At 65.1% G+C, this 57671-nt stretch carries 43 protein-coding genes (1 of these 43 running past the window's edge); 24 read left to right on the top strand and 19 right to left on the bottom strand.

All coding sequences use genetic code 11. The features are described from left to right. Positions 1-27 precede the first annotated feature (27 nt). On the bottom strand, positions 28-612 hold the full coding sequence (nfuA, locus tag N7650_RS20895) for a Fe-S biogenesis protein NfuA (protein WP_009407016.1): 585 nt from the start codon (positions 610-612) through the stop codon (positions 28-30). A gap of 95 nt (positions 613-707) precedes the next feature. After that, on the bottom strand, positions 708-3008 hold the full coding sequence (locus N7650_RS20900) for a fatty acid cis/trans isomerase (protein WP_279899814.1): 2301 nt from the start codon (positions 3006-3008) through the stop codon (positions 708-710). 159 nt (positions 3009-3167) lie between these two features. Between N7650_RS20900 and metH the strand changes: the two genes are divergently transcribed. The 4 genes from metH (at position 3168) to N7650_RS20920 (ending at position 9875) form a co-directional block, all read left to right on the top strand. Continuing rightward, positions 3168-6875, top strand: coding sequence for a methionine synthase (gene metH, locus N7650_RS20905; RefSeq protein WP_279899815.1), 3708 nt, complete (start codon positions 3168-3170; stop codon positions 6873-6875). A 178-nt stretch (positions 6876-7053) separates the two neighbouring features. Next, positions 7054-7269, top strand: a complete 216-nt coding sequence (locus N7650_RS20910; RefSeq protein ID WP_009407010.1) for a DUF2970 domain-containing protein — start codon at positions 7054-7056, stop codon at positions 7267-7269. A 469-nt stretch (positions 7270-7738) separates the two neighbouring features. Beyond that, a complete protein-coding gene (locus N7650_RS20915; RefSeq protein WP_279899816.1) occupies positions 7739-9397 on the top strand; it encodes a nitrite/sulfite reductase in 1659 nt (552 codons plus the stop codon). Then, complete coding sequence (locus N7650_RS20920) at positions 9381-9875, top strand: DUF934 domain-containing protein (protein WP_009407004.1); 495 nt, start codon at positions 9381-9383, stop codon at positions 9873-9875. The genes N7650_RS20915 and N7650_RS20920 overlap by 17 nt, the downstream gene beginning before the upstream one ends. Positions 9876-10040: 165 nt before the next feature. Here N7650_RS20920 and sohB read toward each other — a convergent pair whose 3' ends face one another. Then, a complete protein-coding gene (gene sohB / locus N7650_RS20925; protein ID WP_279899817.1) occupies positions 10041-11060 on the bottom strand; it encodes a protease SohB in 1020 nt (339 codons plus the stop codon). A 197-nt stretch (positions 11061-11257) separates the two neighbouring features. Between sohB and N7650_RS20930 the strand changes: the two genes are divergently transcribed. The 5 genes from N7650_RS20930 (at position 11258) to N7650_RS20950 (ending at position 15330) form a co-directional block, all read left to right on the top strand. Next, a complete protein-coding gene (locus tag N7650_RS20930; protein ID WP_009407001.1) occupies positions 11258-11968 on the top strand; it encodes a histidine phosphatase family protein in 711 nt (236 codons plus the stop codon). Between the two features lie 53 nt (positions 11969-12021). Next, entirely contained in the window at positions 12022-12339 is a 318-nt protein-coding gene (locus N7650_RS20935) for an SCP2 sterol-binding domain-containing protein (protein WP_009406999.1), read from the top strand. Between the two features lie 186 nt (positions 12340-12525). After that, entirely contained in the window at positions 12526-13593 is a 1068-nt protein-coding gene (locus N7650_RS20940) for a phosphotransferase family protein (RefSeq protein WP_009406997.1), read from the top strand. A gap of 23 nt (positions 13594-13616) precedes the next feature. Continuing rightward, positions 13617-14384 carry an SDR family oxidoreductase gene (locus N7650_RS20945; protein WP_009406994.1) on the top strand — a complete coding sequence of 256 codons (768 nt, stop codon included), beginning with the start codon at positions 13617-13619 and terminating at the stop codon, positions 14382-14384. Between the two features lie 166 nt (positions 14385-14550). Beyond that, positions 14551-15330, top strand: coding sequence for a TSUP family transporter (locus N7650_RS20950; RefSeq protein ID WP_009406992.1), 780 nt, complete (start codon positions 14551-14553; stop codon positions 15328-15330). Here the strand turns inward: N7650_RS20950 and nudC are convergent. Continuing rightward, positions 15298-16128: an NAD(+) diphosphatase gene (gene nudC, locus N7650_RS20955; protein WP_009406990.1), complete on the bottom strand. Its 831-nt coding sequence runs from the start codon at positions 16126-16128 to the stop codon at positions 15298-15300. The two genes, N7650_RS20950 and nudC, sit on opposite strands and share 33 nt — an antisense overlap. Before the next feature lie 27 nt (positions 16129-16155). After that, a complete protein-coding gene (locus tag N7650_RS20960; protein WP_009406988.1) occupies positions 16156-16968 on the bottom strand; it encodes a crotonase/enoyl-CoA hydratase family protein in 813 nt (270 codons plus the stop codon). Positions 16969-17119: 151 nt separating this feature from the next. On the opposite strand from N7650_RS20960, the gene nhaB reads away from it, so the two are divergent. Continuing rightward, positions 17120-18622, top strand: coding sequence for a sodium/proton antiporter NhaB (nhaB, locus tag N7650_RS20965; RefSeq protein WP_279899820.1), 1503 nt, complete (start codon positions 17120-17122; stop codon positions 18620-18622). A 73-nt stretch (positions 18623-18695) separates the two neighbouring features. Here nhaB and N7650_RS20970 read toward each other — a convergent pair whose 3' ends face one another. Together N7650_RS20970 and N7650_RS20975 are read right to left on the bottom strand one after the other, a co-directional pair. Next, positions 18696-21161 (bottom strand): UvrD-helicase domain-containing protein, encoded by a 2466-nt coding sequence (locus N7650_RS20970; RefSeq protein ID WP_279899822.1) that lies wholly within the window; start codon positions 21159-21161, stop codon positions 18696-18698. 121 nt (positions 21162-21282) lie between these two features. Further along, positions 21283-22353 (bottom strand): sigma-54 dependent transcriptional regulator, encoded by a 1071-nt coding sequence (locus N7650_RS20975; protein WP_279899824.1) that lies wholly within the window; start codon positions 22351-22353, stop codon positions 21283-21285. Positions 22354-22649: 296 nt separating this feature from the next. On the opposite strand from N7650_RS20975, the gene N7650_RS20980 reads away from it, so the two are divergent. Both N7650_RS20980 and N7650_RS20985 read left to right on the top strand, forming a co-directional pair. Beyond that, positions 22650-24908: a TonB-dependent receptor gene (locus tag N7650_RS20980; RefSeq protein WP_279899826.1), complete on the top strand. Its 2259-nt coding sequence runs from the start codon at positions 22650-22652 to the stop codon at positions 24906-24908. A 9-nt stretch (positions 24909-24917) separates the two neighbouring features. Next, positions 24918-26492: an alkaline phosphatase D family protein gene (locus N7650_RS20985; protein WP_279899828.1), complete on the top strand. Its 1575-nt coding sequence runs from the start codon at positions 24918-24920 to the stop codon at positions 26490-26492. A 183-nt stretch (positions 26493-26675) separates the two neighbouring features. Here the strand turns inward: N7650_RS20985 and N7650_RS20990 are convergent, their stop codons facing one another. The 6 genes from N7650_RS20990 to N7650_RS21015 are packed head-to-tail and all read right to left on the bottom strand — an operon-like array spanning position 26676 to position 33701. Then, the gene (locus tag N7650_RS20990) at positions 26676-27524 is read right to left on the bottom strand and encodes an alpha/beta fold hydrolase (RefSeq protein WP_279899829.1); all 849 of its coding nucleotides are present in this window, start codon (positions 27522-27524) and stop codon (positions 26676-26678) included. Then, the gene (locus N7650_RS20995) at positions 27517-28728 is read right to left on the bottom strand and encodes an LLM class flavin-dependent oxidoreductase (RefSeq protein WP_279899831.1); all 1212 of its coding nucleotides are present in this window, start codon (positions 28726-28728) and stop codon (positions 27517-27519) included. The genes N7650_RS20990 and N7650_RS20995 overlap by 8 nt, the downstream gene beginning before the upstream one ends. After that, positions 28722-30341 carry an ABC transporter ATP-binding protein gene (locus tag N7650_RS21000; RefSeq protein ID WP_279899833.1) on the bottom strand — a complete coding sequence of 540 codons (1620 nt, stop codon included), beginning with the start codon at positions 30339-30341 and terminating at the stop codon, positions 28722-28724. Before N7650_RS21000 ends, N7650_RS20995 begins: the two co-directional genes overlap by 7 nt. Further along, the gene (locus N7650_RS21005) at positions 30338-31186 is read right to left on the bottom strand and encodes an ABC transporter permease (protein ID WP_279899835.1); all 849 of its coding nucleotides are present in this window, start codon (positions 31184-31186) and stop codon (positions 30338-30340) included. Before N7650_RS21005 ends, N7650_RS21000 begins: the two co-directional genes overlap by 4 nt. After that, a complete protein-coding gene (locus tag N7650_RS21010; protein WP_279899836.1) occupies positions 31183-32175 on the bottom strand; it encodes an ABC transporter permease in 993 nt (330 codons plus the stop codon). The genes N7650_RS21005 and N7650_RS21010 overlap by 4 nt, the downstream gene beginning before the upstream one ends. Then, positions 32172-33701: an ABC transporter substrate-binding protein gene (locus tag N7650_RS21015; protein WP_347815656.1), complete on the bottom strand. Its 1530-nt coding sequence runs from the start codon at positions 33699-33701 to the stop codon at positions 32172-32174. The genes N7650_RS21010 and N7650_RS21015 overlap by 4 nt, the downstream gene beginning before the upstream one ends. 339 nt (positions 33702-34040) lie before the next feature. Here N7650_RS21015 and N7650_RS21020 point away from each other — a divergent pair, with 339 nt between their 5' ends. Then, on the top strand, positions 34041-35432 hold the full coding sequence (locus N7650_RS21020) for a tetratricopeptide repeat protein (protein WP_279899839.1): 1392 nt from the start codon (positions 34041-34043) through the stop codon (positions 35430-35432). Here N7650_RS21020 and N7650_RS21025 read toward each other — a convergent pair. Beyond that, a complete protein-coding gene (locus N7650_RS21025; RefSeq protein ID WP_279899840.1) occupies positions 35398-36390 on the bottom strand; it encodes a P1 family peptidase in 993 nt (330 codons plus the stop codon). The genes N7650_RS21020 and N7650_RS21025 overlap by 35 nt on opposite strands. Before the next feature lie 348 nt (positions 36391-36738). Between N7650_RS21025 and N7650_RS21030 the strand changes: the two genes are divergently transcribed. The 7 genes from N7650_RS21030 to N7650_RS21060 all read left to right on the top strand — a co-directional run bounded on the left by N7650_RS21030 (position 36739) and on the right by N7650_RS21060 (position 45672). Then, positions 36739-39150, top strand: a complete 2412-nt coding sequence (locus N7650_RS21030) for a TonB-dependent receptor (protein WP_009406959.1) — start codon at positions 36739-36741, stop codon at positions 39148-39150. Positions 39151-39212: 62 nt separating this feature from the next. Further along, positions 39213-40556: an LLM class flavin-dependent oxidoreductase gene (locus N7650_RS21035; RefSeq protein ID WP_009406958.1), complete on the top strand. Its 1344-nt coding sequence runs from the start codon at positions 39213-39215 to the stop codon at positions 40554-40556. After that, the gene (locus tag N7650_RS21040; RefSeq protein ID WP_279899841.1) at positions 40553-41494 is read left to right on the top strand and encodes a 5'/3'-nucleotidase SurE; all 942 of its coding nucleotides are present in this window, start codon (positions 40553-40555) and stop codon (positions 41492-41494) included. Before N7650_RS21035 ends, N7650_RS21040 begins: the two co-directional genes overlap by 4 nt. Beyond that, positions 41491-42495 (top strand): LLM class flavin-dependent oxidoreductase, encoded by a 1005-nt coding sequence (locus N7650_RS21045; RefSeq protein WP_279899842.1) that lies wholly within the window; start codon positions 41491-41493, stop codon positions 42493-42495. Before N7650_RS21040 ends, N7650_RS21045 begins: the two co-directional genes overlap by 4 nt. After that, the gene (locus N7650_RS21050; RefSeq protein ID WP_279899843.1) at positions 42492-43523 is read left to right on the top strand and encodes an LLM class flavin-dependent oxidoreductase; all 1032 of its coding nucleotides are present in this window, start codon (positions 42492-42494) and stop codon (positions 43521-43523) included. The genes N7650_RS21045 and N7650_RS21050 overlap by 4 nt, the downstream gene beginning before the upstream one ends. A gap of 39 nt (positions 43524-43562) precedes the next feature. Next, positions 43563-44534 (top strand): LLM class flavin-dependent oxidoreductase, encoded by a 972-nt coding sequence (locus N7650_RS21055; protein WP_279899845.1) that lies wholly within the window; start codon positions 43563-43565, stop codon positions 44532-44534. Next, positions 44524-45672, top strand: a complete 1149-nt coding sequence (locus tag N7650_RS21060) for an LLM class flavin-dependent oxidoreductase (protein ID WP_279899846.1) — start codon at positions 44524-44526, stop codon at positions 45670-45672. Before N7650_RS21055 ends, N7650_RS21060 begins: the two co-directional genes overlap by 11 nt. Positions 45673-45764: 92 nt before the next feature. On the opposite strand, the gene pgm is transcribed toward N7650_RS21060, so the two are convergent. The 3 genes from pgm to N7650_RS21075 all read right to left on the bottom strand — a co-directional run bounded on the left by pgm (position 45765) and on the right by N7650_RS21075 (position 51398). Next, a complete protein-coding gene (gene pgm / locus N7650_RS21065) occupies positions 45765-47402 on the bottom strand; it encodes a phosphoglucomutase (alpha-D-glucose-1,6-bisphosphate-dependent) (RefSeq protein WP_009406952.1) in 1638 nt (545 codons plus the stop codon). 94 nt (positions 47403-47496) lie between these two features. After that, positions 47497-49755 carry an ATP-dependent DNA helicase gene (locus N7650_RS21070; RefSeq protein ID WP_279899848.1) on the bottom strand — a complete coding sequence of 753 codons (2259 nt, stop codon included), beginning with the start codon at positions 49753-49755 and terminating at the stop codon, positions 47497-47499. Continuing rightward, positions 49752-51398, bottom strand: a complete 1647-nt coding sequence (locus N7650_RS21075) for a VRR-NUC domain-containing protein (protein WP_279899850.1) — start codon at positions 51396-51398, stop codon at positions 49752-49754. Before N7650_RS21075 ends, N7650_RS21070 begins: the two co-directional genes overlap by 4 nt. Before the next feature lie 280 nt (positions 51399-51678). Between N7650_RS21075 and N7650_RS21080 the strand changes: the two genes are divergently transcribed. The 4 genes from N7650_RS21080 to N7650_RS21095 are packed head-to-tail and all read left to right on the top strand — an operon-like array spanning position 51679 to position 55210. After that, entirely contained in the window at positions 51679-52677 is a 999-nt protein-coding gene (locus N7650_RS21080; protein ID WP_279899852.1) for an NAD-dependent epimerase/dehydratase family protein, read from the top strand. A 5-nt stretch (positions 52678-52682) separates the two neighbouring features. Continuing rightward, complete coding sequence (locus N7650_RS21085) at positions 52683-53405, top strand: glycosyltransferase family 2 protein (RefSeq protein ID WP_279899854.1); 723 nt, start codon at positions 52683-52685, stop codon at positions 53403-53405. Continuing rightward, entirely contained in the window at positions 53402-53674 is a 273-nt protein-coding gene (locus N7650_RS21090) for a lipid-A-disaccharide synthase N-terminal domain-containing protein (RefSeq protein ID WP_279899855.1), read from the top strand. Before N7650_RS21085 ends, N7650_RS21090 begins: the two co-directional genes overlap by 4 nt. Before the next feature lie 3 nt (positions 53675-53677). Continuing rightward, positions 53678-55210: a glycosyltransferase family 39 protein gene (locus N7650_RS21095; RefSeq protein WP_279899857.1), complete on the top strand. Its 1533-nt coding sequence runs from the start codon at positions 53678-53680 to the stop codon at positions 55208-55210. A gap of 15 nt (positions 55211-55225) precedes the next feature. Here N7650_RS21095 and N7650_RS21100 read toward each other — a convergent pair whose 3' ends face one another. Both N7650_RS21100 and N7650_RS21105 read right to left on the bottom strand, forming a co-directional pair. Further along, positions 55226-56608, bottom strand: a complete 1383-nt coding sequence (locus N7650_RS21100; RefSeq protein ID WP_279899858.1) for a hypothetical protein — start codon at positions 56606-56608, stop codon at positions 55226-55228. Positions 56609-57106: 498 nt separating this feature from the next. Further along, a protein-coding gene (locus N7650_RS21105) for a zinc-dependent alcohol dehydrogenase family protein (protein WP_009406939.1) crosses the window boundary here: on the bottom strand, positions 57107-57671 show its 3' portion. The gene runs 458 nt beyond the window's last position; 565 of the gene's 1023 nt are visible here — the last part of the coding sequence; the start codon falls outside the window, past its right edge; it ends in the stop codon at positions 57107-57109.

The raw sequence follows: 57671 nt of genomic DNA on the forward strand, positions 1-57671 counted from the left end.
GTCCGCGTCGTTTTCTCGCCTGCCTGCTTAGTAGTAGGCGTTTTCTTTCTGCGAGTGGTCAGTCACGTCGCGTACGCCCTTCAACTCCGGAATGCGTTCGAGCAAGGTGCGCTCGATGCCGTCCTTGAGGGTCACGTCGGCCTGGCCGCAGCCCTGGCAGCCGCCGCCGAACTGCAGCACGGCGATCCCATCCTCGACCACCTCGATCAGGCTGACCTGGCCGCCGTGGCTGGCCAGCCCCGGGTTGATCTCGGTTTGCAGGTAGTAGTTGATGCGCTCGTTGATCGGACTGTCGTCGTTGACCATCGGCACCTTGGCATTCGGGGCCTTGATGGTCAGTTGGCCGCCCATGCGGTCGGTGGCGTAGTCGACGACGGCATCATCGAGAAAAGGCTCGCTGACCGCGTCGATGTAGGCGGTAAAGCTCTTCAGGCCCAGCGCGGTATCTTCCGGCTTTTCTTCGCCTGGCTTGCAATAGGCAATGCAGGTTTCGGCATATTGGGTGCCGGGTTGGGTAATGAAGATGCGGATACCGATCCCCGGGGTGTTCTGCTTGGACAGCAGATCGGCCAGGTAATCGTGCGCGGCGTCGGTAATGGTTATGGCGCTCATGGAATTTCCTCACAGACTTGTCGGCAGTTTACGCCATGCGCGGCGACGAACAAAGTCCTAGCAATTAAGTCGGGATAAAAGAAGCCGTTAAGCATCTAGAGGTTCTCGTAGCGGTTCATGTCCAGCACCCCCGCCTCCACCGGCTCGGTTTCCTTGATATAGCTGTTCAGGTCATGGAAGTACTGCCAGAACTGCGGATGGCTGCGGCGCACGCCCCAGCGCATGACGATACGCTCGAAGCGGTCGTGGTCATCGCGTGCAGCCTCCATGTCCTCGACGAACTCGGGCACGTCGCTGGCCGGGATGTTGAACATGAAGTTGGGGTAGCTGCTCATCACTCCCGGGTACAGGGTCAGGGTGTCCAGCCCCGGCTGGTAGCGGTAGGCCTCGCCCAGCATGAAGGCGACGTTACTGTGCGCCCGGTTGCGCAGCATGCTGTAGACCTGGCGATTGCCGCCCTGGCCTTCGATCCTGAGCATGGTCGCCTCGGGCAATTGCTCGATGACCTTGAGTCCGGCCGCAGGCCGTGAAGCCAGGCGGCTCAGCGATTGCTCGACATCACGGAACTCCTCGCTCATCTGCGGACGCGAACAATAAGCGCCAGTGCAGCGGTTGATCGGGTCGGGCGCGGCATTCAGGCTGCCGCTGCGCTCGATCAGCTTGAGGCCGAAATCCCGCACCGGGTGATGCGGATCGAGTTTCAGGGCGCTTGGGGTATCGGTGTCGATGTCCTCGTAGTCCATCCACATCTTCACCTTGCCGCTGTTCTGGTACCAACTGCCGAGGATGTCGCCACGCTTGCCGGCCGGCATCAGGCGCAGGAAGTTGACCTCGGCACCATTGCGGATCAGGTCGAAGTACAGGCGGGTCTGGGCCTGGTGCGAAACGTTGCCATAGACGTCGAAGTTGACCGCCAGCTGGTAATAGGTGCGCTCCAGCAACGGGTAGTCGAACAGCCACATGGTCAGCGGCACGTCGCCGATCAGGCCCTTGGTCACCGAGGCGCTGTCGAAGTGGCGGAAGATGCTCAGCAGCGCGTTGTCGTTGCCGGCCCACAGGGTCGACCAACTCGGCGGCGGCATCTCGGCATAGGTATCCCGGCGCAGGCTTTCGTAGTCGTTGCGCTTGTCGCGATAGGCATGCCACAGGCTCAGGATGCTGCCGACATCGTCGATCTGCCCGGGCATGGCCAGCAGCGGCGTGGCTTCGGCGCGATACTTGGCGTCGGTGATATAGCGGTCGTGGGCCGGTTCCTGGAACAGCGCCCAGAAGTTGTCACGGATCACGTCGGTAGCAATCTGGCCCCGGCACACCGGGCCGCGGATGAAGGTGCGGACGAAATACTCGGCGTTATCCAGCATGAACTGGTAACGCGCCACCGCCGGGATCGCCTCGAAGGTCTCGAACGGGTTGGAACGATGCCGCGGGCCGTAGCCGGGCAGCGAGTCGGTGTGCCAGTTGCCGCTGTAGAACAGCTGCTTGACCCGCTTGAGCTTGTTGGGGCCCATCGGGTACGTGATGTGGGTCTTGTGCACGATCACGCCCTGCACCGGCAGCAGGCGGTAATAGAAGTCGGTGCCCGGCGGGTCGTTGGGGCGCCGGGTGACGATCAAGTCGATGGGCTGCCCGCTCGGCGTGCGCGAACGCACCCATTGGAAGAAGTGCCCCGGCTCGCCGCCGACGAAGTGCACATGAGCGAGGAACAGGTGCTCGTAGAGCCAGCGTCCTACCAGCGCTTCGCTGGCACCAGGGCGGTTCAGCAACTCTTCCCATTCCTGGATCTGCGCCGCTTCGCTTGCGCTGGGGCGGATCGCTGCGCTTTCCACCGGCGCGCCTTGGGCCAGCCAGCGTTGCAGGGTGTTGTACTGGGCATCGCTGAGGCCGGTCACCGCCAGCGGCATGCCTTCCCGGGGATGGGCCTTGGCATAGGCATCGAACTCACCGGGCAGCGGGCAAACGTTCTCCCGGTTCAGGCCCAGGACGATGTTGTCGGGGATCTTCTCGTTGGGCACCAGCGGCTTGGCATGCCCTAGCTCCAGCATGCGCGCCATCAGCGCCGCCTGGTCCTGCTGGCGATCGATCACCGAGTTGAAGCCCAGGTGCCGCCAGCCCTGGTCGGTCTGGGCATCGAAGAACAGCCGGGTCGGGGTCACCGCCTGGCTGCGGTCGCCCTGGTAGACGGGGATTTTCGAGGCGCCGCGGCTGGCGCCCTCGGCGCTGCCGAGGTTGAGCTGGCAGGCGGCGTCGTTACAGGCGTGGCAGGCGACGCATTTCTCGGTGAAGATCGGCTGGATATCCCGGGTATAGGAGATCGCTGCAGTGTTCTGGGGTCCCTGCCCCAACGCCGCGCCACTGATGAACAGTGCGAAGGCGGCGGCAATCAAGCGATGCACCATGTGCGGTATGTCCTGGATTGAAAAGGCTTTTCACGATTCTACCGGTGGGCCGCGGTGCCAACATGAATGAAATTCATGCAAATGTGCCATGCGTCAAAAAAGCGCGCAGCTTTGTTATCATCCCGCAACTTTCGTCCTTGTCCGACCCAGGTAGTTCCAATGTCCGACCGCAGCGCTCGTTTCCAAGCACTTCAGCAAGCACTCAAGGAGCGCATCCTCATTCTAGATGGCGGCATGGGTACTATGATCCAAAGCTACCGTCTTGAGGAAGGCGACTATCGTGGCACGCGCTTTGCCGACTGGCCGAGCGACGTCAAGGGCAACAACGACCTGCTGCTGCTCAGCCGCCCGGATGTGATTGCCTCCATCGAAAAGGCCTACCTGGACGCCGGTGCCGACATCCTCGAAACCAACACCTTCAACGCCACCCGCATCTCCCAGGCCGACTACGACATGCAGGAGCTGGTGTACGAGCTCAACGTCCAAGGCGCACGCATTGCCCGCCAGGTGGCCGATGCCAAGACCCTGGAAACCCCGGACAAGCCGCGCTTCGTCGCCGGCGTGCTCGGCCCGACCAGCCGCACCTGCTCGATCTCCCCGGACGTCAACGACCCTGGCTACCGCAACGTCACCTTCGACGAACTGGTGGAAAACTACATCGAGGCGACCCGCGGCCTGATCGAAGGCGGCGCCGACCTGATCCTGATCGAAACCATCTTCGACACCCTCAACGCCAAGGCGGCGATCTTCGCGGTGCAGCAGGTGTTCGAGGACGACGGCGTCGAATTGCCGATCATGATCTCCGGGACCATCACCGACGCCTCCGGCCGCACCCTGTCGGGACAGACCACCGAGGCCTTCTGGAACTCGGTACGCCATGCCAACCCGATCTCCGTCGGCCTGAACTGCGCCCTGGGCGCCAAGGACCTGCGCCCGTACCTGGAAGAACTGTCGAACAAGGCCGGCACCCATGTGTCGGCCCACCCCAACGCCGGCCTGCCCAACGCCTTCGGTGAATACGACGAGACCCCGGCGGAGATGGCCGTGGTGGTCGAGGAATTCGCCGCCAGCGGCTTCCTCAACATCATCGGCGGCTGCTGCGGCACCACCCCGGGGCATATCCAGGCAATCGCCGAGGCGGTGGCCAAGTACAAGCCGCGGGCCATTCCGGATATCCCGAAAGCCTGCCGCCTGTCCGGCCTCGAGCCGTTCACCATCGACCGCCAATCGTTGTTCGTCAACGTCGGCGAGCGTACCAACATCACCGGCTCGGCCAGGTTCGCCCGGCTGATCCGCGAGGAAAACTACACCGAGGCGCTGGAAGTCGCCCTGCAGCAGGTCGAGGCTGGTGCCCAGGTGATCGATATCAACATGGACGAAGGGATGCTCGATTCCCAGGCGGCCATGGTCCGTTTCCTCAACCTGATCGCCGGCGAGCCCGACATTTCCCGGGTGCCGATCATGATCGACTCCTCCAAGTGGGAAGTGATCGAGGCCGGCCTGAAGTGCATCCAGGGCAAGGGCATCGTCAACTCGATCTCGATGAAGGAAGGCGTCGAAGCCTTCAAGCATCACGCCCGGCTGTGCAAGCGCTACGGCGCCGCCGTAGTGGTGATGGCCTTCGACGAGGTCGGCCAGGCCGACACTGCCGCGCGCAAGAAGGAAATCTGCCAGCGCAGCTACGACATCCTGGTCAATGAAGTGGGCTTCCCGCCGGAAGACATCATTTTCGACCCGAACATCTTCGCCGTCGCCACCGGTATCGAAGAACACAACAACTATGCCGTGGACTTCATCGAAGCCTGCGCCTATATCCGCGACCACCTGCCGTACGCGCTGTCCTCGGGCGGGGTGTCCAACGTGTCGTTCTCGTTCCGCGGCAACAACCCGGTGCGCGAGGCGATCCACTCGGTGTTCCTGTATCACGCCATCCAGAACGGCCTGACCATGGGTATTGTCAACGCCGGCCAGCTGGAGATCTATGACGAGATCCCGGCGGCGCTGCGCGAGAAGGTCGAGGACGTGGTGCTCAACCGCACCCCGGAAGGCACCGACGCCCTCCTCGCCATCGCCGACGACTACAAGGGTGGCGGTGCTGCCAAGGAAGTGGAGAACGAAGAGTGGCGCTCGCTGCCGGTGGAAAAACGCCTGGAGCACGCGCTGGTCAAGGGCATCACCGCCTATATCGTCGAAGACACCGAGCTGTGCCGCCAGCAGTGCGCGCGGCCGATCGAGGTCATCGAAGGCCCGCTGATGAGCGGCATGAACGTGGTCGGCGACCTGTTCGGCGCGGGCAAGATGTTCCTCCCGCAAGTGGTCAAATCGGCTCGAGTGATGAAGCAGGCGGTGGCCCACCTGATTCCTTTCATCGAGGAAGAAAAAGGCGACAAGCCGGAAGCCAAGGGCAAGATCCTCATGGCCACGGTCAAGGGCGACGTGCACGACATCGGCAAGAACATCGTCGGCGTGGTCCTGGGCTGCAACGGCTATGACATCGTCGACCTCGGCGTGATGGTGCCGGCGGAGAAGATCCTCCAGGTCGCCCGCGAAGAAAAATGCGACATCATCGGCCTGTCCGGGCTGATCACCCCGTCGCTGGACGAGATGGTCCATGTCGCCCGCGAAATGCAGCGCCAGGACTTCCACCTGCCGCTGATGATCGGTGGCGCCACGACCTCCAAGGCGCACACAGCGGTGAAGATCGAACCGCGCTACAGCAACGACGCGGTGGTCTACGTGACCGACGCCTCCCGTGCGGTGGGCGTGGCCACGCAGTTGCTGTCCAAGGAGCTGAAACCGGGCTTCGTCGAGAAGACCCGTGCCGACTATGTCGAGGTGCGCGAGCGCACCGCCAACCGCAGCGCCCGCACCGAGCGCCTGAGCTACGCCCAGGCCATCGCCGCCAAGCCGAAATACGACTGGGCCAACTACCAGGCTGCGGTGCCAAGCTTCACCGGCGTCAAGGTGCTGGAAAACATCGACCTGAAGGTACTGGCCGAGTACATCGACTGGACGCCGTTCTTCATTTCCTGGGACCTGGCCGGCAAGTTCCCGCGCATCCTCACCGACGAAGTCGTGGGTGAAGCGGCGACCGCGCTGTACAAGGACGCCCGGGAAATGCTCGCCAGGCTGATCGACGAGAAGCTGATCAGCGCCCGTGCGGTATTCGGCTTCTGGCCTGCCAACCAGGTGGACGACGACGATATCGAGGTCTACGGCGAGGATGGCCAGGCGCTGGCGCGCCTGCATCACCTGCGCCAGCAGACCATCAAGCCGGACGACAAGCCGAACCTCTCCCTGGCCGACTTCGTCGCACCGAAGGACAGCGGCGTCACCGACTATGTCGGCGGCTTCATCACCACCGCCGGCATCGGCGCCGAGGAGGTGGCCAAGGCTTACCAGGACAAGGGCGACGACTACAGCTCGATCATGGTCAAGGCGCTCGCCGACCGCCTGGCCGAAGCCTGCGCCGAATGGCTGCACGAGCGGGTGCGCAAGGACTATTGGGGCTACGCCAGGGACGAGCAGCTCGACAACGAGGCACTGATCAAGGAGCAGTATGCTGGCATCCGTCCTGCCCCGGGTTATCCGGCGTGCCCGGACCACACCGAGAAGGCCACCCTGTTCCGCCTGCTCGATGGCACCGCGATCGGCCAGACCGGCCCGAGCGGCGTGTTCCTGACCGAACACTTCGCCATGTTCCCGGCGGCAGCGGTCAGTGGCTGGTACTTCGCCCATCCGCAGGCGCAGTACTTTGCCGTGGGCAAGGTGGAAAAGGACCAGATCGAGCGCTACAGCGCGCGCAAGCAGCAGGATGTGGCGGTGAGCGAGCGCTGGCTGGCGCCTAACCTCGGGTACGAGAGCTGAGATCTGCCTGGCGGCTGATGGCCTCATCGCTGGCAAGCCAGCTCCCACAGGGTCACTGCATATCTTGAGTCATGTGCAATACCTGTGGGAGCTGGCTTGCCAGCGATGAGGCCAGTGCAGGCAACCTCATATCCACCGGCTAGACTCTGGGACACAACCACACCGGAGAGCCCAGCCCATGGAAGATCCTCAAGGCAAGCCCCCAACCTTCTGGCAGCTCCTGCACAGCGTCCTCGCCGCCGCCTTCGGCGTGCAGTCCGGCAAGAACCGCGCCCGCGACTTCACCCACGGCAAGCCTGTGCATTTCATTGCCATGGGCACCGCGTTCACCCTGGTGTTCATCCTGATCCTCTACGGCCTGGTGCAACTGGCCATGCACCTCACCGCGCGCTGAAAACAAAACCGCCCGCGGGGTCCATGCCGCGGGCGGTTTCGTTGATTGCTGATCACGGTATTTTCAGCCAATGCGCTCCGTCACTGATGGCTGACCCAGTACACGGCTGTCACGACCACGAGCACGATCAGGCACAGGATTGCCCACGCGTCGACACTGCTGTCGGTCTTGCCGGTTTTGGTCGGGTTTCCCATTGCATCGCCTCTTTTTGTAGTGGTTATGGGAATGCACACCCCCAGCAGTTAAGCCCAGCAATCCCCATTGCTCAAGCAGGGACTTTTACCACTCGGCGGAGAGTGGAATGGCGCTACAAACGCTAGCCAGTCTCACTTAGTCCAAATCGTTCTTTTCATATGCAAAAACATCACTTTTTCACATAAATACAACCTGCTATCGTTCCCCGGCTCCGCATCCGGAGTGCGCGGCCGTGCGCGCGATTAGCTGCAAGCAGCTTGAGAACAGGACCCCTATGTACGTATACGACGAGTACGATCAGCGGATCATCGAGGACCGCGTCAAGCAGTTCCGGGATCAGACGCGCCGCTACCTGGCCGGCGAGCTGAGCGAAGAAGAATTCCGCCCTCTGCGCCTGCAGAACGGCCTCTACATCCAACGTTTTGCCCCGATGCTGCGTGTCGCCGTGCCGTATGGCCAGCTGACCTCGCGCCAGACCCGCATGCTGGCGAAGATCGCGCGCGACTACGACAAGGGCTACGCGCACATCAGCACCCGGCAGAACGTGCAGTACAACTGGCCAGCCCTGGAAGATGTCCCGGACATCCTCGCCGAACTGGCCACCGTGCAGATGCATGCGATCCAGACCAGCGGCAACTGCCTGCGCAACGTCACCACCGACCAGTTCGCCGGCGTTGCCGCCGATGAGCTGATCGATCCGCGCCCGTGGTGCGAGATCGTTCGCCAGTGGACCACCTTCCACCCCGAGTTCGCCTACCTGCCGCGCAAGTTTAAGATCGCCATCAATGGCTCGAAGAGCGACCGTGCAGCCATCGAAGTGCACGATATCGGCCTGGAGCCGGTGCACAACGCTGCCGGCGAGCTGGGCTTCCGCGTACTGGTCGGTGGCGGCCTGGGCCGTACCCCGGTGGTCGGTGCCTTCATCAACGAGTTCCTGCCATGGCAGGACCTGCTCAGCTACCTGGACGCCATCCTGCGCGTGTACAACCGTTACGGTCGCCGTGACAACAAGTACAAGGCGCGGATCAAGATCCTGGTCAAGGCCCTGACCCCGGAAGTCTTCGCCGAGAAGGTCGAGGCCGAGATGGTCCACCTGCGCGGCGGCCAGACCACCCTGACCGAGGCCGAAGTGCAGCGCGTCGCCAAGCACTTCGTCGACCCGGACTACAAGGCCCTGGACAACCTCGATGCGCAACTGGCCGAACTCGACCAGCAGCATCCGGGCTTCGCCCGCTGGCGCGCCCGCAACACCCTGGCGCACAAGAAGCCGGGCTACGTTGCCGTGACCCTGTCGCTCAAGCCGACCGGCGTCGCCCCCGGCGACCTGACCGACAAGCAACTGGACAAGGTCGCCGACCTCGCCGAGCGCTACAGCTTCGGCCAACTGCGTACCTCCCACGAGCAGAACATCATCCTCGCCGATGTCGAGCAGAGCCAGTTGCACGCGCTCTGGCTGGAACTGCGCGAGCATGGCTTCGCCACCCCGAACATCGGCCTGCTGACCGACATCATCTGCTGCCCTGGCGGTGATTTCTGCTCCCTGGCCAACGCCAAGTCGATCCCGATCGCCGAATCCATCCAGCGCCGCTTCGACGACCTGGACTACCTGTTCGACATCGGCGAACTGGACCTGAACATCTCGGGCTGCATGAACGCCTGCGGCCACCACCACGTCGGCCATATCGGCATTCTCGGCGTGGACAAGAAAGGTGAAGAGTTCTACCAGGTGTCCCTGGGTGGCAGCGCCAGCCGCGACGCCAGCCTCGGCAAGATCCTCGGCCCGTCCTTCGCCCAGGACGACATGCCGGACGTGATCGAGAAGCTGATCTCGGTGTACGTGGAAAAACGTACCGAAGACGAGCGTTTCATCGACACCTACCAGCGTATCGGCATCGACCCCTTCAAGGAGCGCGTCTATGCAGCGAATCATTAAGAACAACCAGATCGTCGACGAAACCTGGCACCTGCTGCCCAAGGACGTCACCCTGGACGAACTGACCAACTGCGACGACTACATCGTGCCACTGCAACTCTGGCGCGAACACGCCCATGCCCTGAAAGCCCGTGACGGCGGCCTGGGCGTGTGGCTGGACAGCGACGAAGAAGCCGAGGAAATCGGCGAAGACGTCGGTCACTTCCAGGTCATCGCCCTGAACTTCCCGGCCTTCACCGACGGGCGCAGCTACTCCAACGCGCGCCTGCTGCGTGATCGCTACAAGTTCACCGGTGAGCTGCGCGCCATTGGCGACGTCCTGCGTGACCAGCTGTTCTACATGGCCCGTTGCGGTTTCGATGCCTTCGCCATCCGCCCCGACAAGAACCCGGAAGACGCGCTGCAAAGCCTGAAGGACTTCTCGGTGACCTACCAGGCGGCTACCGATGAGCCGCTGCCGTTGTTCCGTCGGCGTTGATCGATCGACCGCTGAAATGAAAAAGCCCCGTCAGTCTGACGGGGCTTTTTCGTTCTTGAGGGCCCTATCGCTGGCAAGCCAGCTCCCACAGGGACCGCGTGCACCGCCGGACCTGTGGGAGCTCGCTTGTCGGACCGCCGCACCGCAGCGATGAAGCCCGAAAGGTCACCGCCAGCGACTGATCCGGCTCCAGATCCCCAGCACGGTACTCTCCACCGCCCCGCTGGCCGCCAGCCCCACCCGCTCCTGCAGGCTCTTGCGCTCGGCGAAATGCAGGTGGTACAGGTTCGACTCCCGGGCCCGTTCGCTCAGGTATTCATCGCTGGTCTTCAGTTCATCCGCCAGCTGCTTGTTCAGCGCCGCCACACCCAGCCAGACCTCACCCGTGGCCACTTCATCGATATGCAACTGCGGCCGGTAGCGCGAAACGAAGTCCTTGAACAGTTGGTGAGTGACGTCCAGGTCTTCCTGGAATTTCTCCCGGCCCTTCTCGGTGTTTTCGCCAAACACGGTCAGGGTGCGCTTGTACTCGCCTGCGGTCAGCACCTCGAAGTCGATATCGTGCTTTTTCAGCAGTCGGTTGACGTTGGGCAACTGCGCCACCACGCCGATCGAACCAAGAATGGCAAAGGGCGCGCTGACGATGCGCTCGCCAATGCAGGCCATCATGTAACCACCGCTGGCCGCGACCTTGTCGATGCACACGGTCAGCGGTATGCCGGCCTGGCGGATACGCGCCAGTTGCGAAGCGGCCAGGCCATAGCTGTGGACCATGCCGCCGCCGCTTTCCAGACGCAGGACCACCTCGTCCCGCGACGTGGCCAGGCTCAGCAAGGCGGTGATTTCATTCCGCAGGCTCTCGGTGGCCGATGCCTTGATATCGCCGTCGAAGTCCAGCACGAAGACCCGGGTTTTTTCCTCCGCCGGCGCCTTCTTCAGTTTTTTCTGCTCCTTGGCCTGCTGCTTGCGCAAGGCCTTGAGCTGGTGCTTTTCCAGCAGCCCGGACTCCAGGCGCTCGCGCAGGTCCTTGTAGAACTCATTGAGCCGGGTGACCTGCAATTGCCCGCCGGCCTTGCGTCGGCCCTTGCCGCGCATGCCGGCGATAGCCGACAGCACGACCAGCAGGGCGATGACCAGGGTTGCGGTCTTGGCGAGAAAGCTTGCGTACTCTGCAAGAAACTCCACGATTTCTCCTTGTTGAACTGCGCACCGGGGCGCGAAAAACGATAGTGAAGCATACCGGCGTCAATCTGCCGTCGCTAGCGTAGGAAATGTCTGGCACCACAGTTCAAACGCCCTTTTCAAACGCTTGTATGTTTTTTCGTTGACACCGCAGGAATGGCAACCTAACCTCGCCAGATCCAACTTCCCGGGCAGACGACGTGGGCAGCATCTACCTGATACGACATGGCCAGGCCTCCTTCGGTTGCGACGACTACGACGTTCTTTCGTCGGTCGGCATGCGCCAGAGCGAAGCCCTCGGCGCCCACCTGGTCCAGCTCGGGCTCAAGCTCGACCGCTGCATCGCCGGCGACCTGCGCCGCCAGCAGGACACTGCGCTGCTTGCGCTCGGTGCCATGCAGGCGAGCGGTGTGAAGGTTCCCGACGTGGAAACCGACGCCGCCTTCAACGAATTCGATGCCGACGCGGTTATCCGCGCCCTGCTTCCCGCGCTGCTTCCCGAAGAACCCGAAGCCCTGAACGTGTTGCGCAATGCCCGCGAGCATCGTGCCGAATTCCAGCGCCTGTTCGCCCTGATCGTGCAGCGCTGGCATGGCGGCCAGCACGACCGCGACGGGATCGAGAGCTGGGCGGCCTTCGTGCAACGCACGGGCGAAGGCCTGCAGCGCGTCCTGGAACAGGCCGCCGGCGGCGACAACATCGCCATCTTCACCTCGGGCGGAACCATCGCCGCCCTGCTCCACCGCATCACCGGCATCAGTGCCAGCCAGGCCTTCGAGCTGAACTGGCAGATCATCAACACTTCGCTCAGCCAGCTGAAATTCCGCGGCAGCGAGGTGACCCTGGCCTCCTTCAACAGCCAAGCCCATGTACGGCTGCTGAGGGTGCCGGAACTCGTCACCTGGCGATGAATCCGGCGCATAACGACCCTGCGTAACCGAAACCACTCAATAAGGAAAACACCATGAGCGAAGTCGCCAAAGCCGTTGAAGCCATGAAAGCCAAGTTCAACCCAAGCGCCGCCGCCGGCCTGGACCTGATCTTCGGTTTCAACATCACCGACGAAAACAAGCACTACGCGCTGATCGTCAAGGACGGCACCTGCGACCTGCAGGAAGGTGAAAACGCCGACGCCAACTGCACCCTGGTCATGGACAGCGAAACCCTGAAGGGCATCGTCAGCGGCGAGACCGACGGCATGCAGGCCTTCATGGGCGGCAAGCTGCGCGTCGAAGGCGACATGATGCTGTCGATGAAGCTCAGCGAGCTTTTCCCGGCGTAACGACCACGCCCGTGACGAAGAAACCGAAGCCCTCCAGCGCTTCGGTTTTTTTTCGCCCGCAGCAGGCATCAGGAGCGTTGATCGACCGGCAACACCCGCGCCAATAAGGCATGGCAGCGCTTGGCAGGTCCGCACGCGATCATTAGATTAGCCAATGTTCCATGGCTACCAAAATAAGGAAAAGGCATGTCGCTCACCGATCAGTCCACCCAGGTCCGCCCCGGCGAGGAACTCGATTCCGCCCTGATCGACCCGTACCTCAAGGCGCATATCGCCGGCCTCGAAGGCACGCCGCTGATCAGCCAGTTCCCTGGCGGCGCCTCGAACCTGACCTACCTGGTCAGCTACCCGCAGCGCGAGTTCGTCCTGCGCCGCCCACCTTTCGGCAGCAAGGCCAAGTCCGCCCATGACATGGGCCGCGAGTTCCGTATCCTCAACCAGCTCAACGCCGGCTTTCCCTACTGCCCCAAGGCCTACGTGCACTGCACCGACGAGTCGCTGATCGGTGGCGAGTTCTACGTGATGGAGCGGGTCAAGGGCATCATCCTGCGCTCCGACCTGCCGCCGGAACTAGGCTTCGACGCCGCCCGCACCGAAGCGCTGTGCAAGAGTTTCATCGACCGCCTGGTGGAACTGCACCAGGTCGATTACCACGCCGTGGGCCTGGCCGACCTGGGCAAGCCGGATGGCTACGTACAACGGCAGATCGAAGGCTGGGCCGGGCGCTACGAGAAAGCCCTGACCCCGGACGCCCCGCGCTGGGAAGCGGTGATCGCCTGGCTGCGCGAGAAAATGCCGGCGGACCACCCGCGCCCGGGCATCATCCATAACGACTACCGCTTCGACAATGTGATCCTCGACGCCGACAACCCGATGCGCATCATCGGCGTGCTGGACTGGGAAATGACCACCCTCGGCGACCCGCTGATGGACCTGGGCAACACCCTGGCCTACTGGATCGAAGCCGCCGACCCGGCGCCGGTGCAACTGATGCGCCGCCAGCCTTCCAATGCCCCGGGCATGCTGACCCGTCGCCAGTTCGTCGATTACTACGCCGAGCGTGCCGGAATCGAAATCGCCAACTTCGACTTCTACTACACCTACGGCCTGTTCCGCCTGGCGGGGATCGTCCAGCAGATCTACTACCGTTTCTTCCACGGCCAGACCCAGGACAAGCGTTTCGCCCAGTTCATCCATATGAACAAGCTGCTGGAGCAGATGAGCCTCAAGGTCATCGACGCCTCCAGTCTCTGAACGACTACAACAAGGAACCTGCCATGTCCAAGACCCACCTGTTCGACCTCGACGGCAAGATCGCCTTCGTTTCCGGGGCCAGCCGCGGTATCGGCGAAGCCATCGCCCACCTGCTGGCCCAGCAGGGTGCCCATGTGATCGTCTCCAGTCGCAAGCTCGATGGCTGCCAGCAAGTGGCCGACAGCATCGTCGCGGCCGGCGGCAAGGCCACTGCGATTGCCTGCCACATTGGTGAAATGGAGCAGATCAGCGCAGTGTTCGCGCAAATCCGCGAAACGTTCGGGCGCCTGGACATCCTGGTCAACAACGCCGCGACCAACCCGCAATTCTGCAATGTGCTGGACACCGACCTGGGCGCCTTCCAGAAGACCGTGGACGTGAATATCCGCGGCTATTTCTTCATGTCGGTGGAAGCCGGCAAGCTGATGCGCGAACACGGTGGCGGCAGCATCATCAACGTCGCTTCGATCAACGGCGTATCGCCGGGCGTGTTCCAGGGCATCTACTCGGTAACCAAGGCGGCGGTGATCAACATGACCAAGGTCTTCGCCAAGGAGTGCGCGGCGTTCGGGATTCGCTGCAACGCGTTGCTGCCCGGCCTGACCGATACCAAGTTCGCCTCGGCGCTGGTGAAGAACGATGCGATCCTCAATACCGCGCTGCAGCAGATTCCGCTCAAGCGAGTGGCGGATCCGAAGGAAATGGCCGGCGCCGTGCTGTACCTGGCCAGTGATGCGTCCAGCTATACCACCGGGGTGGCGCTGAATGTGGATGGGGGGTTCCTGTCCTGATTCTCTGGTGAACTTGAGGGCCCTATCGCTGGCAAGCCAGCTCCCACAGGAGCTGGCTTGCCAGCGATGAGGCCCTCAAGAGCCACACAAAAGCCGACGACAGGCGTACCATACCCGCTTCCGGCGAGCCCTTCTCGCCAGCCCCTGTCGCACAAGAAATCCCCCCATGCCCTTCGAACTCAGCGTTGATCTCACCACCCTCGCCATCCTCGCCGCAGTCGCCTTCGTTGCCGGTTTCATCGATGCCATCGCCGGCGGTGGCGGCCTGCTCACCACGCCCGCCCTGTTGACCGCCGGGATGCCACCGCACCTGGTACTGGGCACCAACAAGCTCAGCTCCACCTTCGGCTCGGCCACCGCCGGCTTCACCTACTACCGACGCAAGCTGTTCCACCCGGCACAGTGGAAACATGCGCTGCTGGGCACCCTGGTCGGCGCCCTGATCGGTGCGGTGGTCGCCCATTACCTGCCGGCAGAATGGCTGAACAAGATGCTCCCGGTGATCGTCTTCGCCTGTGGCGTGTACCTGCTGTTCGGCGGCACGCCCAAGGCGCCGCTGGATGCCGACGTGCCGATCAAGAAGAAATGGCAGTTCCCCCAAGGCTTCACCCTGGGCTTCTATGATGGCGTGGCCGGCCCTGGTACCGGCGCTTTCTGGACCGTCAGCACGCTGCTGATCTACCCCATCGACCTGGTCAAGGCCAGCGGTGTGGCGCGCAGCATGAACTTTGTCAGCAACGCGGCGGCGCTGTCGGTGTTCATCTTCTCGGGCCAGGTGGATTGGCTGGTAGGGCTGTCGATGGGCTCGGCGCTGATGGTCGGCGCCTTCTTCGGCGCCCGAACCGCCATCAGCGGCGGTTCGAAGTTCATTCGCCCGGTGTTCATCACCGTGGTCCTGGCGCTGACCGTGCGCCTAGCGTGGCAGCACTGGTTCGGGCAGGCCTAGGCGACGCGCCACGTAGAGGTCGATCAGGTAGCGGGCAATGGAGCGCCCGGCGGGCAGCGGCGGCAAGGCGTCGACACGGAACCACCGGGCATCCTCGATCTCGTCCGGCTGCATGACGATCTCTCCGCCCGCGTACTCGGCATGGAAGCCGAGCATCATCGAATGCGGGAATGGCCAGCACTGGCTGCCGACGTACTGGATGTTCTGCACTTCCAGCGCCACTTCCTCGCGCACTTCCCGCACCAGGCAATCCTCCGCCGACTCCCCCGGCTCGGCAAAGCCCGCCAGGGTGCTGTAGACGCCGGTGACGAAGCGTGGTGAGCGGGCAAGGAGGATTTCGTCGCCACGGGTCACCAGCACGATCATGCTCGGCGAGATGCGCGGGTAGCTGCGCAGGTCGCAAGGCTCGCAGTACATGGCGCGCTCCCGCGGGACCTGGGTCATCGCCTGGCCGCAACTGCCGCAGAAACGGTGCTCGCGGGCCCAGGTGGCGATCTGCGCGGCATAGCCGAGGATCTTGTAGGTGTCGAAATCCCCTTCCAGCATGAACTGGCGCAGCCCGCGCCAACTGCAGCCGGGCAGCGCCTGGGCGCCGTGCAGCTCGGCCAGGTACACCGGCTGCCCGTCGTAGTGGCCGATGCCGTGCTCGAAGCGGATGTCCGGCTCCTGGCGCTTGAACCAGTCGCGCGGGAACAGCGCGCCATTGGCGTCCACCATGAATCCTTCGGCGCTGCGCACGACCACCAGGCCGCCGCTGACATTCGTATCCAGTACCGCAGTGGTCCAACGCGCTGACATCATCGATTCCTTAGCGAAGCCCGCCGGTCAATCGGCGAACTCCGGCTTCTGTTTGCTCATATGGGCGGCCACGGCCACCCGCAGATCGGTGGATTGCAGCATGGCGGCGTTCCAGGTGGCGATGTACTCGAGCCCGTCGTCGATCCGGTGATCGCGCATATAGCTGAGCATCTCCTTGGTGCCGGCCACGGCGATCGGGGATTTTCCCGCAATTTCGGCTGCGATGGCAAAGACTCCGTCAAGCAGCGCACCATGATCATCATAGGTACGGTTGACCAGGCCGATGCGCTGCGCCTCTTCGGCGCCGATGGTGCGTCCGGTGTAGGCCAGCTCGCGCAGCACGCCGTCGCCGATGATACGCGGCAGACGTTGCAGTGTGCCGACATCGGCGGCCATGCCCATGTCGATTTCCTTGATGGAGAACTGCGCATCACTGGCCGCATAGCGCATGTCGCAGGCGGAGACCAGGTCGATGGCGCCACCGATGCAGTAGCCCTGGATCGCCGCCAGCACCGGCTTGCGGCAGTTGTCCACGGCGTTGAACGAGGCCTGCATCTCGAGGATCTTGCGCCGCAGCAGGCGCGCGTTGCGACCAACATCCTTGCCCAGCTCGTTGGCCAGCGAGGCCAGCATCATCAGGTCGATTCCCGAGGAGAAATGCTTGCCGGCACCACTGATTACCACCACCCGCGCCTCGTCGGTCTCGTCGATCCACTGGAAGATCTCGACGATCTCGCGCCAGAAGGCGGCGTTCATGGCGTTGATCTTTTCCGGACGGTTGATCTGGACGTGGACGATATGGTTCGACAGCTCGACCTTGAACGCGGTGTAGTCGGTCATGGCGGCACTCCTTGAGCGGCGGATGTAGGAAGCTTTGGACTATATCCCACCCGACACACCGCGCTTGTGCCAAAAGCGGGACTGGAGCTGTTGATATTGCCCGGTACTTGCGGCACCGTGCGCAGGTCTTTGAATCATCAGGAAACATTTCATGCCACGCTCCCTGACCAGCGCCCTGGCCCACAACTTCCTTGGCCAGTCGCCGCGCTGGTACAAGGCCACGGTCGGCCTGTTCCTCGTGCTCAATCCGCTGTTGCTGGCGACCCTTGGCCCGGTGGCTACCGGCTGGGTGCTGGTGGTGCAGTTCATTTTCTTCCTCGCCATGGCCCTCAAGTGCTACCCGCTGATGCCGGGCGGTCTGTTGCTGGTCGAAGCGCTGCTGCTGGGGCTGACAACGCCCGAGGCGCTGTACGAAGAGTTGCAGCACAACTTTCCGGTGATCCTGCTGCTGATGTTCATGGTGGCAGGTATCTATTTCATGAAGGACCTGCTGCTGTTTTCGTTCTCACGTATTTTGTTAGGTATCCGATCCAAAGCACTGTTATCACTGGCTTTTTGTTTCCTTTCCGCATTTCTTTCAGCCTTTCTCGATGCCCTCACCGTCACGGCGGTAATCATCAGTGCGGCGGTAGGTTTCTACGGCGTCTACCACCGGGTCGCCTCCGGCAACGACCCGCGCAGCGAGACACAGATCGATATCGACCACCAGCTTCCCGAACTGGCACGGGAAGACCTGAACCAGTTCCGCGCCTTCCTGCGCAGCCTGCTCATGCATGGCGCCGTGGGCACCGCGCTGGGCGGCGTCTGCACCCTGGTCGGTGAGCCGCAGAACCTGCTGATCGGCCATGAGATGGGCTGGCACTTCCAGGATTTCTTCTTCAAGGTCGCCCCGGTGTCGCTGCCGGTGCTGGCAGCTGGCCTGGTCACCTGCGTACTGCTGGAGAAACTGCGTTGGTTCGGCTACGGCACCCTGTTGCCGGACAACGTGCGCCAGGTGCTGGCTGCCTACAGCGCCGAAGACGATGCCCAGCGCACGCCGCAGCAGCGCGCGGCGCTGCTGGTACAAGGCATCGCCGCGCTGATATTGATCGTCTGCCTGGGGCTGCATGTGGCCGAGGTCGGGCTGATCGGATTGCTGGTGATCGTGCTGATCACCGCCTTTACCGGGATCACCGACGAGCATCGCCTGGGCCGGGCGTTCCAGGACGCCATGCCGTTCACCTCGCTGCTGGTGGTGTTCTTCGCCGTGGTCGCGGTGATCCACCAGCAGCAATTGTTCACCCCGCTGATCCAGTGGGTGCTGGCACTGCCGGCGGAACAGCAACCGGGGATGCTGTTCATCGCCAACGGCCTGCTGTCGGCGATCAGCGATAACGTGTTCGTCGCCACCATCTACATCACCGAGGTGAAGCAGGCGTTCCTCGATGGCAGCATGAGCCGCGAGCATTTCGAGACCCTGGCGGTGGCGATCAACACCGGGACCAACCTGCCAAGCGTGGCGACGCCCAATGGGCAGGCAGCGTTCCTGTTCCTGCTGACCTCGGCGATTGCGCCGCTGGTGCGGCTGTCCTATGGGCGGATGGTGTGGATGGCGTTGCCTTACACCGTGGTCATGGGTGGATTGGGGTGGTGGGCAGTGACCTACTGGCTGTGAAACCCTGAGGACCTCATCGCTGGCAAGCCAGCTCCCACATGTGGGAGCTGGCTTGCCAGCGATGAGGCCCTTACTAACCCCGCAAATCCTCGAAGAACACCTTCTTCCCATCCACCTGCAGCGAAGCCCGCGGCTGCCCGGCCTGATCCGCGCCGGGCTTCTCCACGTGCCAGTAGCAGTAGCGCACCGCCCGGGTAATCGCCACATAGGCCAGGCGCAGGATCTCCTCTTTCTGCGCCGTATCGAACGCTTCCGGGTCGCCGCTCTTGCCCAGCCCGGCCAGGCGATACACCTGGTTCTTGTACGGCGAACGGGTCACATACTGGCAATCACCAAGCATGAACACCGCATCCGCCTGCAGGCCCTTGGCACTGTGGTAGGTCAGTTGCTTCAGTCGGCGCTGCCCATGAGGCAAGCTAGAATCCACATTAATTACAGACTGAATATGATTTGAAATCAGTAACTTATCTGCACTTCTTCGAAACAGTATCATGACCGACTCACCCCGGTTGTAATGCTCGATCACCTGCTCCGCCAAGGCTGCCTCATCGCGCTCCTGCACCTGTACCGGCCAACACTCTCCAGCCGCCGGCCCCATGGCCCTGGCCTTCTTCCCGGCAATGGATGGCGCCGAGCGCACGACATGCTCCGCCGCATCGATGATGTATTGATGGCTGCGGTAGTTGTCGGTAAGCATCACCCGGGTGGTCGATGGCGCGACGAAGGCCTTGGCGAACTCCATGAAGTATTTCGGCGAGCTGCCCCGCCAGCCATAGATCGACTGCCAGTCATCCCCCACGCAGAGCAGCGAGGAATGCTGCGCCGCACGGCCGGCATGCATGTCCGGGCCGCGACGACGGATCTCCCGCAGGCTGGCGCGGATCCACGAGACGATCTGCGGCGAGACATCCTGGAACTCATCGATCATCAGGTGCGCCATCGGCCGCAGCAGCGGGTCCGGGAGCAGGCGCAGGTTCTCCGGGTTGTTCTCGCCGAACAGGGCGAACATGCGGTTGTAGGTCATCACCGGCGGCGACTGGTCCAGCAGGTGCTCCTCCAGGGCCTTCCAGTACAGGCTCAGGGCTTCGAAGAACAGTGCGTCGGTATCGCCCTGCGGGAAGCTCATGCCTTTCACCGCGACGCTGACGTCCAGCCCGAGGCTCTCGATAAACCCCGCCGCCCCGACAAAGGCATCCAGCAAGGGCATGGCGGCCAGTTCACCCTTGACCTTGTAGTCGAAGCCCGGGCCGGCCACCGCGTCGCCAGCCAGGGAAGCGGTGAGACGTCTGGCCTCCGCGTAATTTCCCAGCCAGATCACAGGCTTATCGCAGAAAGCTTGAAACAGTGTGCGCTTGATCACCCACTCTGCCCACACCGGCAGCTTGGCGCCGGGGCGCTTGTAATTCTGGTTCTCGCCCGGGTCGAAGCCGAGCACCACCCAGGCATCCAGCTCGGCAATATGGCCATGGAAATGGAAACGGCTGCCATTGATCTCGACGGTCTGGCGGCTCGGCTCGATGCCCTTGATCGGCCAGGCGCCAGCCCTGAACCAGAGATCCTCGATGGTGTCGCACAATTCCTCGTCGCGGCTGGCAGAAAGCTGGGTCACGGCGACACGCTTCTGCACATCGGGATGATCCTTCTCCAGCGCCTTGAGCTGGATCGCTTCGCGGCGCAGCCCGGCGATCAGTTCGGCGAAGCGCGGGCTGGCACGCAGCAGGTCGCGATAGCAGAGGTTGAGCTGCTGGCGCTGGGCATCGTTGATGCGCAGGTCGAAGGGGTTGCTCTCGGCATCGGCTTCAGCGCCTGTGGGCAGTTCGCTGCCGAGGGTCTCGAAGGCCCGTACCTGGCTGAAGCCCGGCAGGCTGCGCACCAGCGGCAGGATCCGCGAATGGAAGGTGCGTACCAGCTCCCGCGCCTGTACCGGGCTCAACGGCACCTGCCACTGGCTGAAGACCTGCAACAAGCGACTGATGAAGTCCTTGCGCGACTCGCGGGTAAAGGTCACCACGGTCATGGCGTCCAGCTCGTAGCCCAGGTACTGGCGCAGCAGCAGGATGCGCAATACCAGCGAGGTCGACTTGCCCGCCCCTGCACCGGCGATCACGCAGGTGGACGGGGTGTCGCTGAAGATCATCTTCCACTGGGCCGCACTCGGCTGCGCATGGGCCGGCAGACGCGCGGCAACATCCGCCTTGAAGCGCTTCTTCAGCTCCGCTGTCAGCGGCAGCCGCCAGTCGTCGAACAGGGCGTCGTCGAGGCCCGGTACGCCATGTTCCTCGGCACGGGTATCACGGATCACCAGGACCTGGCGGCCAGCCTCGTAACCGACCGCGTGACCCTCGTCGAAGCCTTCGCGCAGGCCTTCGGCGTGACCGGTGCGCTGGCCGGTGGCGTGGCCGAGGAACCAGGAATCGCGATGCTGCGCCCGCAGGCGGTTCAGGCCGCGACCGAGCAGACGCGCGGTCAGGCGCCTGAGCCACGGCAGCTGGGCTGGCGGGGTGAGATCCTGGGGTTGCGGGGGAAGCTTTTCTGACACACCGACTCCGGCTGAACGAACACACAAGCCGGACGTTGTACCCCATTCGAGCCTGATGGGACAGGGCTGATTGTCTGTTGAATCAGGGGATTAGCGCACAGAGCGGAGAAAACCTGGCAGATCAGGCGCGCCCCTTGAGCAGGCCGTGGTTGACCAGCAGGGTACGCACGGCATTGCGCGTGATACCGAGCAGTTCGGCGGTGCGCAACTGGTTGAAGCCACAGTGGGCGAAGGCCTCGCGCACGATCAGGTCCTCGATATCGTTGAGCAGCGAATCGCCGGGGGTCTCGAACAGCCTGAGCAGTTGTTCGCGGATCACCTCCTGCGGCAGTTTGCTCACTGCGCCCGAGGCAGCGGACAAGGCGCTGAGCCCGGCAGAGAACTTCAAGTGCTCCGGCCGTATCGGCTTGTCCCCGGCCACCAGCAGGGCCAGGTGCACGACGTTCTCCAGCTCGCGGATGTTCCCTGGCCATGGATAGTCCAGCAGTGCCTGGGCGGCAGACTCGGAAAGTATCGGTTCGGCGATCTTCAGGCGGGCGCTGTACAGCGCGCGGAAGTGCTCCACCAACGGCAGGATGTCCAGTGGCCGCTCACGCAGGGGAAGCACCGCGACCTGGGCGACATTGATGCGGTAGAACAGGTCAAGGCGGAAATTCCCTGCCTCCACCGCCTGTTCCAGGTTGACGTTGGTTGCGGTCACCAGGCGGATATCGATCTTCACCGGTTTACGTGAGCCGACCCGCACCACCTCCTGCTCCTGCAACACCCGCAGCAGCTTGACCTGCAGGGGCAAGGGCAGGTCGCCGATCTCGTCGAGGAACAGGGTGCCGCCGTCCGCCTCCTCGAACCAGCCAGCGCGGCGGCCCGTTGCACCGGAGAAGGACCCGGCCTCGTGACCGAAGAATTCGCTTTCGGCGAGGGTTTCGCTGATGGCGCCGCAGTTCACCGCGACGAACGCACCGCTGCGCCCGCTGGCGGCATGGATATAGCGTGCGACCAGTTCCTTGCCGGTACCCGTCTCGCCATTGATCAGCACCGGCGCCTCGCTAGGCCCGACCCGCTGCAGGTACTCCAGCAACTGCCGCGAGCGCGGGTCGGCGAAGACCAGCGCCTTGGCGCGGATCGACAGCGGGTCCTTGGCGCCACTGGGCAAGGTCAGAATCGGGTTCGGCTGTCCCTGAAAACCGCTCATGGCAAATACGTCCCGGTGTCGAAATAGGAAAGTGGTCACTCTACCGCCCGCTCGCTTATAGCCAGAAATATTAAAAAAGCATTAGAAAATAACCTTTTACCCAGGTTGCTGGTTCTGCAACAAACTGCTCCGGCGGTTGCTGGATATCCACCGCGACGCGCCTCCAGCTTGTGCTGACTGTCATGAAAACGTAATGAAACCGGGCGATTCGACTGATGGCACAACGCTTGCTATCGCCCTGCCTGCTTACTCTTCACAGAGCGGCCCTTATTTGCATTTCTCAAGGGACACCCGCCATGCGCACAACACTTCGCAACAGCCTTCCATTCGGTCGTCACGCCTTGTTCGCCAGCGCCTCGCTGCTGGCCGGCGCCGTCGCCCAGGCCGCCGAGCAACCGACCACGGCCCTGGCCTCGGTCACCGTCACCGCCCAGCGCCACGAGGAATCGGCCCAGGACATCGGTCTTGCGGTCACCGCCCTTAGCGGCGAGGCCCTGCAGGAAAAAGGCGTGACCAACGTCAACCAGCTGCAGAACTACGTGCCCAACCTGGATATCGCCCCGCAGTACGGCAGCGGCAACCCGCTGTTCCGCATCCGCGGGGTGGGCCTCAAGGACTACGGCAGCAATAACACCTCCACCGTCGGCGTGTACCTCGACCAGGTGGCGCTGCCCTACCCGATCCAGACCCAGGGCCAACTCTTCGACCTGGAGCGGGTCGAGGTGCTGCGCGGCCCGCAAGGCACCCTGTACGGGCGCAACAGCACCGCCGGGGCGATCAACTTCATCACCAACAAGCCGACCCGCGAGCTGCACGGCGGCCTCACCAGCAACTACGGTTCCTATAACGCCAGCAGCGTCGAGGGCTTCATTTCCGGCCCCGTCAGCGACACCCTGCGCGCACGCCTGGCCTTCATCACCGAGCAAGGCGGCGCCTGGCAGGACAATCGCGATACCGGGCAGAGCCTCGGCGACAAGGACACCACCTCGCTGCGCGGCCAGCTGGACTGGGACGCCAGCGACGCGATCAACTTCAACCTCAGCGTGCATGGTGGCAAGGACCAGTCCGACAGCCGCGGCTCGTACCTCTACCAGGGGCTCAAGCCCAACGCTACCTATGGCTCGCGCTACAGCACCATCGCCCCGGAGAGCAACGGCAAGAAGACCGGCTGGGGCCTGACCCCGGGCTTCGCCAACCTCACCGGCCTGTCGGTCAAGGACAAGCCGCACCGCGACAACGACAACATCGGCTTCGCCCTCACCGGCACCTTCGACCTGGACGACCACCTGAGCATCACCAGCATCACCTCCTCGGACCACTTCCGCCGTCGCGAGTACATCGACTGGGACGCCTCGGTGATCCCGCAGTCCGACGAGTACTTCGACTCCCAGGTCGAGGTGTTCTCCCAGGAGCTGCGCCTGGCCTCCCACGACAACGAGCGTTTCAACTGGCAGACCGGCCTGTATTTCGCCAAGGACCGCCTCGACGAGGAGTTCTACTCCGACTTCAGCGCCAACCTCGGCTACGGCACCTACACCTCCTACCAGCAGCGCTCGCAGACCTGGGGCCTGTTCGCCCAGGGCGACTACCGCCTGACCGACGACCTCAAGCTGATCGTCGGCCTGCGCCAGGAACAGGAAAAGCGCGAGCTGGATGACTTCAGCACCCGTCGCATCCTGGTCAACAACGGCGCCTACAGCCTTGGCGCCAGCACCTTCCCCGCTGCCGACAGCGACCTGGACAGCAATTCCACCTCCTGGAAACTGGGCCTCGAGTACCAGTTGACCCCGTCGACCCTGCTCTACTCGACGGTCAGCCGCGGTATCAAGTCAGGTGGCTTCACCGCCTACAACTCCAGCTATGTCGAGCAGATCGCCCCGGTCAAGCCGGAGAAACTGCTGGCCTACGAAGTGGGCTTCAAGAGCGACCTGAGCGACACCCTGCGCCTCAATGCGGCGGCCTTCTACTACGACTACCGCGACCAGCAATACCAGTCCCAGGTATGGATCAGCCAGCAGGTTGGCAACGTCGGACGCCTGGTCAACATTCCCAAATCGAAGATCTACGGTTATGAGCTGGAACTGCAATGGCAGCCGCTTGCCGGCCTGACCATCGGCCAGTACTTCGGCACCAAGAAAGGCAAGTACATCGACTACCAGGGCTTGAACAGCACGGCCACCCGCGCGGTGGGCTTCGCCTATCCGGTGTACACCGACTTTTCCGGCTCCAGCCTGACCAACTTCCCCGAGACCAGCTACGGCGGCCAGGTCGAATATGCCTGGGAGATTCCCGGCTTCGTCCTCAGTGCGCAGAGCGACTACTCCTACCACGACAGCATCGCCGGCAGTAACGGCACCACCACCGAAGCCTACTGGCTGGCCAACGCCCGCCTCGGCCTGACCCCGGTGAATGGCAACTGGTCGGTGGCGCTGTGGGCACGCAACCTGTTCGACAAGAAATACGACCTGTACCACGGCTCGTTCCTCTCCAACGCCCAGATGGCCACGCCCGGCGACCCGCGTACCGTGGGCGTCCAGGCCAGCTATAAATTCTGAGGAGCGCCCATGACCTCCGACTTCAACCGCCGCCAGGCCCTGCGCCTGCTGGCGGGGGCAGCCGCGGCGCCCCTGCTGCTGCGTTATGGCCGCGCCCTGGGCGGGATCGCCTCGCCTTTTCTGCTCGGGGTCGCCAGCGGCGATCCCTGGCCCGACGGCTTTGTCATCTGGACCCGGCTCAGTGCCGGCCTGCCTTACCCGGGCAATGAACTGGAACTGCCAGCCAGCGTGCCGGTGGATTGGGAAGTCGGCCTCGACCCGGGCTTCCGGCGTATCGCCCAGCGCGGCCGCACCCAGGCCCTGGCCGTCAATGGCCATGCCGTGCACGTGGAGTTGCGGGGCCTGGCGCCTGGCCGCGAGTACTGGTACCGCTTCATCGCCCTGGGCGAGCGCAGCGAAGCCGGACGCAGCCTGACCCTGCCGGCGCATGACGCCCGCCCGGAACGCCTGCGCCTCGGAGTGGCTTCCTGCGCCAACTACGAACGCGGGCTGTTCAGTGCCTACCGGCATATGGCGGACGAGCATCCGGACCTGGTGCTGTTTCTCGGCGACTACATCTACGAATACAGCAACGTCCCGGATACCCCGGGGCTGGCCCGCGCCTACAACGCCCCGGAGGCCACCGACCTGGCCGGTTACCGCTACCGCTATGCCCTGCACCGCACCGACCCGGACCTGCGCCGCCTGCATGCCGCCGCCCCGTGGATCGCCACCTGGGACGACCATGAGGTGCAGGACGACTATTCCCAGGTCTACTCCAAGGACCCGAAGATCAGCGTCGAGCGCTTCCGCCTGCGCCGGGCGGCGGCCTACCAGGCGTTCCTGGAAAACATGCCGCTGCGCCGCCCGTCCCTGGGCAGCAATGGCGGGCCACGAATCTACCGGCGATTCCGCTACGGCGACCTCGCCGCGCTACCGGTGCTGGACGGTCGTCAATACCGCTCCAGACAGCCCTGCTACCAGGCGCCGGCGTTCGGCAAGGGGCATATGGAAGGAGAAAGCTGCCTCGACCTGCGTGATCCACAGCGCACCCTGCTCGGTTTCGAGCAGGAGCGCTGGCTCTACGACGGGCTGCGCCGTGGTGACAGCCGCTGGAACCTGATAGCCCAGGACCTGCTGGTCGCGCCGTTGCGGGCGCAACGGCCCGGCGACGACGAGGCCCGCTACTGGACCGACACCTGGGACGGCTACCAGGCGGCCCGCGGGCGCCTGCTGGAGAACCTGCGCGACAGCCGGGTGGCCAATCCGGTGGTGCTCAGTGGCGACTACCATTCCTTCTGGGCCAACCACCTGCACGAACGGCCGGAGGACCCGGACTCACGGGTGGTGGCAGCGGAGTTCGTCGGGACGTCCATCACCTCCAACGGCCCGAGCTATGAAGCGGTGCAGTCGATCCTGCCGGACAACCCGCAGATACGCTTCTATGACAGTCGCCCGCGCGGGTACCTGGCACTGGACCTGCACAGGGACCGGCTGGAAGTGCGGATGCAGGCGATCTCAGACCGGATGGACCCGGCGGCCAGCGTTTCGACCTTGAAGCGCTTGGTGGTCGAGAGTGGGAGTTCGCGGATCCAGGAAGCCTGAGGTCCTCGCGGCACGGGCATCTAACATCTTTTGAGGTAAGAATGTGGGAGCTGGCTTGCCAGCGATGCGCCGCGCGGGCGGCGCTCGATCTCAAGAACGCTGAAGATCTGTCGGATTGCGCCTGGTGGCCATAACACGGTTCTCTGACGGGCACCTCGCAGCCGCCACAGGAGCCAGTGTCACCTAGATCACCGACGCTGGCTCAACCGTCCCCAACCCCGCCACCAGCGCCTCGAAAGCCGCCAGCACCTCCTCCGGTTTCTCCAGCATCAACTGATGCCCGCACCGCTCCAGCACCTGGAACTGCGCCCGGGGCAACTGCCGGGCGAGTTCCTCGCCGCCGCTTGCCGGAGTCAGGCCGTCGCGGTCGCCGGCCAGCACCGAGATCGGTACCTCCAATCGTGCCAGCGCCCCGGCGTTCGGCCATTGCGCATGGGCAACCAGGGCCTTGAACACGTGCAACGAGTTGCCCTGGGCCAACCTGTCTTCATAGTCCACCAGCGCCGGGTCTGCCTCGGGATGCCAGGCCGCCTCGCGGAAGCCCCGGGCCAGGCGCGGCCTCAACCATTCCAGGATCCATACCGGCAGGTTCAGCAGGCCCTTGCGCTTCAACGGCCGGTGCAACTGGCTGCCCAGCAGGAGGGCGGCATCGATGCTTACCGCAGGCCTCGCCAACAGTGCGCTCAGGGCCAGCCCGGTGCCGAATGAATGGGCAACGATGACATTGCGCGCCCCGCCAAATCGCCGCAGGATTTCCAGTTCATCCGCCACCAGCTCGTCCCAGGCGTAGGCCCGGGCAGCGCCGGGCCGGTCACTGGCGCCATGCCCCAGCAGGTCCCAGGCCACCAGGCTGTAGCCCCGCGCGCCCAGGGCCTGCCACAGTTCGCGCCATTGATCCTTGTTGCCACCGCCGCCATGCCCGAAGAACACTACGGTATCGCCGCCGGCCTGGCGGGCCACGCTCAGATAGCGGCCCGGCCGGATCTCCAGGCGTTCACCGCGCACCCGCGGCAATTGGGAAAAGTCAGCCATGGGCCGTCAGTACCTCGTTTGATTGCGAAGGAACGGGGCGGGAAAGCCCCAGGTGATCACGCAGGGTCCGCCCCTGGTAACTGCGGCGGAACAATCCACGGCGCTGCAACTCGGGAACCACTCGCTCGACGAAGGCGTCCAGCCCGCCAGGCAGGTACGGCGGCATGACATTGAAGCCATCCGCTGCCCCCTCGACGTACCACTGCTCAAGGCAGTCGGCGATTCGCTGCGCATCGCCAATCACCACCAGATGCCCGCGCGCGGCTGCCATGCGCAGGTACAGCTGGCGGATGCTCAGGCCTTCCCGGCGGGCCACGGCGATCAGCAGGTCGCGCCGGCTGACCCCGGAATTGGTCCCCGGCAGCTCCGGCAGCGGACCGTCGAGCGCATACCCGGACAGATCGGTACCGCCCGCGATATCCGCCAGCAACGACAACCCCACCTCGGGCTGCACCAGCGCCTGCAGTTGTTCGAACTGGGCCTCGGCCTCGGCGTTGCTGTCGGCCACGATGGGCAACACACCCGGCATGATCTTCAGTTGATCCGGGTGACGCCCGTAGCGCGGCAACAGGCTTTTCAGCTCGCGATAGAACGCCTTGGCCCCGGCCAGCTCGGGCTGGGCGGTAAAGACCATTTCCGCATGGGCCGCCGCCAGCTCGCAGCCGGCCTTCGAGGCGCCGGCCAGGACCTGCACCGGCGCCACGCCGCTGGCCGCCCAGCGCGCCTTGACCCGCTCCAGGAAACCCCGCGCCAGTACATAGCGCCGGGCATGTTCGAAATGGGTTTCCCGACCGAAATTGAAGGCCTCCCCGGCATTGCTCGAGGTCACCAGGTTCCAGCCCGTGCGTCCGCCACTCAGGCGCTCCAGCGAGGTGAAGGCACGGGCCACGCTATCGACACTGTTATAGGAAGTGGTCGCGGTCGCCACCAGGCCGATCCGCTCGGTGACCGCTGCCAGCCCGGCCAGCAAGGTCAGCGGTTCGAAATGCTCGGTACGCGACATCCGGCCCAGGGCCTCGAGCCTGCCGGGCAGCATGGCCAGGGTGTCGGACAGGAAGATCGCATCGAAACAACCGCGCTCGGCGGTCTGCGCCAGTTGCCGGTAATGCTGGAAATCCAGGCCGCCATCGGCCTGGGCGTCGGGATGACGCCAGCCGGCCACATGATGACCGGTGGCCATGAGGAAGGCATTGAGGCTCAGCATGCTGCCACCTCCGCCAGCGACGCCGGGCTGCGCTTGAAGCCGCCAAGCAGGCTGCGGGTATAGGGATGTTGCGGCTGCTCCAGCACCTGCGCCGTCTCGCCGGTCTCCACCACCTGGCCGCCTTTCATCACGGCGATGCGGTCACACAACCGCGCGGCCACCCGCAGGTCGTGAGTGATGAACACGATGCTCAGCTTCAGGCGCCGCTGCAGCGACTCCAGCAATTCCAGGATCTGCACCTGGATCAACGCGTCCAGGGCCGAAACGCATTCATCGGCGATCAGGATCCTTGGCTGCACCGCCAGGGCCCGGGCAATACCGATGCGCTGGCGCTGGCCTCCAGAAAATTCATGGGGGAAACGCTGCAGGGCCGTGGCCGGCAAGCCCACCAGTTCCAGCACCTCCCGCGCCCGCCGTGCTGCCTCCTCGCGCTCGACGCCCTGGGCCAGCGGCCCGGTCATAAGCTGGGTCTCGATGCGCTGGCGTGGATTCAACGAGGCGAACGGATCCTGGAAGATCATCTGCACCGCGCCGCGCAAACCGCGCAGGCGAGACTCGGACAAACCGGCCACCTCGCGCCCCTGCCAGCGGATGCTGCCGCTATCCACCGCAAGCAAGCGCACCAGGGCCTGGCCCAGGGTGGACTTGCCCGACCCCGACTCACCGACGATCCCCAGGGTCTCGCCTTCGGCCAGGCGCAGGTCGACCTGGTCCAGTGCTCGCGTACTGCGCCGTCCCCACCAGCCGCTGCGGCGGTTGTAGCTTTTGGCTAACTGGCGCGCCTCCAGCACCGCCTCGCGCCCGTCCAGCGTCGGGCGCGGATGCAGGGCGCTGGCGCTGGCCGCCGCGAGCAATTGCCGGGTGTAATCCTGCTGTGGCTGCTGCAATACCTGCTGTACCGTGCCCTGCTCCACCAAATGGCCCTTTTCCAGGACCAGCACACGGTCGGCAATGGCCTCGACCACCGCGAAATCATGGGTGATGAACAGCATGGCCATGCCCTTTTCCCGCTGGATCCGCCGCAGCAGCGCGAGGATTTGCGCCTGGGTAGTGACATCCAGCGCCGAGGTCGGCTCATCGGCGATCAACAGCAGCGGATCGAAGGCCAGGGCCATGGCGATCACCACCCGCTGGCGCTGGCCGCCGGACAGTTCGAACGGCAGTGCATGTTGCAGGCGCCCCGGATCGGGCAGGCCGACATAGCCGAGCAGATCGAGAATCCGCTGGCGCCGTTGGCCCCTGTCCCTGACACCATGGGCCTGCAGCGTTTCCTCGATCTGCCGGCCGACGCTGAGCAGCGGATTGAGCGCACTCATCGGTTCCTGGAAAACCATGCTGACCGTTTGGCCGCGCAACTGGCGCATGGCCTCTTCACCCAGCCCGGCCAGGTCTTCGCCACGAAAGCGGATATGCCCGGCCTCGACCTGCGGGCCAGCCGGCAGCAGGCGCAGCAGGGCCTTGGCCAGCATGGACTTGCCCGAACCGGATTCGCCCACAACGCACAGGCATTGCCCGGCCTCGAGGGTCAGGGACAGGTCATGCAGCGCATGGCTGCGGTCGGCACCGGCCGGCAAGGCGATGCGCAGGTGTTCGATGTTCAATAACGCGCTCATAGGGAATCTCCTGGCCGGCGAGCCGCATCGAAGGCGACCCGCAGGCCTTCGCCGACGCGGTTGACCGCCAGCACGCAAAACAGGATCGCCAGGCCCGGCAGCAGGCTCATCCACCACGCCTCGCGCAGCAGGCCACGGGACGCATTGATCATGTAGCCCCAGCTCATCGCCTCCGGATCGCCGAGGCCGAGGAAGGCAAGCGCCGCCTCGGTGAGGATCGCCGTGGCCATGACAAAGGTCAGGGTCACCAGCAACGGAGCCAGGGCATTGGGCAGGATCTGCCGGAAGACAATGGCCAGCGGCGATTGCCCAAGCACCCGGGCGGCCTGGACGAACTCGCGCTGGCGCAGGCTGAGGAACTCGGCGCGCACCAGGCGCGCCACCGCCGGCCAGGCCACCAGGGCGATGGCGAGGACAATGGAGTACAGCGACGGCTCGAGGATCGCCACCAGGATCACCGCCAGCACCAGTTGCGGAATGATCTGGAAGAACTCGGCAATGCGCATCAGCAACCCGTCCAGCCAACCGCCGAAATAACCAGCGACGGCACCGATCAGCAGGCCGGCAAGGAGGGTCGCCAGGCTGGCGAGCAGCGCCACCGCCAGGGATACCCGGGCGCCATACAGCAGGCCGGCGCCGAGGTCCCGGCCGAGCAGGTCGGTGCCCAGCCAGTGGCTGCCATCCTGCAGGGGCCCAAGCAGCGGTTGCGCGGCCATTTCCCAGGGGTCGCCCTGGCTGAGCCACGGCGCCGCCAGGGCCAGCAACCCCAGGAGCAGTAACCAGATCAGCCCGAGCAACGCCGAGCGCTGGGCGAGAAAACGTCGCCATGGAGACGCAACATTCATGTGCCCTGCCCTCCAGCACCGATTCGCGGGTCCAGCCAGCGGCACAGAAGATCGGTGAGCAGGTTGAAGCCCACCACCAATAGCGAGATCAGCAGGAAGCCGCCCATCAGCACGCCGTAGTCCCGTTGCGCCAGGGCGTCGTACATCAGCCGGCCGATACCGGGCCAGGAATACACCACCTCCACCAGCAAGGCACCGCTGGCCAACTGGCCCAGTTGCAGCCCGGCGAAGGTCACCACCGGCAGCAAGGCATTGCGCAGCACATGGCCGAACAGGATGCGCCGCGGGCGCAGGCCCTTGGCCCGGGCGGTATGGACATACTCCTGCTGCAGGGCTTCGAGGGTCGCGGCGCGGGTCAGGTGGATATACAAGGCCAGGAACAGGAAGCTCAGGGACAGGCACGGCAGCAGCAGGTGCTTCAGGCGGTCGCCCAGCCAGGCCGCGCCGTGCAGGTCGCGGGCGACGCTTTCCATGCCAAAGGCCGGCAGCCAGTCAAGGTGCACCGAGAACAGCAGGATCAGCAGCATCGCCAGCCAGAAGGTCGGCACGGCGTAGAGCAGCAGCGCACCCTGGGAAATCACCCCGTCCAGCCAGTGCCGGCGCTGCCGCGCACGGGCGGCGATCACCCCGAGCGTGACGCCCAGCAGTGACGAGAGCACAAAGGCCGAGCCCATCAGGCTCAGGGTCGCCGGCAGTCGCTCCGCCAGCAGCAACCACACGCTGGTCTGGTTGCGGTAGGAGTAGCCCAGGTCCAGGTGCGCCACCTGGCCGAGGTAGAGCAGCAACTGCTGGAGCAGCGGCTGGTCAAGGCCCATCTGCTGGCGCAGGTTGGCGATAAAGGCCGGATCGTCGACCCCGGCCTCACCGGCCATCAGCAGCGCCGGATCACCCGGTGCCAGGCGGATCAACAGGAAGCTCAGGACCAGCACGCCGAACACCATCAGGCCGGCACGCCCCAGGCGCGTACCGAGGGACACCAGGCCATTCATGGCGTCGGTGCGTCGAGGTAGACGCTCTCGTAGTCTTCGTTAAGGCTGGTGGCGGTGCGCAACAGGTTGTGCACCTGCTTGTGGTACAGGGTCGGATAGCGCATCTCGAAGATCGGTGCGATCGGCAGGTCCTGGTTCAGCAGGTTTTCCAGTTCGCTGTAGAGTTTCTGCCGCTGCGGACCTTCGGCGGTGTCGACGACCTGGTTCCACAGGCGATCGGCCTCGGGATTGTTGTAGCCGCTGACATTGGCGAAGGGCGACGTCTTGAGGATGTAGTCGGAGCGGTAGAGGTAGGCGTTGGTCAGGTACGGATCGCCGATCTGGAAGATGAAGTTGTAGGTCAGGTCGAAGTCCCAGTCGCTGACCCGCTGGAACCAGGTGGCGGCGTCCGAGGTAACCACCTGGACCTTGAAGCCCAATGGCTGCAAGGCCTGCTTGGTGTATTCGGCCAGGCGCTCCCAGGCGCCGCCCTTCTCGCCGTTGAGCAGGCGGATGCGCACTGCGCCGACGTCCACCCCGGACTCGGCGATCAGCGCCTTGGCCTTCTTCAGGTCGTAGGCATACTGCGGCAGTTGCGGGTCGTGATACGGCGTGCTGGACACGAACGGCCCCTGGGACACCCGTCCGGCACCGAAGAAAATGTTGTCGACGATGAACTGGCGGTTCAGCGCCGTGAGGATGGCCTGGCGCACCTTCGGGTTATCCAGGGGTGGCTTGCGCGTATTGATCTGCAGGAAGGCCAGCCCGGCATACAGTTCGTAGCCCTGCTCCGAGGCCACCACGTCAGGCAACGCGCCGAGGCGCTTGAGATCGGAGTAGTCGGCATCGCCGGCGCGCAGCACCTGCACGTCGTTGCGCTCGAAGGCGGCGGAGCGGGACGAACCGTCGGGAATCACATGGAAGACCACCCCGTCCAGGTGCGGCAGGCCCTGTTTCCAGTAGTGCGGGTTCTTCGCCAGCTTGATGTAGGCGCCGCGTTTCCACTCCTGGAAGACGAAGGGCCCGGTGCCGACCGGCTTGAGATTGTAGGGGTTGGCGCGCAGATCACTGCCCTCGTACAGGTGCTTCGGCACGATCGGCCGCAGCCCGCTGCCCAGGGACGAGAGCAGCGGCGCGAAGGGTTTCTTCAGGTGGAAGCTGACCTGCAGCGGCTTGCTCGAATCGATGGCGGCGACGAACTGTTCGAAGATCGAGCCGAAGCGCTTGTCCACCTCCGGATAGAAAGTGTTGAAGCTGAACAGCACGTCCTGCTCGGTGAATGGCTTGCCGTCGTGCCAGGTCACGCCTGGTTGCAGGTCGAACGTGTAGGTCAGGCCGTCAGGCGACACGCTCCAGCTTTTTGCCAGGACCGGTTGCGGCTTGAGGTCGGTATCGAAAGTCAGCAGCCCTTGCAGGACCTTGCCGCTGACGTACTGGGTGGACACATGGGTGACCACCCCGTGCATCAGGGAGGGCGGCTCGGGCTGGGCGATCAGGTTGAGGATGCCGCCATCCTGCGGCGCGGCCTGGACGGTGCTGCCGAACATTGCGACGCAGGTGAGCACGGCGAGTCCCAGCCTTTTCAGAGCGTGACGCGGGGGGTGTTGGGGCGCAGGCATGGTGACTCCTTGGCAAATGGTCTGCCGGGGATTTTGCAAGCGCTATGCCATGGCCCTGGCGCACCGTGGATACGGGGGCCAAGCACAGGAACAAAGGCCCTGGCTGGTGAAAAAGCCGCAGACCGCTGACGGGAATGTGGAAAAAGCAGCAGCGCGATCGAGGCCATGGCCCGGTTTCAGGGGCCGCACGACGCTGGCACAGGGTTTGCCCTGCATTGGTCAACGCCACGCCCCTGTGCTCATTCGACCTTTTAGCGGACTGCTCCCATGCCCCACGACTACCTAGGCAACCCCCTCGACACCGACGACCAGCATGCTCGCCAGGGACTGGACGACTTCATCGGCGGTTTCATCGGCTACCACCCTCGCGCCGAAGCCATCCTGCCCACTGCCGATCGCCATCCGCAATCGGCACTGAGCAACGCCCTGGCCGGGATCCTGCTGATGTTCAGCGAATCTCCCGAAGGCCCGCTGCTGGCCGGGAAATACCGGCAGCGCGCCGCTGCGGTCGCCACGCCCCACCCCCGGGCCGCGCTCTACCTGGCTTTGCTGGACGCCTGGATCGACGATGACCTGGACCGGGTCCTGGGCCTGGGCGAGCAGCTTCTCGACACCTATCCCCGCGACCTGTTCGCCGCCAAGCTGACCCAGTACATCGAATTCAACCGCGGCAACTGGCCGGCCTTGCTGCGCATCGCCCTCAAGGCCGTTGCCGCGGCCCCGGAGATTGCCCAGAGCCACGCCATGCTGGCCTTCGCCTACGAACAATGCCACCTGCTGGAAGAGGCCGAAGCCAGCGCGCGCCAGGCCCTGGCGATCCAGGCCGACGAGCCCTGGGCCCAGCACGCCCTGGCCCACGTGATGCTCACCGCAGGCCGGATCGAGGAAGGCATCGCCTTCCTGCAGGAGGTCAGCGGGCACTGGGAAGGCCTGAACTCCTTCATGTACACCCACAACTGGTGGCACCTGGCGCTGTTCCGCCTGGCCCGCGGCGACGAGGCGCGGGTGCTGGAGATCTACGACCGGCACGTGTGGGGGATCCTGCCGGAGTATTCCCAGGACCAGGTCGGTGCGGTCTCGCTGCTGGCCCGCCTGGAGATCGCCGGAATCGACGTCGGAGCGCGCTGGCAGGCGCTGGCGCCCTATCTGCAACTGCGCCGGGGCGACACCGTGCAGCCGTTCCTCAGCCTGCAATACCTGTACGGCCTGGCGCGTGCCGACAAGCTCGAAGCGGACCTGCTGTTCGCCGCCCTGGTCGAACGCAGCCGCCAGGCCCCGGACTTCAGTCGCGCCGTCTGGGCCGAGGTCACCCTGCCACTGGCCGAAGGCCTGCTGGCCCATGCCCGCGGCGATCACGCGCGCGCTGCACGCCTGCTTGCCGGCAGCCTGCCGCGCCTGAACGAGATCGGCGGCAGCCACGCCCAGCGCGACCTGTTCGCCCAGATCGAACTGGATGCGCGGCTACGCAGCGGGGATTGGGCGGTCGCCCAGCAGTTGCTGGAACTGCGCCGTCGCTATGATGGCCTGGACGTGCCGAGCAACCGCCATCTGCAACGGGTGTATGCCGAGCTGAGCCTGCCGGTGCTGGCACAGCAGGCCCGGCAGCGGGTCGAACAGGTGCTGCTCAACCGCGCGCAGCGTGCACACCCCGGGCGATAGCCCGGGCCACGCAATCGGCGGCAGCGGAACCGATGCTGCCGATGCTGACCTGGCGCCGGGCGCCACTACCCAGTTCCACGGCCCCGGTGGCCAAGGCGAACACCGTATCGCCATCGAAGGGCAGATGCGCCGGCCGCACCGCCCGGGCAATGCCGTCCTGGGCCATGATCGCCACGCGCTTGCACTCGGCGGTGCTCAATTGTGCGGTGCTCGCAACCACTACCAGGGTGGTATTGGCACCGGCCTGCAAGCGCCCCATCGAGTCCAGGCGCGACAGCTCGGGGATCGGGTCGCTGCAATCCTGGTCGCCGACCGGACGCGCGCCACCGAACTCCCCGGCAATCTCCCAAGGCCAGGCCCAGAACGTGCGGCCATCGGGCATGTACACCGAGCCAATGGGGTTGGCCACCACCAGCGCGGCGACCAGCAGGCCGTCGCCAAGGTCCAGCGAGGCCGTGCCCAGCCCGCCCTTGAGCACCCCGGCCATGGCCCCGCGTCCGGCACCGACCGCGCCCTGGGTGATTTCCGTGCCGGCATTGGCCAGGGCCTCGAAGCCCAGGCGCCGGTACGGCGGCTCCAGGCCCCATTGCTTGTCGCCACCGTTGGCCAGGTCATGCAGCACGGCCGAGGGCACGATGGGGATCGCCGGGGCACCGGCCTTCAGGTGCAAGCCGACGCCCTCGGCGGACAACGCCGCCGCCACCGCATCGGCAGCGCCCAGGCCGAATACCGAACCACCGGCAAAGACGAGGGCATGCAACTGGCCGACCATGTTCTCCGGCTCCAGCGCCGACGACTCGCGCCCACCGGGCCCGCCGCCGCGGATATCGACGCTGGCGGTGCAAACGCGGGCGGCGCGGATCACCGTGACGCCAGTGTCGACGCGAGGATCGGTGGCATGGCCGACAGTCAGGCCGGGAATATCGGTAAGGGCGTTGCGGGGACCGGGGAGCGGCATGCGGGTAATCCTGATAGGTCGTGGTACGGGGTGGTCAGCAAGTGATGTGCCAGGCCGACGATTGATGTTGGTTTTCAGGGCTTTATCGCTGGCAAGCCAGCTCCCACAGGGTCCGCAGCGTTGACTTGCCAGCGATTGGAGCGGCAGGGCCACCGCCGTCCCGACTGTAGAAAAACCAGCAGCCTGCCCCCGGTATCGCTGAAAAAACACCAGCCAACTGCACCACCAATCTCCAACCCACTGTTTTAAAAGACTTTTCATGCCTGGCACAGGCCTTGCTCAGCCCCCTCCACCAGAGCTTGCCCCAACAAGCCGACCTTCTACCGACCTTTCCGGAGTAAGCTCCCTATGCGTTCCTCGATCCGCACGGCCTTGCGGCCCCCTCGCAAAGCCTTCGCCTACAGCCTGCTGTTCCTCGCCCTGGCCGAAGCGCTACCGGTGCTGGCCGCCGACAACCCGCTGGACACCGTGGTAGTCATCGGCAACCGCGGCCAGGCCAGGACCCTGGCGGAAAGCCCGGCGCCAGTCGATGTGATCTCGTCGAAACAACTGCTCGCTACCGGCCAGGGCGACCTGACCCGGGCCCTGAGTCGCGTGCTGCCCTCCCTCAACCAGCCGGCCTCGTCCGGCTTCGGCTCGACCTCGGTGGTTCGCCCCATCAGCCTGCGCGGCCTCAACGGCGACCAGGTGCTGGTGCTGGTCAATGGCAAGCGTCGGCACAACAGCGCCCTGCTCAACAACGGCACCTACCTCAACTCCGGCTCGCAGCCGGTAGACCTGGACATGATCCCCACCGCCCTGGTGGACCATGTCGAAGTCCTGCGCGACGGCGCCTCGGCCCAGTACGGCTCAGACGCCATCGGTGGCGTGGTGAACATCGTGCTCAAGCAGACCGACCACGGCGGCAGTGTCTCCACCACCTACGGGCAGAACTACGAAAACGGTGACGGCGAGACCAACCGCCAAACCGGCAACGTCGGCCTGGCCCTGCCCAACGACGGGTTCATCAACCTGGCCCTGGACGTCAAGCAGCAGAAGGTTTCCGACCGCTCCGACAAGGCGCCCTACACCGACAGCGCCGGCAACACCAGCCTGCAGCACACCTACTACGGCACCGGCCTTCCGGAAGCACGCAACTTCAGCCTCGGCTACAACGCCGAACTGCCGGTCAATGACAGCCTGAGCCTGTATTCCTTCTCCACCTACACCCGGCGCAATTCCGAAAAACCCCTGGCCTTCCACCAGCCGGCCAGCTTCGACGGCATCGCCACGCCCTTCCCGGAAGGCGTGGAAGACACCCTGCGCTTTATCGAAAACGACTTCCAGGTGGCCTTCGGTGGCAAGGGTACGGCGCTGGGCTGGGACTACGACCTGTCTACCACCTACGGCCAGGATCACGCCGAGGCGACCCTGCGCCACACCTACAACCTCAGCTATGGCGCCAGCTCGCCCACCTCGGTGGACACCGGGGTGAAGACCTTCAGCCAGTGGACCAACAACCTCGACCTGACCCGCGCCTTCGACCTTGGCCTGGCCAGGCCTACCCAGGTTTCCTGGGGCCTGGAGCAGCGCTACGAGAACTACAAGATCGGCAAGGGCGATTATGCCTCCTATGCCAGCGGCCCCTTCACTACCGGGGCCAGTGGCAACCCGATCGCCCCGGGGACCATTTCCGGCGCCGGTACCACCCCGGCCGATGCCGCGGAAAAAGGCCGCACCAGCCTCGGCGCCTACGCGGAAATCGGCCAGGACCTCACCGAGAAGTGGCATGTGGACCTGGCCGGGCGCTACGAGGACTACAACGATGGCTCCGGTACCACCAGCAACGGCAAGTTCTCGACCCGCTACCAGCTGACCCCGATCCTCGCCGTGCGCGGGACCTTCAGCACCGGCTTCCGCGCGCCGTCCCTCGCCCAGCAGATCTATAGCTCGACGTCCCAGAGCAACGTCAACGGCAACCTGATCGACTACCGCAACGTCGCGGTGGATTCAGCCGTGGCCAAGGCCCTTGGCGCCACCACGCTGAAGCCGGAGAAATCCACCAACGTCAGCCTCGGCCTGACCCTGCAACCGAGCGACAACACTTCGATCACCCTCGACGCGTACCAGATCAAGATCAAGGACCGCATCGCCCAGACCGGCTACCTCGGCGGCACCCCGCAGATCGATGCGATCCTCGCTGCCGCTGGCCTGGCCACCAACCAGTCGGTGACCTACTTCACCAACGCCCTGGACACCACCACCCGCGGCATCGACCTGGTCGGCGACTATCGCCAGGACCTCGGCGCCTGGGGCGGCGTGCGCTACAACCTGGGCTTCAACTGGAACACCACCGAGATCGACGATATCCACGCCTCCTCCGTGGCCCGGCAAGCCCTCGGCCCGACCGGCGGCTACGACCGCCAGCGCCAAGGCAACCTCAAGCACGGCCTGCCGGAATCCAAGCTGCTGCTCGGTGCTACCTGGTCGTTCCAGCAACTTGAGCTGAGCCTGAACCTGACCCGCTACGGCGAGTACACCCAGTACGGCACCCTGGAGACCTACGACCGCACCTTCTCCCCGGCCTGGATCACCGACCTCAACCTGGACTACCACTTGACCAAGGACCTGACCCTCACCGCCGGGGCCAACAACCTGTTCAACAAGTACCCGGAACGCACCCACCTGGCGAGCAGCTCGGGCGGCTTTCCTTATGGCAACTTCTCGCCCTACGGCACCACCGGCGGCTACTGGTACACCGGCCTGAGCTACAACTTCTGACCCGCGGCCCTGCCAGCCGCGTGGCTGGCAGGGCTTTCGCCTGACCTACGGGAGCCCTTTCCATGACCCGTCGCACCGATCAACTCAAGCTGGGGGCGTTTCTCGCCAACAGCGGTCACCATGTCGCCGCCTGGCGCCACCCCCTGGCCCAGGCCGATGCCAGCCTGGACTTCGAGCACTTCAAGGCCATAGCCCGCAGTGCCGAGCGCGGTCGCTTCGACGCGCTGTTCGTCGCCGATGTGGTCGCCCTCTGGGGCCATCACCTCGACGCCCTGAGCCGTACCGCCCGCGGCGAGCATTTCGAGCCGCTGACCCTGATGGCCGCGCTGGCGGCGGTCACCGAGCACATCGGCCTGATCGCCACCGCCACCACCAGCTATAACGAGCCGTACCATATCGCCCGCAAGTTCGCTTCCCTCGATCACCTGTCCAAGGGCCGTGCGGCATGGAACCTGGTGACCTCGGTGGTTTCCGACGAAGCCTGGAACTTCGGTCGCGAAAGCCATATCGAGCACGCCGACCGCTACCAGCGCGCCGAGGAGTTCCACGATGTGGTCAAGGGCCTGTGGGACAGCTGGGACGACGATGCCTTCCCGCGGGACAAGGCCAGCGGCCAGTACTTCGACCCGGACAAGCTGCATACCCTGAACCACCGCGGCAAGCACTTCGCCGTGCGCGGCCCGCTGAACGTGGCCCGACCGCCCCAGGGCCATCCGGTGCTGGTCCAGGCCGGTGCCTCGGAGCCGGGCAAGGCCCTGGCGGCACGGGTCGCCGAAGTGATCTTCGCCTCGCACCACGAACTGCCGGCGGCACAGGCCTTCTACCAGGACATCAAGCAGCGCGCCGCCGCCCTCGGTCGCGACCCGGACCATATCAAGATCCTCCCCGGCGTTACCCCCTTCATCGGCGAGACCCGCGAGCAGGCCCAGGCCCTGTTCGACGAATTCCAGGCGCTGATCGACCCGGTATTGGGCCTGCGTCTGCTGGCCGACACCCTGGGCGAGGATATCGACCTGTCCGGCCACGACCTCGACGGCCCGTTGCCGGACACCCCGGTGGGACAGCGTGGCAGCCGTCGCGACCAGGTGCTGGAAGTGGCCCGACGCGACAACCTGAGCATCCGCCAGCTGTACCTGCGCCTGGCCGGGGGCAATCCGGTGATCGGTACGCCGGAGGACATCGCCGACACCTTCGAGGCCTGGTTCCAGGGACGTGCCTGCGACGGGTTCAATGTGTTCTTCCCGTATTTCCCCGGTTCCATCGACACCTTCGTCGACCGGGTGATCCCCCTGCTGCAGGCGCGTGGGCTGTTCCGCCACGAGTACGAGGGCCGCACCCTGCGCGAGAACCTCGGCCTACCGCGTCCGGCCAACCGCTTCAGCGCCAGGCAGGAGGCCCGCGCATGAAGACATTGCCCGGCCTGCTCCTGACCCTGGGCTGCCTGGCCGCAAGCCCGGCGTTCGCCCTGAATATCCTGCTGAGCAACGACGACGGCTACCAGCATCCGAACATCCGCGCGCTCTACACCACCCTTAAGGCAGCCGGGCACGAGGTAAGGATCGCCGCGCCACAAAGCGAACAGAGTGCGCGGGGCGGCGCCTTCCTCTACGGCCGCGAAGTCCGGGTGGGACGCGACAGCGACCCGGCCTACCCCGACAGCTACTACATCAGCACCCATGAAAGCGGCGTGTGCAGCAGCCCGGCCTGCGCCGGCCAGGCGGTGCAGATCGAGATCAGCGGTACGCCGGTCATGGCGCTGTTGATGGGCCTGAAGAAGATCCAGCCGAACCCGGACCTGGTGATCGTCGGGCCCAACCCCGGCAACAACGTCGGCGCCATCAACAGCGCGTCGGGCACCTTCAATGCCGCCAGCTTCGCCGTGCGCGCCGGCTATCCGACCCTGGCGGTGAGTACCGATCTCAAGGACAAGGACCCGCAACGCATCGCCCGCCAGGTGCTGACGCTGGTGGAAGCCCTCGACCGGCATCGCCAGCCCGATGGCAGGCTGTTGCCGGCCGGCCTCGGCCTGAACATCAACTTCCCCGTCGACAACACCGCGCTCAAGGGTGTGCGCCTGACCCGCATCGGCAGCTACGTCGGCTTCGACACCCTGTACACCGACGACCTCGGTCCGCTGTTCCCGGCCCAGGCCGGCAAGCCGGGCATCAGCTTCCAGCGCAGCGCCCCGGCGACCCCGGCGCAGCAGGACGACGAAGCAGTGTGGCTGGCCAGGGGTTACCTGACCATCAGCCCGTTCAACGGCCAGTTGCAATCCAGCGACCAGGCCGGCGCCGCCCGTGCCCTGGCCGCCCTGCCCCTGATCAGCGAGGACACACGACCATGAGTGGCGGATTCTCCCTCGGCTTTCTCAGCCGGGTGTACCGGACCGAGTACAACCCCCGGGTCTACCGGGAAACCCTGGAACTGTTCGAAGCCGCCGAGGCACTGGGCTTCGACAGCGGCTGGGTGGCCCAGCACCATTTCGCCAGCGAGCAGGGCCGCCTGCCTTCGCCGCTGGTATTGCTCTCGGCGATTGCCCAGCGTACCCGGCGCATCGGCCTGGGCACCGGGATCATCGTCCTGCCCCAGGAGCCGGCCCTGCGTCTGGCGGAAGACGCCGCGGTGCTCGACCTGCTGAGCAACGGGCGCCTGGAACTGGGGCTGGGAGCGGGTTTCGACCCGGACACCTTCAACGCCTTCGGCCTTGCCCACGAACAGCGCCATCGGGACTACGAGAACAACCTGCAACGGCTGCAGACCGCCCTTGGCAACGGCCCCCTGAATCATGACGGGCTGCGTCTGCAACCACAGGCCCCGGGCCTGGGCGGGCGCCTCTGGGAAGCCACCTCGCGGGTGGAGCTGGTGGCGGCCCGCGGCAACGGCCTGATCATGGCCCCCAACCCGCACCTGCCGGTCCAGGCCGGCGTCGAGCTGGTCCAGCGCTACCGCGACGCCTGGACCGGCGACAACGGCACCCCGGCGCGCATCGCCCGGGTCCAGGGCGTGTTTCCGCTGGCCCACACCCCGGGCTTGCGCGAAGACATCCAGCGCTACCTCGCACGGCAGAAAAGCATCGGTGTCTACCAGGGGCCGCTGGACGGCGACTTCGAGGACATCCTGCAACGCCTCGGCGTGCTTCACGGCGCGCCCGCAGCGATCGTCGAGGGCCTGGGCAGCGGCCCGCAGCTGGGCCGCCACGATCACCTGATCGTCCAGGTGCAGAGCGCCAGCACGCCGCTGGGCGACGCCATCCGCGCGCTGCAGATCATCGCCGAAGAGGTGGCCCCGGCCCTGGGCTGGCGCCCCGCCGTGGCCAGAACCGCCAAGGAGTTTTCCCTGTCATGAGCACTACCACGTCCCGCCCGCCGTTCAAGCTGGGCTTTCTCACCCATGCCTTCGGCGAAGATGCGCAACAGACCTACCGTGACCTGCTGGAGCAGTTCGAAGTCGCCGAAACCCTGGGCTTCGATGGCGGCTGGATTGCCCAGCACCACCTGAGCAACGGCTTCGGCCGCCTGCCCTCGCCGTTGCTGGCCCTGGCCGCCGTGGCCGAGCGCACCCGGCATATCGAGCTGGGTACGGCGGTGACCGTGCTGCCCTTCGAGGACCCGGTACGCCTGGCCGAGGATGCCAGCGTGCTCGACCAGCTCAGCGGCGGCCGGGTGCAACTGGGCCTGGGCAGCGGCGGTGCCAACCTGGACGGTTTTTCGGCGTTCGCACGGGACGCCGGGCAACGCCAGCAACGCTTCATCGAGGACCAGCAACGCCTGCAGGGGCTGCTCAACGGTGACGCGCTGTTCCCCGGCAGCGCTCTGACCCTGCAACCGCCAGCCCCCGGCCTGGCCCGTCGGCTCTGGCATTCCCACGGCAGCCTGGACGGCGCGCGCTATACCGCCAGCCAGGGCAACGGATTTCTCCTCGGCACCGCGACCCATGATCCACTGACGGTGCAGAAGCCCCTGGCCGAAGCCTATCTCGAGGCTTGGGACCACCCGACGGAGCCTCCGCGGATCGGCGTGGTTCGCGCGGTCTTCCCCGCCGCCGACCGCGCCAGCGCCCAGGCCGAGCTGGCGGTGGATATCGAGCGCCATGTACCGCGGCTGCAGCGGGAGGGCCTGATCGAACAGGCTATCGACCTGGAAGAACATCTGCGTCTGCTCAATGTTCATCACGGCCATCCCGACGAGGTGATCCGTGGCCTGCGCGAGGATCCCTCGGTGTTACCCTACGCTGACTATCTGATCGTGGTGGTCCAGGCCGAGAGCTCCAGCCAGGAGCAGGTCCTGCGCCGCCTGCGCATCGTCGCCGAGACCATCGCCCCGGCCCTCGGCTGGCAGGCGCGGCCTGTCCGGCCGGGGGCGGCGGTGAGATGATGGCACTTCCCCTGTTCTCTCTTGCTGCGGAGCCTGTGCATGGCCCTTGAATTCAGCTGGCAACTGCCGCTGTGCACCCCGACACCCACGCCGGGCCAGTGGATCCAGTTGGCCCAGGCAGTGGAATACGCCGGACTCGATGGCCTCTGGATCCCCGGCGGTGCGCCTTGTGCCGACAGCCTCGGAGTGGCTGCCGCACTGTGTGCCCACACCCGCCACCTGCACCTGAATGTCAGCGTACCGCCAGAGGTGGTGCTGCCCGCCGCACTGGCCAGCACCCTGCAAAGCCTGCAATCGATCAGTGCCAACCGCGTCCGCCTGCACCTGCCCGACGGCGACCGTGACAGCCTGCGCCAGGCGTTCGGCGAATGGCTCAACCGCGACCAGCGCAACGAGCGTATCGGCGAGTACCTGGAGATCCTCCAGCGCCTGCTTCGGGGCGGGGACAGTGGCTTCAACTTCAGCGGCCGCTACTTCCAACTGGAAAACGCCGGCTTCGCCCGCCGCTCCCTGCCCGCCCCGCCCCTGATCCTCGACGACAGCCATGACGCCCGCCTGATCGCCAGCCATGCCGACCTGTGCCTGCTACGGTCGGCGCCACCGGCCTGGCTGGAACAGGAAATCCACCGCCTGCTGGGGCAAACGGGCTTCGTTTGCAGTTTCGGCCTGATTCTCGGCGACACCGAGGAACTGGCCTGGGAAGTTGCCGCACAGCGCTTCCCGGCCCCTGCCGAGCCCCCGGCCAGCGCAGCGGTGCGGCGCCTGGCCCGTGACCGCCAGTTGGAGGTGCATCCCAACCTGTTGCAACCCGGCCCCGGCCAGCCACTGTACCTTGTGGGCAACGCCCAGCAGATCGCCACGCGCCTCGGCGAGCTGCACGGCCTGGGCATCGAACATATCGTCATCCAGGACCAGCCGGCGGTGGCCGAAGTCCTGCGTTTCGGCGAACGGATATTGCCCCTGCTCCGGGAGCAGGGCCTGCGCAAGGAGCGCCAGCGTCATGAGCGGTGAACGTCGCAACCCCCTGGAACTGAACTGGTTCCTGCCCACCAATGGCGACGGCCATCACCTGACCAGCAGCGGCCTGCCCAAGGTCGGCCTGTTCCAGCAAGGCGAGCGCGAGCCGAACCTCGACTACCTGCGGCAGATCGTGCGGGCCGCCGAACTGTCGGGTTTCGACGGCATCATGGTGCCCACCGCCAGCGGCTTCGAGGACCCTTGGCTGATCACCGCGGTGCTGGCCCAGGAAGTCCGGCGCCTGCGTTTTCTCCTCACCTTGCGTCCCGGCCTCGAACTGCCGGCCTGGAGCGCCCATCGCGCGGCGACCTTGCAACTGCTCAGCGACAACCGCCTGGACCTCCACGTGGTCAGCGGCTCCAGCCGTTTCGAACAGCGCTCGCTAGGGGACTACCTGGAGCATGACGAACGCTACGCGCGCACCGGGGAATTTCTCCAGGCCTTCCAGGCGGTCTGGTCGGGGCGGCGCCAGCCTCATCATGGGCGCTACTACCGCTGCGCAGGGGAAACGCCGATCGACCCGCGGGCGCAGATGCCGGCGATCTACTTCGGCGGGGCCTCCAGCGCCGCCGAGCAGGTCGGTGCGGCCCATGCCCAGACCTGCCTGATGTGGTGCGAACCACCGGTGATGATCGCCGAGCGGATCCAGCGCATGCGCGAACTGGCGGCGGTTCACGGGCGGACCTTGCGCTTCGGTTTGCGCGTGCATGTGTTCGCCGCCGCCACCGATGATGCGGCCTGGAGCCATGTACAGCGGTTGCTGGACGAAATTCCCAAGGACGCCATCGAACGTGCGCAATCGCAACTGGCCAGTTATGAGTCGGTGGGGCAATCGCGGCAGAGCGGGCTGGTCAAGGGGCGTGGGCGTCAGGCGCGGGAGCTGGAGGTATCGGCCAATCTCTGGGCCGGGGTCGGCCTGGTGCGCGGTGGTGCCGGGACGGCACTGGTGGGGAGCTATCAGCAGGTAGTGGAGCGGATCGAGGAGTATTACCAGTTGGGGATCGACTGCTTCATTCTTTCCGGGTTTCCCCATCTGGAGGAAGCGATTCATCTGGGTGCGGAGTTGTTGCCGCAATTGCGCCGGCTGGCAAGCATCGACCCGGGGCAGTCCCAGGATACATATCGTTCCTGAGGGCCTCATCGCTGGCAAGCTGCTCCCACAAGGACCGCGTGCACCGCGGACCCTGTGGGAGCTGGCTTGCCAGCGATAGGGGACTCAAGCCATCAGGCGATGGCCTTGTCCACCAGTTCCTGCGCCTCGCCCACCAGACGCTGCAGATGCGCATCGTCGATAAAGCTCTCGGCGTAGATCTTGTAGATGTCCTCGGTGCCCGACGGCCGTGCGGCGAACCAGCCGTTGGCGGTCATGACCTTCAGGCCACCGATGGCCTGGTCGTTACCCGGGGCATGGCTGAGGATCTGCTGGATCGGCTCGCCGGCCAGTTCGGTGGATTTCACCTGCTCCGGCGCCAGCTTGCTCAGCAGCGCCTTCTGCTGCGGATTGGCCTTGGCCTCGACGCGGGTGGCGAACGGCTCGCCCAGTTCGGCGGTCAGCGCGGCATAGGCCTGGGCCGGGTTGCGACCGGTGCGGGCGGTCATTTCGGCCGCCAGCAGGGCCGGGATCAGGCCGTCCTTGTCGGTGGCCCAGACGCTGCCATCCAGGCGCAGGAAGGACGCGCCGGCGCTCTCCTCGCCACCAAAGCCGAGGGAACCGTCGAACAGGCCGTCGGCGAAGAACTTGAAGCCTACCGGTACTTCATACAGGCGACGGCCCAGACGCGCGGTGACGCGGTCGATCAGGCCGCTGCTGACCACGGTCTTGCCCACTGCCGCGTCGGCACGCCACTGCGGACGGTTCTGGAACAGGTAGTCGATGGCCACCGCCAGGTAGTTGTTCGGTGCCAGCAGTCCGGACGGGGTGACGATGCCGTGGCGGTCATGGTCCGGGTCACAGGCGAAGGCCACGTCGAAGCGCTCGCGCAGGCCGATCAGGCCTTGCATGGCATAGGGCGACGATGGGTCCATGCGGATCTGCCCGTCCCAGTCCACGGACATGAAGCGGAAGGTCGGATCGACCTCGCGGTTGACCACTTCCAGGTTCAGCTTGTAGTGCTCGGCAATCGCCGACCAGTAGCGCACCCCGGCGCCGCCCAGCGGGTCCACGCCAAGGCGCAGGTTGGCGCCACGGATGGCGTCGAAGTCGATGACGTTGACCAGGTCGGCGACATAGGTGCCGACGTAGTCGTGCCGATGGGTGGTGGAAGCCTTCAGCGCCTGCTCGTACGGCATGCGCTTGACGCCCTTGAGGCCCTCGGCCAGCAGTTCGTTGGCCTTGGCCTCGATCCACTTGGTCACGTGGCTGTCGGCCGGGCCGCCATTGGGCGGGTTGTACTTGAAGCCACCGCTTTGCGGTGGGTTGTGCGAAGGCGTGATGACGATGCCGTCGGCCAGGCCCGAGGTGCGGCCACGGTTGTAGCAGAGAATGGCGTGGGACACCGCCGGGGTCGGGGTGTATTCGTCGTCCTTCGACAGCATCACCTCGACGCCGTTGGCCGCCAGCACTTCCAGAGCGCTGGCCAGCGCCGGGGTCGACAGGGCGTGGGTGTCGGCGCCGATGAACAGCGGCCCGTCGATGCCCTGGGCCCGGCGGTACAGGCAGATGGCCTGACTAATGGCAAGGACATGATGTTCGTTGAAACTCAGGTCCAGGGAACTGCCGCGATGGCCGGAGGTACCGAAGGCGACACGCTGGGTGGCCACGGCGGCGTCGGGCTGGCCGGTGTAGTAGGCGGTCAGCAGGCGCGGAATATCGACCAGGATGGAGGCCGGGGCCGGTTTGCCCGCCAGAGGACTGAGCTTCATGCAAAACCTCAAGAATGGAAATCAGGGTGGTGAAAAAACGGGAGTTTACTGGCACTTCGACTGTCTGGCGATGGCGAAGATTCCCACGCCCCGGCTAATTGTCCTGCGGTGCCCACCAGGTCGGGAACATGCGGCGTATACGCGCTTCGGCGAAGCGGTCGTCGATCAGCATGACCATGCCGCGGTCCTCGGTGCCGCGGATCACCCGGCCCGCTGCCTGGATCACCTTGCGCACCCCCGGGTAGAGGTAGGTGTAGTCGAACCCGGAACTGAACAGTGCGCCCATGCGCTGCTTGAGCTGTTCGTTGACCGGGTTGACCTGGGGCAGGCCCAGGGTGGCGATGAAGGCGCCGATCAGGCGCGTACCGGGCAGGTCCACGCCTTCGGCGAAGGCGCCGCCCAGCACGGCAAAACCGACGCCCTGCCCGTTTTCGACGAAGCGCTCGAGAAAGCCCTGGCGTTGCGCTTCGTCCATCCCCGAAGACTGTGCCCATTGCACGATGCCCGGGTGACGCTCGGCCAGCAGGCCGGACACCTGTTGCAGATAATCGAAGCTGCTGAAGAACGCCAGGTAATTGCCCGGCTGCTCGCGGTATTGCCCGGCGATCAATTCGACGATGGGCGCCAGCGAGGCCTGGCGGTGCTGGTAGCGGGTGGACACCTGGCTGACGATGCGCACCTGCAACTGCTCGGCCGCGAACGGTGACTGCACCTCCAGCCAGGCGGTGTCGGCGGGCATGCCCAGCAGGTCGGCGTAGAAATGCCGGGGGTTGAGGGTCGCGGAGAACAGCGTGACGCTGCGGGCCGCCTCCATCCGCGGGCCGACCAGCGGGGCCGGGACCACGTTGCGCAGGCACAGGGTCGCCAGGCGCTTGCGCCCTGCCCCGCGCACGCTGATATCGAACAGGAAATGCTGGTCGAACACCTCGCTCAGGCGCACGACCTGCAAGGCCTGGAAAAAGAACTGCAACAGCGCCGGGTCCACCGCCTGTGGGGTGCGGTTCATCAGTTCCTGGACCAGCCCGACCACGCGCAACAGCGCCTTGATAAAGGCAGCCGGCAATTGCTCGCCGGCCTGGTAGGGGGCGATTTGATCCTTGTACAGGCGGTTCCACTCGCGGTTCAGCCCCTGCAAGGCGCTGCCCAGGCCCGCCGGTGGATCCCGGCGCAGGGCCTGCAGGTGAAACTGGTCGAGGCTGGCGCTATACATCTGCCGGGCCCGCTCCACCAGGTTGTGCGCCTCGTCCACAGCGACGGCCACACGCCATTGATCGGTCTGCGCCAGGCCGTAGAGCAAGGCATTCTGGTCGAAGTAGTAGTTGTAGTCGGCCACCAGCACATCGACCCAGCGCGCCAGTTCCTGGGCCAGGTAATAGGGGCAGACCTGATGGGCCAGGGCCAGTTCGCGGACCTGCGCCTTGTCCAGCAGCGGCACCTGCATCGCTGCGGCCCGGGCCGCCGGCAAGCGATCATAGAAGCCCCTGGCCAGCGGGCAGGCCTCGCCATGGCAGGCGGTGCCGGGATATTCGCAGGCCTTGTCCCGTGCCACCAGTTCCAGGCTGCGCAGGGCCAGTTCCGGGCTAGTCGCCATGACCTGGCGCAGGGCATCGAGCGCCAGGCCGCGCCCCGGGGTCTTGGCGGTGAGGAAGAAAATCTTGTCCAGTGGCTGCCTGGCCATGGCCTTGAGCAGCGGAAACAGGGTGCCGAGGGTCTTGCCGATGCCGGTGGTGGCCTGGGCCATCAGGCAGCGGCCGGTGCTGACCGCCTTGTACACGGTTTCCGCCAGTTCGCGCTGGCCCTTGCGAAAGGACGGCCAGGGAAAACCCAGGGCGCCCAGGCCGGCATCGCGCAGCAGCAGGCGCTGCGATTGCGCCTCGGCCCATTGCATGAAGCGGCCGCACTGCTCGTCGAAGAACGCGCGCAGTTCGGAGGCGTTGGCACTGGTCTCGAAACGGGTTTCCTGGTCGCTGTCCACGTCCAGGTAGACCAGCGCCAGGTTTATCGATTCCAGCCCACGCTGCCGGCACATCAGCCAGCCGTAGATCTTCGCCTGCGCCCAGTGCAGTTGCCGGTGGTTGTCCGGCTGGCTGGCGAGGTCGCCGCGATGGGTCTTGATCTCTTCCAGGCAGTTGCGCGCCGGGATGTAGCCGTCGGCACGTCCGCGTACCTCCAGTTCGCCGAAAACGCCCTCCAGCGCCACTTCCGCCTCGTAGCCCTCGCCCCGCCTCGAGACCACCCGCCGGTGCCCGGCAATGCCCTCCTGGGCCGTGGGCGACGGGGTAAAACGCAGGTCGAGATCACCGACCTTGGCCGTGAATTCGCAAAGCGTGCGCACCGCGACCTTGAAGGTCATGCTGCGGCCCATTGCACATGGCAGACATCCACGGGCAGGCCGTGAAGGGTGCAGAACTCGATCCAGCGCAACTGGTTGTCCTGCAGGCGGTCGCCAGGGCCTTTGACTTCGATCATCCGGTAGCGTTTTTGCGCAGGCCAGAACTGGATCAGGTCGGGCATGCCGGCGCGGTTGGCCTGGATGTCTTCCAGCAGGCGCAGGAAGCATTGCTTCAGGTGCTCCGGCGGCAGGCAGTCGATCGCCAGGTCGAGCAATTGCGGGCTTAGCAGTTCCCAATGGACGAAGGGCGATTGCAGGCCGTACTTGGCGGCGTAGGTGTCACGCAGGGCCTGGCGGTAGCGGCCGTCGTCCAGTTGCGCCAGGCAGTCGGCGAACAACCCGGCGCGGCGCTGGTGGAAGCCGGTGTCGTGGAGGTCCTGCGGGCCGCTCTGGAACGGGTGGAAGAAGGCCCCCGGCAGCGGCGCGAAGATGGCCGGCCAGCACAACAGGCCGAACAGGCTGTTAAACAGGGTGTTTTCGACGTAATGCACCGGGGCGTCGGCTGTTTCGAAATGCACCAGCACCGCCTGTTCGACGCCGAGGGCGGACCACTCGGCCGGCAGGATCAGGTCGAGGCGGCTGATGGCCTGGGCCCTGCGCCGGGACTGCGGCGGGCCACCGAGCTTGCGTTTCAGGCGCGGCAGGATGCGCCCCAGGGCCTGGGCTTCGGCGGCGTTGCCGGGACGCTCGGCAGCCCGGGTCGCCAGGTCGAAGGCCGATTGGTACTCGCCGCGGTTTTCCAGCACGCGGATATGCCGCTCGCGGGCCTGGGGATGGGCGCACCCGGAATAGATCGAAAGCGCCCGCTCCAGATGGCCGGCGCGCTCGCACAGGTAGGCGAGCTGGTAATGCAGCTTGGCCCGACGCCGTTGCAGCCAGGGGTTTTCGGTGTTCATGCCGTCGAGGCGGGCGAGCAGCGCATCGACGTCCACCTCGCCTTCCAGTTGCTCGGCGCAGGCATGCAGGGCCAGGCACAGCTCGATATCGTCACGGCCGCGCAAGGCCCGGCAGTCGGAACTGAAGGGAACCTGCTCGTAGCGCAGCACGCCGAGGTCGGCGAGAACGAACTCCGACCAGTCCTGGTATAGGTTGCCGAAGAACAGCAAGCGCAGGCGGTCGCATACCGCCTGCTGGCGCAGGGCATAGACCGGATCGGGAGCTTCGGGCCACCACTCACGCAGGGGCCGGGGCTCGGCGAAGCCTTCGCGCAGTTGCTCGAACAGCTCGTGCTTGGCAGCGTTCGGGCGGCTCAGATGGGCAGCGAAACAACGGGCGATCTCGTCCTTGAGCAGGAGCTGGAACAGCTCCTCCAGGGCCAGCGGGGCCTCGCTATCGACCCAGCCCAGCTCCAGCAACGGCGCCATGGCCTGCGCCGTGGAGCCGATCTCCCCATAACTCAGGCGCCGTTCGCGAAACAGCAGGCCCTTGCGCATCACCATACGTACCAGCAGCGCCTGGCTGGCCTTGGGCAACAGGCGAAACCCGTCGATGAAGCCACGCTCCTCGGCATCCAGCACATCGGCATAGCGCAGGTGCAGCCAGTCCAGCACCTGGCGGAAGTTGTGCAGGTAGTAGAAGGGGTCGTTGCGGGAATCGGCGATCACGGGCGAGCAGTACCTGGGAAATCAGGCACTGGTTATACATACAGATAGTAGCTGCTGACAATCACCGTGGATCGGATCGAGGCCAACCCGCAGCCACTCGGTGCCCTTTCAGCTACCACAGGGTTAGCGGCGCACACAGGACCTGTGGGAGCTGGCTTGCCAGCGATGAGGCCAGCAGGCGCAATGAAAAACGCCACATCCATTACAGCTTCGTTAACAAAGCTTAAACAAATAGCTGCCATTTTCCTTCAGCCAGCCCTCCAAGGATCCGTCCCACACCATGCCCGTCCTCGTCACCGGCGCCGCCGGCTTCATCGGTTTCCATCTGGCCCGGCGCTTGTGCGAGGCAGGCCTGGAGGTGGTCGGCATCGACAACCTCAATGCGTACTACAGCGTCGAGCTCAAGCACGCCCGCCTGCAGCAGCTGGCGCAATGGCCGAACTTCCGTTTCCGGCGGGTGGAGATCGCCAACCAGGCCGAGCTGCTGGCGTTATTCGCCACTTTCGACTTCAGCGAGGTCTTTCATCTGGCAGCCCAGGCCGGCGTGCGCTACTCGCTGGACAATCCTGGGATCTACGCCCAGGCCAACCTGGTGGGCTTTCTCAACCTCCTCGAAGCCTGCCGCCAGCACCCGCCGCGTCATCTGGTCTACGCCAGTAGCAGCTCGGTGTACGGTGCCAACGCCAAGCTACCGTTCGCAGTCGAGGACCCGGTGGAGCAACCGGTGTCCCTGTATGCCGCGAGCAAACGCGCCAACGAGCTGATGGCCCACAGCTATGCCCATCTGTACGGCCTGCCCATGACCGGCCTGCGCTTCTTCACCGTCTACGGCCCCTGGGGACGCCCGGACATGGCGCTGTTCAAGTTCACCGAGGCGATGCTCGCCGGCCGCCCCATCGATCTCTATAACCACGGCCTGATGGGCCGCGACTTCACCTATATCGACGATATCGTCGAAAGCCTGCTGCGCCTGCGCCTCAGGCCGCCATTGGCCACCAGCGGCAGCCCGCCCTGCCAGTTGTTCAATATCGGCCGTGGCGAGCCGGTGCGCCTGCTGGCGTTCGTCGACTGCCTGGAGAAAGCCCTGGGCCTCCAGGCGCGGCGCAATTACCTGCCGCTGCAGCCCGGCGACGTACTGGAAACCTGGGCCGACGTATCGTCCCTGGCGCGCTGGATCGATTTCTCACCCGGCATATCCCTCGAACACGGTGTCGGCCGGTTCGTGGGTTGGTACCGCGATTTCTACCGCGTCCAGCCTTCCCTTCAAGCCTTCAGGTAACCCCGATGATCGACGTTTCGGTATTGATTCCGGCGAAAAACGAAGCCGAAAACCTGCCGCCCTTGCTCGCCGAGATCCGCAGCGCCCTGGGTCACGAGCGCTATGAGGTGCTGGTGGTCGATGATGGCAGCGACGACCAGACCCTGGCGGTGCTGCAACGTCTCAAGGCCCAGGGCTTCGAGCAACTGCGCATTCTCCACCACGATCGTTCGCTCGGCCAGAGCACCTCGCTATGGCATGCCGCCCAGACCGCACGAGGCGCATGGCTGGCGACCCTGGACGGCGACGGCCAGAACGACCCGGCGGATATTCCCGGCATGCTCGAACTGGCCCGTAAAACGCCTGGCCTGCAACTGGTGGCCGGGCATCGGGTCAACCGTCGAGACACCGCGAGCAAGCGCTGGGCCTCGCGCTTGGCCAACGGCCTGCGTCGGCGCCTGCTCAAGGACGCCACCCCGGACACCGGTTGCGGCCTGAAGCTGATCGAGCGCGCCGCCTTCCTGCGCCTGCCCTACTTCGACCATATGCACCGCTACATCCCGGCGCTGGTCCTGCGCCATAACGGACGCATGCAGGTGCATCCGGTCAACCACCGGCACCGTCGGGCCGGCACCTCCAAATACGGCAATATCGACCGCGCCCTGGTCGGCATCCTCGACCTGGTGGGGGTCTGGTGGCTGATCCGCCGCACGCGCCTCGATGCCCAGGCGCAGGAGCTCGCAGAATGACCCGGGAAACCCTTTGGCTGATCGTCGGCTTCGCCGGCCAGACCGTGTTCACCGGCCGCTTCGTCCTGCAATGGCTGTACAGCGAGTTCAAGCGGCGCAGCGTGATTCCGGTGGGTTTCTGGTACCTGAGCATGCTTGGCAGCGCCCTGCTGCTGAGCTACGCCATTTACCGCGAAGACCCGGTGTTCATCATCGGCCAGTCCTTCGGTTTCCTGGTCTACCTGCGCAACCTGCAACTGATCGCGCGCGACAAGCCGCAGGAGCCCTAGCCGATGTCCAGGTTCGCAACCGCCAGGGGCGAAGGCCTGGCCCTGGTCATCCTTGCCGTGCTGCTGATTGGCGCCGGGATCGGCTGGCGCCAGCCGATGAACGTGGATGAAGAACGCTTCCTGGGCGTCGCCCTGGAAATGCTGCAGAACGGCGACTGGTTCATCCCTCATCGTGCCGGAGAGATCTATGGCGACAAGCCGCCCCTGTTCATGTGGACGGTGGCGCTGTTCACCGTGCTGACCGGGCTGCCCAAGGTCGCTCTGTACCTGCCGGGGCTGTTGTCGGCGGCGACTATCACCGCAGTGCTCTACGACCTTGGCCGGCGCCTGTGGAACCGCCGCGTCGGACGCATCGCCGCGCTGCTGTTCCTCGCCACCTACCAGAGCTACAGCATCCTGCGCACCGGGCAAATCGACAGTTTTCTCTGCCTGTGGGTGGCCCTGGGCTTTTACGGGCTGATCCGCCATCTGTTGCTGGGGCCGGCCTGGGGCTGGTTCCATGCGGGCTGCGTGGCGATGGGCCTGGGCATCATCAGCAAGGGCGTTGGCTTCCTTCCGGCGTTGATGCTGCTGCCCTATGCCTGGGCTGTGCATCGGCGCTGGTCCGGTGTGGCGCTCATGCCCGGCCAGGGCTGGCGCTGGGTACTGGGGCTGGTCTGCGTGCTGGGTGGCTGCGCGTTCTGGCTGCTGCCCTTGCTGGCATCGATCGCCCATGGCGGGGGTGCGGCGGAACTGGCCTACCTCAAGGAGATCCTTCTGCGCCAGACCGCTGCCCGCTACACCAATGCCTGGGACCATCGCGAACCGTTCTGGTACTTCTTCAGCAGCGTGATTCCCAAGTACTGGCTACCGCTGCTCCTGGTCCTGCCGTGGACGATACCGGCGTGGCGCCGACAACTGCGCAAGCACGACGGGCGCTTTCTGGTACTGCTTGGCTGGGTCGTGCTGGTGCTGCTGTTCTTCAGCCTGAGCAGTGGCAAGCGCAAGTTGTACATCTTCCCCGCCCTGCCCGGCCTGGTGCTGGCGATTGCGCCGTTGTTGCCGTGGGTGCTGGGGCGCTGGTTCCATGGGCGCGCGGCGTGGCGCAAGGTGTTCATCATGCTGGCGGTGGTGTGGTTCGCCCTGTGGTTCGTGCGCGGCGTGGTGGAACCCTTCAAGGAAGGGCGCAATCCCCATGAGACCCTTATGGCCGAAGCCGCCGAGGTTACCGGCGGCGCCGAGCTGGCGCTGGTGCAGTGGCGCGAGGGGCACTGGCTGTTCGCCCGGCAGCCGATCGTGCATTTCGGTTTTGCCCGCTCCACGACCGAGAACGCGCTGTTCTGGATGCGCCAGCATCCGGGTACCTTCGCCCTGCTGCCGGAGGCCGGGCTGCAGCGCTGCTTCGATGTCGGCAAGGCACGCAAGCTGGGCGATACCTCGCGGGCACGCTGGTATGTGGTGGGCGGCGATGCGGATAACCGCAAGTGCGAGGCGGCGGCGCCGGACCAGGTGTACCGGTTCGCCTGGAGCCATGGCTTGGGCCGAACGTCACGCTAACCCGCGTCGCGTGTTCTATCTTGCCGGACCCACCAGGGGCGACCTGCGATACAGCGCCCGCAATGTCTCCATCGGCAACCCGGTGGTTCCCGTAAGCCACTGCATCACCGGATCGGTGGCCGGCTGCCCTTGCAGGGCCTTGTGCAGGTACGGCAGCGCAACCAGCATGCCGGGGTGGCAGCGACGCAGGAAATCCTCCAGGCGCCGGCCTTGCTCGACGATCGGCGCAAACAGAAGGCATACCCATTGCGCCTCGCTGACACCCCAGGCCTGTGAGGCGAAGTCCCCGGCCAGACGGCGCACCTGCTGCAGGTCTTCAGCCTCTCGCCAGGGTCCGAGCAGATCCTCGCGCAGGACCGCTGGCACCCCCTGGTCCTGCATTCCCGCCTCGCTGCGCTGCAGGTACAGGTCCAGGCTGTCCTGGTAACTGCCGTCCTCGATGAACTCCCTGCGCAGCCCGGCAAGGTGCATGCGCAGCAAGGGATTGCCGACTTCGCAACGGGGGAAGCCGAAAGCCCATGGGTCATGCTCGAAGCGCAACAGTTCGGCGAGCAGGCGGCCATGGCCGCAGGCCGGGTCGTAGGTCAGGTCGTCGATGGCGATGAAGCGCGGCATGCGCTGACGCGTGTCGAACCCCTTGGCCTCGGCCGTACTGTCCTGGGGCCGGGGCATGCGGTACTCGTCGCGGATCCCCGCGACCACCTCGAACAACGCCCGGGGAAAGGCTTCGACCGGCCGCACCCGCGGCACCCCGACCGCACGCATCATGCGCAGGGCAGTGGCCATGAAGCGCTTGCGCTCGCGGCCCGGCGCGCCGCTGATCAGCACATCCACCCCACCGTTCCAGGCGGCGCCGAGACGATGCAGGTCGGCCAGGTCCAGGTAATGGCGGTGGCCCAAGGCCATGCGCCCATCACCACCGGTGAGGTGCCCGGCCATCAGCACCGCGTGCCGGTCGGCCTGCTGTTGGCTGCGACAGATCGGCTGGCGCGCATCGAAGGCACGAACCTGGCCATCCTCCAGCATCAGCAGTTCGATCCGTGGATCGTCATGCACCACCAGCGCGGCGAAGGCGCGTTCGATATTACTCAGCACCACCGTTGGCATATCACTGTGCCGCGCGGTGGCGATACGCAGGGTGAAGGTACCTGGCGAGCGCGCCGCCAGGGTCAGTTGCGCTGCGCGTAGAAAGGCCAGGCTCTGGGTGCTGTCCTGGCTGCCGGTGTGCACCAGCATCACCTTGAGCCCGCCGATGCACTCCAGGCCGCCGGCAATTACCAGCAAGCGCTGGATCAGCAGCTGCAAAGAGGCACGCTGCCCCTGGGTCATGCGTTCCAGCACCCGCTGCAACACTTGCTGATAGACATACTGCATGGCCTGGTCGTGAATCGCGCCCATATTCATTTCCCTGATAATTTTCGCAACCATTAAAAACTTGATGGCCAACCGAAAAAGTACATACGCGAAGTTCAACGTAAGTATTACCGGACGGCACAGCAACTCGATTGAAGGAAACTTCCTACGCTCCTACAAAATCAATGTGCAAGTTGTAGGGCGTCGCGATGCAACCTTCCTGCGGCCGATAGCGGGCAACGCTGCCAGGGCTGCGGCCCGACCGGCAAATTCAACGGGCATATCTCGCTCCTTGAGACAAAAGGCAGAACAACTTCTGGTAGCGAAGAAGTACGTGTCACGTTGTGTACGGTGATTTGCGCACAACCAAAGGTAATTCTACGGACACTGCCGTACTTGCATTCCGACAGGAACAACATAGCCCAAGCCATGTCCTTAGTCCCTATAAGACTGATAGGAAATTTCTGAAATTTAAGAAAGCGATATTCACAAAAAGCCCGAGCAGATGCTCGGGCACGACAGGGAGGGTGACAACAGCAGGTATCAGGCGTCCGGCAATTGCAACACGACACGTCCGCCGCAAGGGCATTCGTCCATGTGCCGGTGGGCTTCCACGACCTGCTCGAACGGATAGACCTGGATGATCTGCGGTAGCAACTGGCGGTCTGCGGTGAACTGGTTGATATCCCGCAGCGCGCGGTGCAGGGCGACCTGGTCCTGGGTGATGCCCAGCTCCGGCTTGCCGGTGAAGTTGCTGATGCAGTGGACGAAGAACTGGATGTTCTTCTGGAACGCGGCGCAGGCCGGGAATGGCGTCTGGTTGCCACCCTGCAGGCCGTACAGCACCAGGCTGCCGCGCGGCGCCAGGACATCGCCGAGCAGCGACATCTGCGGCCCGCCGAGACCGTCGAGGACCATATCGACACCGCGGTTGTCGGTGTACTTGTTGATCTGCATGAGCAGGTCCTGCTCCTCGGTGACGATCACCTTGTCGGCACCCAGCTTGAGCAGGGGCTCGCGCTCGTCGGCCTCGCGGGTGGCGGCGATCACCTTCAGGCCCAAGGCCTTGCCCAGTTGCACGAACGACGGCCCGGCGCAGTGGCTGGCG

The sequence above is a fragment of the Pseudomonas sp. GD04058 genome (assembly GCF_029836855.1).
Taxonomy (GTDB): Bacteria; Pseudomonadota; Gammaproteobacteria; order Pseudomonadales; family Pseudomonadaceae; genus Aquipseudomonas; species Aquipseudomonas bharatica.

Coding starts and splice junctions, on each gene's coding strand:
- nfuA (WP_009407016.1), bottom strand. CDS start 612: ATGAGCGCCATAACCATTACCGACGCCGCGCACGATTACCTGGCCGAT.
- N7650_RS20900 (WP_279899814.1), bottom strand. CDS start 3,008: ATGGTGCATCGCTTGATTGCCGCCGCCTTCGCACTGTTCATCAGTGGC.
- metH (WP_279899815.1), top strand. CDS start 3,168: ATGTCCGACCGCAGCGCTCGTTTCCAAGCACTTCAGCAAGCACTCAAG.
- N7650_RS20910 (WP_009407010.1), top strand. CDS start 7,054: ATGGAAGATCCTCAAGGCAAGCCCCCAACCTTCTGGCAGCTCCTGCAC.
- N7650_RS20915 (WP_279899816.1), top strand. CDS start 7,739: ATGTACGTATACGACGAGTACGATCAGCGGATCATCGAGGACCGCGTC.
- N7650_RS20920 (WP_009407004.1), top strand. CDS start 9,381: ATGCAGCGAATCATTAAGAACAACCAGATCGTCGACGAAACCTGGCAC.
- N7650_RS20935 (WP_009406999.1), top strand. CDS start 12,022: ATGAGCGAAGTCGCCAAAGCCGTTGAAGCCATGAAAGCCAAGTTCAAC.
- N7650_RS20940 (WP_009406997.1), top strand. CDS start 12,526: ATGTCGCTCACCGATCAGTCCACCCAGGTCCGCCCCGGCGAGGAACTC.
- N7650_RS20945 (WP_009406994.1), top strand. CDS start 13,617: ATGTCCAAGACCCACCTGTTCGACCTCGACGGCAAGATCGCCTTCGTT.
- N7650_RS20950 (WP_009406992.1), top strand. CDS start 14,551: ATGCCCTTCGAACTCAGCGTTGATCTCACCACCCTCGCCATCCTCGCC.
- nudC (WP_009406990.1), bottom strand. CDS start 16,128: ATGTCAGCGCGTTGGACCACTGCGGTACTGGATACGAATGTCAGCGGC.
- N7650_RS20960 (WP_009406988.1), bottom strand. CDS start 16,968: ATGACCGACTACACCGCGTTCAAGGTCGAGCTGTCGAACCATATCGTC.
- nhaB (WP_279899820.1), top strand. CDS start 17,120: ATGCCACGCTCCCTGACCAGCGCCCTGGCCCACAACTTCCTTGGCCAG.
- N7650_RS20975 (WP_279899824.1), bottom strand. CDS start 22,353: ATGAGCGGTTTTCAGGGACAGCCGAACCCGATTCTGACCTTGCCCAGT.
- N7650_RS20980 (WP_279899826.1), top strand. CDS start 22,650: ATGCGCACAACACTTCGCAACAGCCTTCCATTCGGTCGTCACGCCTTG.
- N7650_RS20985 (WP_279899828.1), top strand. CDS start 24,918: ATGACCTCCGACTTCAACCGCCGCCAGGCCCTGCGCCTGCTGGCGGGG.
- N7650_RS20990 (WP_279899829.1), bottom strand. CDS start 27,524: ATGGCTGACTTTTCCCAATTGCCGCGGGTGCGCGGTGAACGCCTGGAG.
- N7650_RS20995 (WP_279899831.1), bottom strand. CDS start 28,728: ATGCTGAGCCTCAATGCCTTCCTCATGGCCACCGGTCATCATGTGGCC.
- N7650_RS21000 (WP_279899833.1), bottom strand. CDS start 30,341: ATGAGCGCGTTATTGAACATCGAACACCTGCGCATCGCCTTGCCGGCC.
- N7650_RS21005 (WP_279899835.1), bottom strand. CDS start 31,186: ATGAATGTTGCGTCTCCATGGCGACGTTTTCTCGCCCAGCGCTCGGCG.
- N7650_RS21010 (WP_279899836.1), bottom strand. CDS start 32,175: ATGAATGGCCTGGTGTCCCTCGGTACGCGCCTGGGGCGTGCCGGCCTG.
- N7650_RS21015 (WP_347815656.1), bottom strand. CDS start 33,701: ATGTTCGGCAGCACCGTCCAGGCCGCGCCGCAGGATGGCGGCATCCTC.
- N7650_RS21020 (WP_279899839.1), top strand. CDS start 34,041: ATGCCCCACGACTACCTAGGCAACCCCCTCGACACCGACGACCAGCAT.
- N7650_RS21025 (WP_279899840.1), bottom strand. CDS start 36,390: ATGCCGCTCCCCGGTCCCCGCAACGCCCTTACCGATATTCCCGGCCTG.
- N7650_RS21030 (WP_009406959.1), top strand. CDS start 36,739: ATGCGTTCCTCGATCCGCACGGCCTTGCGGCCCCCTCGCAAAGCCTTC.
- N7650_RS21035 (WP_009406958.1), top strand. CDS start 39,213: ATGACCCGTCGCACCGATCAACTCAAGCTGGGGGCGTTTCTCGCCAAC.
- N7650_RS21040 (WP_279899841.1), top strand. CDS start 40,553: ATGAAGACATTGCCCGGCCTGCTCCTGACCCTGGGCTGCCTGGCCGCA.
- N7650_RS21045 (WP_279899842.1), top strand. CDS start 41,491: ATGAGTGGCGGATTCTCCCTCGGCTTTCTCAGCCGGGTGTACCGGACC.
- N7650_RS21050 (WP_279899843.1), top strand. CDS start 42,492: ATGAGCACTACCACGTCCCGCCCGCCGTTCAAGCTGGGCTTTCTCACC.
- N7650_RS21055 (WP_279899845.1), top strand. CDS start 43,563: ATGGCCCTTGAATTCAGCTGGCAACTGCCGCTGTGCACCCCGACACCC.
- N7650_RS21060 (WP_279899846.1), top strand. CDS start 44,524: ATGAGCGGTGAACGTCGCAACCCCCTGGAACTGAACTGGTTCCTGCCC.
- pgm (WP_009406952.1), bottom strand. CDS start 47,402: ATGAAGCTCAGTCCTCTGGCGGGCAAACCGGCCCCGGCCTCCATCCTG.
- N7650_RS21070 (WP_279899848.1), bottom strand. CDS start 49,755: ATGACCTTCAAGGTCGCGGTGCGCACGCTTTGCGAATTCACGGCCAAG.
- N7650_RS21080 (WP_279899852.1), top strand. CDS start 51,679: ATGCCCGTCCTCGTCACCGGCGCCGCCGGCTTCATCGGTTTCCATCTG.
- N7650_RS21085 (WP_279899854.1), top strand. CDS start 52,683: ATGATCGACGTTTCGGTATTGATTCCGGCGAAAAACGAAGCCGAAAAC.
- N7650_RS21090 (WP_279899855.1), top strand. CDS start 53,402: ATGACCCGGGAAACCCTTTGGCTGATCGTCGGCTTCGCCGGCCAGACC.
- N7650_RS21095 (WP_279899857.1), top strand. CDS start 53,678: ATGTCCAGGTTCGCAACCGCCAGGGGCGAAGGCCTGGCCCTGGTCATC.
- N7650_RS21100 (WP_279899858.1), bottom strand. CDS start 56,608: ATGGGCGCGATTCACGACCAGGCCATGCAGTATGTCTATCAGCAAGTG.